This is a genomic window from Microbulbifer mixtoriginis (SeqCode) (assembly GCF_052467945.1).
Genome location: NZ_CP174328.1, coordinates 348530 through 406200, shown reverse-complemented (window position 1 = coordinate 406200; position 57671 = coordinate 348530). Strand labels below are relative to the sequence as shown.

47 protein-coding genes (2 of these 47 running past the window's edge) are annotated in these 57671 nt (G+C 49.6%); 18 read left to right on the top strand and 29 right to left on the bottom strand.

Annotated features, from left to right (window positions below):
• The 14 genes from pilW to trmJ all read right to left on the bottom strand — a co-directional run.
• A protein-coding gene (pilW, locus tag ACJJIJ_RS01675; RefSeq protein ID WP_252084815.1) for a type IV pilus biogenesis/stability protein PilW crosses the window boundary here: on the bottom strand, positions 1–388 show its 5' end (the start). Its footprint begins 392 nt before the window's first position; only the first 388 of its 780 coding nucleotides appear in the window; it begins with the start codon at positions 386–388; its stop codon lies off the left edge, out of view.
• 358 nt (positions 389–746) lie between these two features.
• A complete protein-coding gene (locus ACJJIJ_RS01670) occupies positions 747–2702 on the bottom strand; it encodes a cytochrome-c peroxidase (protein ID WP_444938477.1) in 1956 nt (651 codons plus the stop codon).
• Positions 2703–3197: 495 nt separating this feature from the next.
• A complete protein-coding gene (locus tag ACJJIJ_RS01665) occupies positions 3198–5117 on the bottom strand; it encodes a cytochrome-c peroxidase (protein WP_444938476.1) in 1920 nt (639 codons plus the stop codon).
• Positions 5118–5328: 211 nt separating this feature from the next.
• Entirely contained in the window at positions 5329–6447 is a 1119-nt protein-coding gene (gene rlmN, locus ACJJIJ_RS01660) for a dual-specificity RNA methyltransferase RlmN (RefSeq protein WP_252084812.1), read from the bottom strand.
• A 63-nt stretch (positions 6448–6510) separates the two neighbouring features.
• Positions 6511–6939, bottom strand: a complete 429-nt coding sequence (gene ndk / locus ACJJIJ_RS01655; protein WP_108731991.1) for a nucleoside-diphosphate kinase — start codon at positions 6937–6939, stop codon at positions 6511–6513.
• Positions 6940–7137: 198 nt separating this feature from the next.
• Entirely contained in the window at positions 7138–7332 is a 195-nt protein-coding gene (gene iscX, locus ACJJIJ_RS01650; protein WP_444885872.1) for a Fe-S cluster assembly protein IscX, read from the bottom strand.
• A 29-nt stretch (positions 7333–7361) separates the two neighbouring features.
• Positions 7362–7700 (bottom strand): ISC system 2Fe-2S type ferredoxin, encoded by a 339-nt coding sequence (gene fdx / locus ACJJIJ_RS01645; protein WP_152451921.1) that lies wholly within the window; start codon positions 7698–7700, stop codon positions 7362–7364.
• Between the two features lie 77 nt (positions 7701–7777).
• Positions 7778–9649 (bottom strand): Fe-S protein assembly chaperone HscA, encoded by a 1872-nt coding sequence (hscA, locus tag ACJJIJ_RS01640; RefSeq protein WP_444938475.1) that lies wholly within the window; start codon positions 9647–9649, stop codon positions 7778–7780.
• Positions 9650–9730: 81 nt separating this feature from the next.
• Positions 9731–10258 (bottom strand): Fe-S protein assembly co-chaperone HscB, encoded by a 528-nt coding sequence (gene hscB, locus ACJJIJ_RS01635; protein ID WP_444898918.1) that lies wholly within the window; start codon positions 10256–10258, stop codon positions 9731–9733.
• Positions 10259–10380: 122 nt separating this feature from the next.
• Positions 10381–10692 carry an iron-sulfur cluster assembly protein IscA gene (gene iscA, locus ACJJIJ_RS01630; RefSeq protein WP_435583629.1) on the bottom strand — a complete coding sequence of 104 codons (312 nt, stop codon included), beginning with the start codon at positions 10690–10692 and terminating at the stop codon, positions 10381–10383.
• Positions 10693–10743: 51 nt separating this feature from the next.
• Positions 10744–11166 (bottom strand): Fe-S cluster assembly scaffold IscU, encoded by a 423-nt coding sequence (gene iscU, locus ACJJIJ_RS01625; RefSeq protein ID WP_252084807.1) that lies wholly within the window; start codon positions 11164–11166, stop codon positions 10744–10746.
• Positions 11167–11193: 27 nt separating this feature from the next.
• Entirely contained in the window at positions 11194–12408 is a 1215-nt protein-coding gene (locus tag ACJJIJ_RS01620) for an IscS subfamily cysteine desulfurase (RefSeq protein WP_252085971.1), read from the bottom strand.
• A gap of 64 nt (positions 12409–12472) precedes the next feature.
• On the bottom strand, positions 12473–12949 hold the full coding sequence (gene iscR / locus ACJJIJ_RS01615) for a Fe-S cluster assembly transcriptional regulator IscR (protein ID WP_252084806.1): 477 nt from the start codon (positions 12947–12949) through the stop codon (positions 12473–12475).
• A gap of 106 nt (positions 12950–13055) precedes the next feature.
• On the bottom strand, positions 13056–13847 hold the full coding sequence (trmJ, locus tag ACJJIJ_RS01610) for a tRNA (cytosine(32)/uridine(32)-2'-O)-methyltransferase TrmJ (RefSeq protein WP_444885875.1): 792 nt from the start codon (positions 13845–13847) through the stop codon (positions 13056–13058).
• A gap of 135 nt (positions 13848–13982) precedes the next feature.
• On the opposite strand from trmJ, the gene ACJJIJ_RS01605 reads away from it, so the two are divergent.
• On the top strand, positions 13983–14786 hold the full coding sequence (locus ACJJIJ_RS01605; RefSeq protein ID WP_252084804.1) for an inositol monophosphatase family protein: 804 nt from the start codon (positions 13983–13985) through the stop codon (positions 14784–14786).
• Positions 14787–14838: 52 nt separating this feature from the next.
• Here ACJJIJ_RS01605 and ACJJIJ_RS01600 read toward each other — a convergent pair whose 3' ends face one another.
• On the bottom strand, positions 14839–16842 hold the full coding sequence (locus ACJJIJ_RS01600; protein WP_252084803.1) for a hybrid sensor histidine kinase/response regulator: 2004 nt from the start codon (positions 16840–16842) through the stop codon (positions 14839–14841).
• Positions 16843–17408: 566 nt separating this feature from the next.
• On the opposite strand from ACJJIJ_RS01600, the gene ACJJIJ_RS01595 reads away from it, so the two are divergent.
• On the top strand, positions 17409–17744 hold the full coding sequence (locus ACJJIJ_RS01595; protein WP_444911000.1) for a fatty acid desaturase: 336 nt from the start codon (positions 17409–17411) through the stop codon (positions 17742–17744).
• A 216-nt stretch (positions 17745–17960) separates the two neighbouring features.
• Positions 17961–19121 carry an acyl-CoA desaturase gene (locus ACJJIJ_RS01590; protein ID WP_444938474.1) on the top strand — a complete coding sequence of 387 codons (1161 nt, stop codon included), beginning with the start codon at positions 17961–17963 and terminating at the stop codon, positions 19119–19121.
• Positions 19122–19173: 52 nt separating this feature from the next.
• Here the strand turns inward: ACJJIJ_RS01590 and ACJJIJ_RS01585 are convergent, their stop codons facing one another.
• The 6 genes from ACJJIJ_RS01585 to ACJJIJ_RS01560 form a co-directional block, all read right to left on the bottom strand.
• On the bottom strand, positions 19174–20178 hold the full coding sequence (locus ACJJIJ_RS01585) for an alpha-L-glutamate ligase-like protein (protein ID WP_252084800.1): 1005 nt from the start codon (positions 20176–20178) through the stop codon (positions 19174–19176).
• A gap of 9 nt (positions 20179–20187) precedes the next feature.
• Positions 20188–21720, bottom strand: a complete 1533-nt coding sequence (locus tag ACJJIJ_RS01580; RefSeq protein WP_252084799.1) for an inactive transglutaminase family protein — start codon at positions 21718–21720, stop codon at positions 20188–20190.
• Positions 21721–21775: 55 nt separating this feature from the next.
• Positions 21776–22468: an ATP-dependent zinc protease family protein gene (locus tag ACJJIJ_RS01575; protein WP_252084798.1), complete on the bottom strand. Its 693-nt coding sequence runs from the start codon at positions 22466–22468 to the stop codon at positions 21776–21778.
• A 283-nt stretch (positions 22469–22751) separates the two neighbouring features.
• Positions 22752–23075: a YqcC family protein gene (locus ACJJIJ_RS01570; RefSeq protein ID WP_444885880.1), complete on the bottom strand. Its 324-nt coding sequence runs from the start codon at positions 23073–23075 to the stop codon at positions 22752–22754.
• Positions 23076–23180: 105 nt separating this feature from the next.
• On the bottom strand, positions 23181–25319 hold the full coding sequence (dinG, locus tag ACJJIJ_RS01565) for an ATP-dependent DNA helicase DinG (protein WP_444938473.1): 2139 nt from the start codon (positions 25317–25319) through the stop codon (positions 23181–23183).
• A 115-nt stretch (positions 25320–25434) separates the two neighbouring features.
• On the bottom strand, positions 25435–26604 hold the full coding sequence (locus ACJJIJ_RS01560) for a 1-acyl-sn-glycerol-3-phosphate acyltransferase (RefSeq protein ID WP_444938472.1): 1170 nt from the start codon (positions 26602–26604) through the stop codon (positions 25435–25437).
• Between the two features lie 327 nt (positions 26605–26931).
• Between ACJJIJ_RS01560 and nhaC the strand changes: the two genes are divergently transcribed.
• From nhaC to pgi, 4 genes are all read left to right on the top strand, one after another.
• A complete protein-coding gene (gene nhaC / locus ACJJIJ_RS01555; protein ID WP_444908871.1) occupies positions 26932–28437 on the top strand; it encodes a Na+/H+ antiporter NhaC in 1506 nt (501 codons plus the stop codon).
• On the top strand, positions 28430–29506 hold the full coding sequence (locus ACJJIJ_RS01550) for a DUF3549 family protein (RefSeq protein WP_444938471.1): 1077 nt from the start codon (positions 28430–28432) through the stop codon (positions 29504–29506). Before nhaC ends, ACJJIJ_RS01550 begins: the two co-directional genes overlap by 8 nt.
• Before the next feature lie 488 nt (positions 29507–29994).
• Positions 29995–30189, top strand: a complete 195-nt coding sequence (locus ACJJIJ_RS01545; RefSeq protein WP_252084792.1) for a hypothetical protein — start codon at positions 29995–29997, stop codon at positions 30187–30189.
• A 311-nt stretch (positions 30190–30500) separates the two neighbouring features.
• On the top strand, positions 30501–32123 hold the full coding sequence (pgi, locus tag ACJJIJ_RS01540; RefSeq protein WP_444938470.1) for a glucose-6-phosphate isomerase: 1623 nt from the start codon (positions 30501–30503) through the stop codon (positions 32121–32123).
• A gap of 82 nt (positions 32124–32205) precedes the next feature.
• Here pgi and ACJJIJ_RS01535 read toward each other — a convergent pair whose 3' ends face one another.
• From ACJJIJ_RS01535 to sbcB, 4 genes are all read right to left on the bottom strand, one after another.
• Positions 32206–32970 carry a slipin family protein gene (locus tag ACJJIJ_RS01535; protein ID WP_252084790.1) on the bottom strand — a complete coding sequence of 255 codons (765 nt, stop codon included), beginning with the start codon at positions 32968–32970 and terminating at the stop codon, positions 32206–32208.
• 85 nt (positions 32971–33055) lie between these two features.
• Positions 33056–34489, bottom strand: a complete 1434-nt coding sequence (locus ACJJIJ_RS01530; protein WP_444898924.1) for an NfeD family protein — start codon at positions 34487–34489, stop codon at positions 33056–33058.
• Between the two features lie 118 nt (positions 34490–34607).
• Complete coding sequence (locus ACJJIJ_RS01525) at positions 34608–35624, bottom strand: aspartate carbamoyltransferase (protein WP_252084788.1); 1017 nt, start codon at positions 35622–35624, stop codon at positions 34608–34610.
• 110 nt (positions 35625–35734) lie between these two features.
• A complete protein-coding gene (gene sbcB, locus ACJJIJ_RS01520) occupies positions 35735–37186 on the bottom strand; it encodes an exodeoxyribonuclease I (RefSeq protein ID WP_444905228.1) in 1452 nt (483 codons plus the stop codon).
• A gap of 135 nt (positions 37187–37321) precedes the next feature.
• Between sbcB and argS the strand changes: the two genes are divergently transcribed.
• The 3 genes from argS (at position 37322) to ACJJIJ_RS01505 (ending at position 41784) form a co-directional block, all read left to right on the top strand.
• The gene (gene argS, locus ACJJIJ_RS01515) at positions 37322–39058 is read left to right on the top strand and encodes an arginine--tRNA ligase (RefSeq protein WP_444938469.1); all 1737 of its coding nucleotides are present in this window, start codon (positions 37322–37324) and stop codon (positions 39056–39058) included.
• Between the two features lie 163 nt (positions 39059–39221).
• Positions 39222–40109 (top strand): dTDP-4-dehydrorhamnose reductase family protein, encoded by an 888-nt coding sequence (locus tag ACJJIJ_RS01510; protein ID WP_444938468.1) that lies wholly within the window; start codon positions 39222–39224, stop codon positions 40107–40109.
• Between the two features lie 205 nt (positions 40110–40314).
• On the top strand, positions 40315–41784 hold the full coding sequence (locus tag ACJJIJ_RS01505; RefSeq protein ID WP_444938467.1) for a nucleoside hydrolase: 1470 nt from the start codon (positions 40315–40317) through the stop codon (positions 41782–41784).
• A 117-nt stretch (positions 41785–41901) separates the two neighbouring features.
• Here the strand turns inward: ACJJIJ_RS01505 and ACJJIJ_RS01500 are convergent, their stop codons facing one another.
• The 4 genes from ACJJIJ_RS01500 to ACJJIJ_RS01485 are packed head-to-tail and all read right to left on the bottom strand — an operon-like array spanning position 41902 to position 47279.
• Positions 41902–43083, bottom strand: a complete 1182-nt coding sequence (locus ACJJIJ_RS01500) for a hypothetical protein (RefSeq protein ID WP_444938466.1) — start codon at positions 43081–43083, stop codon at positions 41902–41904.
• Positions 43084–43092: 9 nt separating this feature from the next.
• Positions 43093–43869: an outer membrane lipoprotein-sorting protein gene (locus tag ACJJIJ_RS01495; protein ID WP_444938465.1), complete on the bottom strand. Its 777-nt coding sequence runs from the start codon at positions 43867–43869 to the stop codon at positions 43093–43095.
• Positions 43870–43889: 20 nt separating this feature from the next.
• Positions 43890–46217, bottom strand: coding sequence for an efflux RND transporter permease subunit (locus ACJJIJ_RS01490; protein WP_444938464.1), 2328 nt, complete (start codon positions 46215–46217; stop codon positions 43890–43892).
• Between the two features lie 51 nt (positions 46218–46268).
• On the bottom strand, positions 46269–47279 hold the full coding sequence (locus ACJJIJ_RS01485) for a class I SAM-dependent methyltransferase (protein WP_444938463.1): 1011 nt from the start codon (positions 47277–47279) through the stop codon (positions 46269–46271).
• Between the two features lie 527 nt (positions 47280–47806).
• On the opposite strand from ACJJIJ_RS01485, the gene moeB reads away from it, so the two are divergent.
• The 8 genes from moeB to ACJJIJ_RS01445 form a co-directional block, all read left to right on the top strand.
• Positions 47807–48976 (top strand): molybdopterin-synthase adenylyltransferase MoeB, encoded by a 1170-nt coding sequence (moeB, locus tag ACJJIJ_RS01480; protein WP_444904003.1) that lies wholly within the window; start codon positions 47807–47809, stop codon positions 48974–48976.
• 27 nt (positions 48977–49003) lie between these two features.
• Positions 49004–49414 carry a M67 family metallopeptidase gene (locus ACJJIJ_RS01475; protein WP_252084779.1) on the top strand — a complete coding sequence of 137 codons (411 nt, stop codon included), beginning with the start codon at positions 49004–49006 and terminating at the stop codon, positions 49412–49414.
• A 21-nt stretch (positions 49415–49435) separates the two neighbouring features.
• Complete coding sequence (locus ACJJIJ_RS01470) at positions 49436–49708, top strand: MoaD/ThiS family protein (RefSeq protein WP_252084778.1); 273 nt, start codon at positions 49436–49438, stop codon at positions 49706–49708.
• A gap of 203 nt (positions 49709–49911) precedes the next feature.
• The gene (locus ACJJIJ_RS01465; RefSeq protein ID WP_444938462.1) at positions 49912–51825 is read left to right on the top strand and encodes a CoA transferase; all 1914 of its coding nucleotides are present in this window, start codon (positions 49912–49914) and stop codon (positions 51823–51825) included.
• Entirely contained in the window at positions 51822–53501 is a 1680-nt protein-coding gene (locus tag ACJJIJ_RS01460) for a class I adenylate-forming enzyme family protein (protein WP_444938461.1), read from the top strand. The genes ACJJIJ_RS01465 and ACJJIJ_RS01460 overlap by 4 nt, the downstream gene beginning before the upstream one ends.
• Before the next feature lie 51 nt (positions 53502–53552).
• Complete coding sequence (locus ACJJIJ_RS01455) at positions 53553–54746, top strand: MFS transporter (protein ID WP_444938460.1); 1194 nt, start codon at positions 53553–53555, stop codon at positions 54744–54746.
• Between the two features lies 1 nt (position 54747).
• A complete protein-coding gene (locus tag ACJJIJ_RS01450) occupies positions 54748–55863 on the top strand; it encodes a hypothetical protein (protein ID WP_444938459.1) in 1116 nt (371 codons plus the stop codon).
• A 29-nt stretch (positions 55864–55892) separates the two neighbouring features.
• Positions 55893–57671: the 5' portion of a hypothetical protein gene (locus tag ACJJIJ_RS01445; protein ID WP_444938458.1), read on the top strand. Its footprint extends 639 nt past the window's final position; 1779 of the gene's 2418 nt are visible here — the first part of the coding sequence; it begins with the start codon at positions 55893–55895; its stop codon lies beyond the right edge, outside the window.

Below are 57671 nucleotides of genomic sequence, written 5' to 3'. Positions count from 1 at the left end.
GCTCTAAAGCATCCTCATAGCGCTCCTGCTGGTAAAGGAACACGCCATAGTTTGTGCGCGCCATGGAGAAATTGTCGCTGTAGCGCAGGGCCTTTTTGAAATGGGACTCGGCCACCTTCAATTCGCCATCGGCCTGATACAGCAGAGCCAGGCCATGGTGGGCCATAGGATTCTTCTTGCCCAGCTCCAGCGCCTTGTTGAAGTGGCGGCGAGCCAGCTCGCGGTTCTCTCCACTCTGCAGATAGCGAATACCCAGTTGAACATGGGTTTCCAAAGCCTTCTCCAGATTGACCTCCTGGCGCTCTGGCAAACCAGTGGTTACACACCCTCCCAGTAACACAGTGAGAATCAGGCCTAAGAACCGCAGGCCAAAAGAATTTGCAGACACGACATCACCTGTACATTTATTTTTCATCTATCCATCAAGCGGGATCGCAGTGATTAATCACTATCGATCAAGCACCAGGGCGGGGGCAAAGTAAAAAAATAGTGGTGTGCCCACTGTGATGGCAGAGCAGTCCCCAAGATAACCTGTCTGCAATGCCTCTTCCGATACTGGACCCGGACGCTGATCCTGCCTCCCGACTCATATAGTGCCGCAAAGCACCGTGAGTTTCAGCTGTGTACCCCTAATTAATTCCAATTGACCCGGCGATATCTCTCGCTGATAACAAAATAAAATCGGGGCAGTGCGGAACCCACACAAAAGTCAGAAAATTTCGTTAATACTGGTAATAAAACCACCACTAGAGCTCCTTACCGGAGCTATCCCTCGCATCAAGCTGTTTGCCATCAGGCCCCCCGTCGCGGGTAGGGATCAGGGCGCGAACGGAATTTGAAGAGGTGTTGGCCGCATCCGGGTCGGTCAGGGTCTCAAGAAAACGCACGACCAGGTCGATCTCGGCATCGCTGAGATTATTACCGGCATCACCACCGGTGGTCGCAAGGATTGCCTGGGAGAGCGCAAGGCCATTGGGCGCCACCTTACTGGCACAATCTGTTAACCCAGAAAATTGTGACAAGTCGCACATTTCGCTATTGGTGTAATACTGGTTAACCGATGCCGCACGGTCGCGGTAGTGTTCGACATTTCTGCGTAGCGTCGCAAATTGACCACTGTGCCCCCAAGGGCCAGTGAGCGCGACATTCAGTAGTGTTGGGGGACGGAAGGCACCAGCACCGTTCGCCCCCAGATCCGCGCCACTGCCATTCTCATCGGTACCTATACCAATTTGTGGATAATTCGCAGGCCGTGGCCCTTCAGTAGTAAAAAATGCACCCGCATGGCAATTAGTACAGCCGGAATTCCCTGACATAAAAGTAATGGCACCGCGCTTCTCATCATTATCGAGCGCATCCAAGTCGCCATCTACATAGTCGAAGAAAGGGTTGTCGATAAAGAGCTGCACCGCTTCAAAAGCGGCTATAGCCTGCGCAATACGGCTGAAAGTAATCTGGTCGTCACCAAAAGCTGCGTTAAATAACCCACTCCAGGATTCCCGTCCCAGATTGGCCGCCACTAAATCTTCGCGGTAATCGGTGGTGCCGCTATCACTACTCGCGTCGTAACCAAATTGAGTAACGTCACCCATTTCCGCAGGATTGGTTACGGGAAAATGCGCCTGCGCCATCATCAGGGCCAGGGTGCCAGTACCCACCGCCGCTTCGGTATTGAGGCTGACGTCCCGTGAGTCGGTGCGGATACCGCGATCGGTAAGTGCCACCCGGTTATCCCAAAAGAGCCCACTACCCCACAATGCCACATTACATATCGGCTGGGCGTTTCTGGGTACTATTGGTACCTCATTGATACCGTCAGAGCGGCCTGGGCCAACCAATGCAGGATCTAATGGATTCACACCCACGGGCATAGAGAGATTGTCACCGCCACAACCGATAGCAGCGTGGTGACAGGAGGCACAGGCTACATCGCCATTGGCACTGAGGGATTGACTGTAAAATAGGCGCATACCCAGCTCGACCATGGCAGGGTCTTGTTCACTTCGCACCCTGGCAGCAAAAGCGCGCATATCTTCCAGATGCCCAGCCATGTTGTTCGATTCCAGCATGGCCGCCAGGCAGATATCCAGATCTTCATCTAATAAATTCAATGCACTGCGAACATTTTTACATTCACTAATGTTCACAAGGCGCTCGAGGACCGGTACCGCAACCGCACCATTGTTAAGGCCGCTATTCGTATTATTGATTAGTGTTTTCGCATTGACCCAGGCCGTTTCACTCTCGCTGTTCACATCGCCACTGGCCACTGAGTAGCTGTACTCGGTATTTATCGAAAGGCCATGGTCAACATAAAAATGATTATCTGTCTCGGCAATTTTTTCTCCGCCACGATAGATAGCATAGGTTGCCCCATCGCGCTGCCAGGAAAGGCCGATACTCGTTCCTGAAAAAGCATTAGCGATCAAGGCCTTCGGCGCATTGCCTTGCCCGGTCTCTGTGCCATTGCCTGCATCATCGTCATTATCTGTGTCGCCGCCATTGCCCGTATCATCACCACCGGAGTTTGTATCGGTATTTCCCCCAGCGTCGGTGTCAGCTTCCACCGTTTCCGAGCCAGAGCTGTCATCGCCACCGGATGAACCAGAGCTGCAGCCCACTGCCAACAAAACAAGCGGCAGTAGCACTAATCGCAACAGTGCTGCGCATGATATCGGCAAATTATTGCTCTGGGTTTTCATAAATACAGCTCGACTCCGCCACTGAAAAATCGTTTTGAACAGCACTGGACAGACAATGGAGCTACTAGTGCCCCGCACGGCACCAAAAGCTAATATTTTGGAACTATCCAACATTTTTAAAAGTAGTTTTTTGGGGAGCAGAAAGAGTTGCCTGCCCTCACAATACTTTTCATGAAACCGAACTTTTTTGCCAATTTCATGGGATACCGAGGTAGTGACCCTAAAGCTTTTACTTAGATAATTCTGTTGAGAGAGTCGCAAAGCACTGATGCTGGCACAGTGATATTGGATACTGTGAATTGTCTCTGGGTTTAAAGAAATAGAGAAAAAGGTATTGAGAAGGCTACAAGCTAAGTTTACCCATACTGCGACCCAGCCTAAAAAATTAATTGCACAAATCGCAAAGATAAGTATGAGGGTATAAAAACTATACCCTCTATACTTTTGACTTTTTTCTAGCTATTCACTTGGCTATAAAACAAGGTAAACAGGGAATTACAAACTCTCCCCATTCCGGTTTCTAGCATCCAGCTGTTTGCCATCCGGACCACCGTCTCTGGGAGGAATCAAAAATTGAATCTCATTAGAGCTACTATTGGCGGCGGCTGGGTCAGTGAGAGTGCCCAGAAAAATGACAACAAGGTCGATCTCATCATCAGTCAGGCGGTTGACACCACCACCATCATTCCCTGCAAGAATATCCTGAGACAGAACCAAACCATTAGGCGCTACTTTACTGGGGCAATCCTGTAAATCTTTAAACTGTTCAAGATCACACATTTCATTATTGGCAAAGTAACTGGCAATTGAGACACCCTGATCCCTGTAATGCTCGACATTTCTACGCAAGCTGCCAAACTGCCCGCTATGTCCCCAGGGGCCGGTAATCGCCACATTTAACAGAGTTGGGGCTCGGAATGCCCCAAAACCCAAAGACCCTTCTCCACCCAAATCGGCTCCACTGCCACTCTCGTCAGTACCAATTCCAATCTGCGGATAGTTAGCAGCCATCAGCGCCTCGGAAGTAAAGAAGGCCCCCTTATGGCAGAAGGTACAGCCAGAATCTCTCGACATGAACGTGATAGCACCACGCTTCTCTTCGGCGTTAAGCGCTTGTAAATTGCCCTCGACATAGGCAAAAAATGAATTATCTATAAATATCTGCACCGCCTCATAAGCTGCAATAGCCTGGGCAATACGGCTAAAGTTAATCTCAGGATCACCAAAAGCGGATGTAAATAGCGGCCCCCAAGCTTCGATATCCAGATTCGCCGCCAATATATCTTCGCGGTATGCAGTAAAGTTTTCGTCGACAGAATCATCGTAGCCAAAGTCGACGATATCCCCCATCTCAGGTGGTGCTGTAACAGGGAAGTGTGCCTGAGCCATCAGTAGAGCCAGGGAACCAGAACCTACCACGGAGGAAGTATTTCGGGTAACGTCCGTTGAATCTGTGCGCAACACACCATTAGGACTCAATGAAACCCGGTTGTCCCAAAACAGGCCACGAGACCAGAGCGAAGTGTTGCAGGTCGCTGGTGAATTCCTCGGCACTATCGGCACTTCATTAATACCGTCAGAGCGCCCCGGCCCTAGCAACGTACTATCTACCGCATTAATGCCAACCGGCATTGATAGACCATCCCCACCACAGCCAATCGCCGGGTGGTGACAAGAGGAGCAGGAAGCATCTTGATTGGCACTCAAGGATTTATTGTGGAACAGGCGCATACCCAGCTCAACCATGGCTGGTTCCTGCTCGCTGCGAACACGCGCGGCAAAAGCACGTATATCCTCAACAAGAGAGGCCATGCGATTGAGCTCAAGCATTGCTGCCAGGCAGTTATCAAGATCTTCCTCGAGTAAATCCAGGGCGCTGAAGACATTTTTACACTCGGCAAAAGTGGAAATACGCTCGTTTAAGACATCGTCTTCTGTGCCGTTATTTAGCCCAGTATTCGTGTCATTTACCAATGTCTTAACAACAATCTGATCGGCCTCAGAGGCGCTGGCAGTATCGACCATATTTAGCAAGTAGCTGTACTCAGTCGCTACCGTGAGGTTTTTATCGACAAAAAAGTTATTACTGGTTTGCGCGACTCTTTCACCATTGCGATAAACAAAATAGGTCTCACCATCCCGCTCCCAAGCAAGGCCGATGCTGGTCCCGGAAAAGGCATGTCCAATCAATTTACCGGGCCCACTACCCTGCTCAGATTGCGGGTCGGGGTCTGGGTCTGAGTCTGAGTCTGAGTCTGAGTCTGAATCACCCTCTACAGTATTCGGTGTCGAAGTATCATCATCACCTCCAGATGATCCTGAACTGCAAGCTGCCAAGGATATACAGAGTATTAAATATAAATATCGCAATAGGACATTGGCAGACACCTTAAAATCCACTTTTTCAGTACGCATAAAATTTAACAGTCCTTTCCATCCACTTTCGTAAAGTTTTGGACTGTTAACGCAGTATCCTGGGATTTGGTTGACACCAATAAAAGGGAGATCAGAAAAAAATGGAGAGGCTTTAAAGAAATTACGACCCTAAGGCCTACAGAAATGATAGGGCAAGCCCGGATCTCTGCTAGCAAGTGACTATGCAAATCATCCAGGCAGGATTGAGTGATCAGCCGACTATACGAACGGGGCGCTCTGCATTGCGGTAGCGCTCGGAGCGGCGGGTGCGGTCGTTAACACTGCCGGCCAGCTGGCCACAGGCTGCATCGATATCGTCGCCACGGGTAGTGCGAACGGTAACCGTATAACCCTTATCAAGCAATATCTGCTGGAAGCGACGCAGAGCATTGTTGCTCACACGCTGGTAGTCGGACAGCTCAAACGGGTTAAAGGGAATCAGGTTAATTTTCACCGGAATCTCTTTCAGCAGCTCTGCCAATTGCTCAGCGTGCTCCGGGCGATCATTAACTTCGCGCATCAGCGTGTATTCAATGGTCATTTTACGGTGCGTATCCGGCATACGCTCGATATAGCGCTTAGCGGAATCCAACAACACCGCAATGGGGTATTTCTTATTGATCGGCACCAACTCGTTACGTAATTCGTCGTTGGGCGCGTGCAGGGAAATCGCCAGGCTCACATCGGTCACATCGGCTAGGCGGTCCAATGCGGGCACCACACCGGAAGTTGACAGGGTGACGCGGCGCTTGGAAATACCGTAGGCATTGTCTTCCATCATCAGATTCATGGAATCGACCACATTGTCGAAATTGAGCAATGGCTCACCCATGCCCATCATCACCACGTTGGTGACTTTGCGCGGTCCTTTTGGGTCCAGCTGGCCGAAAGACTTACAGGCGATCCACACCTGCCCGATAATTTCTGCCGCGGTTAAATCGCGGTTAAAGCCCTGCTTGCCAGTTGCACAGAAACTGCAATCCAGGGAACAGCCCACCTGGGAGGAGACACACAGGGTGCCGCGATCGCCATCGGGGATATAAACCGTCTCGATAGCATTGCCACCGGAGACTTTAATTAGCCACTTGCGTGTGCCGTCGGCAGAATCCCACTGATTCAATACTTCCGGGGCACGGACTTCGGCCACTTCCGCCAGCTTTTGACGCAGGGCCTTGCTGACATTGGTCATCTCAGCAAAATCATCAACCCCATTCTGGTGAATCCACTTTAAAACCTGAACTGCGCGGAAGCGCTTCTCGCCCAATGATTCAAAAAAGGCGGCCAGCTTTTCTACTGAAAGGCCGAGCAGGTTGGTTTTCTCTGTGGTCATTCATTTCACCTCGGGGGAAGAATTGCACCGGTCCGGACAGACCGGTGCGATTTGTGGCGCTAATTAAGCGCGCGCGCAGATTTCGTCGTCGGCGAAGAAGTAGCTTACTTCGCGGGCGGCGGACTCTGCGGAGTCAGAACCGTGTACAGCGTTGGCGTCGATGCTGTCAGCGAAGTCAGCGCGGATGGTGCCAGCAGCCGCTTCTTTCGGGTTGGTAGCGCCCATCAGGTCGCGGTTTGCCAGGATAGCGTTCTCACCTTCCAGAACCTGTACAACAACCGGACCGGAAGTCATGAAGTCAACCAGGTCTTTGAAGAAAGGACGCTCTTTATGCTCAGCGTAGAAACCTTCAGCTTTTTCGCGGGACAGTTGAACCATCTTCATGGCAACGATGCTCAGGCCAGCTTTCTCAAAACGGCTCTCGATTTCACCGATTACATTCTTGGCTACTGCGTCCGGCTTGATGATGGAAAGGGTACGCTCCAGGGCCATGGTTATCTCCAAATTGATTTTTGTAACTTAACTTATATATAGAAAGAGCAACCTACACAGTTGCTCTTCCCTAGTATTCCTTTCATACCCACCGGGGGTACTCAATTTTTGATCACCGCATTTCGCGGCCGGCGGATTATACGGGGTATTGATCGACTTTTGTACTCCAATACCAATACCCCCTTAAACCCATTCTGACTACTCGCGTTCCTCAATCCATGCGGCCTGAATAGCCTCCAGAATCTTTTCACCACAACGGCCCGGCTCGTCATCAAACTCAGGTAACGCCATCACCCAGTTGCGCAAGTCGACAAAATTGACGGTGAGCGGGTCAACATCTTCATGGGCTTCGCAGAGCTCAATAGCGATATCGTGAATATCGGTCCACTTCATTGTTTTGGCTTCCTCACTACCCGCGGCACTCAGTGCTTTTCCGACACCTGGTTGATGGTGTATTTGGGAATTTCCACCACCAGGTCTTCATCTTCAACGATCGCCTGACAAGACAGGCGCGACTCCGGCTCCAGGCCCCAAGCCTTGTCCAGCAGGTCTTCTTCCAGCTCATCGGGCTCCTCCAGGGAATAGAAGCCTTCGCGCACAATCACATGGCAGGTAGTACAGGCACAAGCCTTCTCGCAGGCGTGCTCGATCTCGATATCGTTGGCCAGTGCCGCATCGATTACACTGACACCGCTCTCCGCTTCCACCACTTTACCTTCAGGGCACATTTCCGGGTGGGGTAAAAATACTATCTTCGGCATGGGTACTGACTCTCTATGGTCTCAATCCGACGGGGGCAAGCCCCGGCCGCAAGTTGTGCGGGCTAGGCGCCCACCGCTTATTTATCAAATTCATCCAGGCTGTGGCCGCGCATGGCGCGCTTGATAGAAGCATCCATACGTTTGGCCGCAAAGGGCTCTGACAGCTGGTTAAGGGTCTCCATACGCTGACGAATCTCATCGGCATCGCCCCCGTTATGGGCCAAGCGCAGAGCTTCCATTGCATGCTCCAGCTCACTCAGCTCATGCTCTTCCAGCAGCTCGGCGCCGTTTTCACGCAGGGCCATCAGCAAACTCTCTAAAGTCCGCTCCGCCTCAACCTGCGCCTCGCGCAAAGCACGCAGAGCAATATCCTCGGCGGCGTGGGTATAGGATTCCTGCAGCATGCGCGCTATGTCCTTATCCTCCAGGCCGTAGGAAGGCTTCACTACGATATCTGCACTAACGCCACTGCTCTTCTCCATGGCGGTCACCGACAGCAAGCCATCCGCATCCACCTGGAAGGTCACGCGAATATGAGCGGCACCCGCCACCATTGGAGGAATTCCGCGCAATTCGAAACGTGCCAGCGAGCGGCAGTCGCTAACCAGCTCTCGCTCACCCTGCACCACATGAACCGCCATGGCGGTCTGGCCATCTTTGAAAGTGGTGAATTCCTGAGCTTTAGACACCGGAATGGTGGTATTGCGCGCAATCAACTTCTCGGTGAGCCCACCCATAGTCTCAATACCCAGAGACAACGGGATTACATCCAGCAGCAGCAGGTCGTCGTCGGATTTATTGCCCACCAGCACATCGGCCTGCAGGGCCGCACCAATGGCTACCACTTGATCCGGATCGATCTCCGCGTGGGGCGCCCGGCCAAAATAGTCTTCAACCCGTTCCCGCACCCGCAGCGTACGAGTGGAACCGCCCACCAGAACGACTTCTTGTACTTCATCCACGCCGATACCGGCATCGCGCAGGGCACGTTTACAGGCGCGCAGGGTCTTGTCGATCATGGGATCCAGCAACGAGGCCATAGTCACCCGGTCAAGTACGCCCCGCCAGTCCCCATGGTGTATTTCTACCTGCTCGGCACCACTCAGGGACTCCTTAGCAGCGCAGGCACTATCCAGTAACAACCGCTGAGTCGACGCATCCAGATCGGTGCCCAAACCCGCCCGCTCGGCAATCCAGGCCGCAATAATGCGGTCGAAGTCATCGCCACCCAAGGCCGTATCGCCACCGGTGGCCATTACCTCAAAAACACCGCGGGACAGCCGCAGGATTGAAATATCAAAGGTGCCGCCGCCCAGATCATAGACAGCGATCACGCCCTCTTCCCCCCGATCGAGGCCATAGGCTACCGCCGCGGCAGTCGGCTCATTGAGCAGGCGCAGCACCTTCAGGCCGGCCAGCTTGGCCGCGTCCTTGGTCGCCTGGCGCTGGGCATCATCAAAATAGGCCGGCACGGTAATCACTGCGCCGTCGAGCTCGCCATCCACTTTGCCGTAGAGTGCATCGCGGCCACGCTGGGCCAGCTTCTTAAGGATTTCCGCAGATACCTGCACCGGGTTGACCGGGCCGGCGGCAGTTTCAATAGTGGGCATGCCGCCATCGGTATCGGAAAAATGATAGGGCAGCTGCTCGCCCAGGCTTTTTACATCGGCGACCCCACGGCCCATCAAGCGCTTGATCGACAACATGGTGTTGTAGGGATCAGCAGCAGCACGCAGACGCGCCTCGCTACCAACGGTAATACCGTCGCGGCTGTAGTGCACCGCCGAGGGCAGGATGACACTGCCATCCTCTGCCGCAATGGCCTCTGCCGAGCCGCTGCGCACCGTGGCCACCAGTGAGTTGGTGGTGCCCAAGTCGATGCCCACCGCGTATTTGCGCTGATGGGGGTCGGGACTCTGTCCCGGCTCGGAAATCTGCAGTAATGCCATTACTTATCTCTTCTATCAGCGGGATTGTTCGCGTTGGCACCGCCTGTGCCTGATCCCGGTTTATTTTCTGGTAGCGCTTGTTTAATCGCCGAACAGATCAGCTTCCAGCTCTTCCACTTGCGACTGCAGCTTGACCAGGAATTGCTGCTTGCGCAGGGCGTCTTCTGCTTCGCTAAACTTGCCCACGGCATAGGTCTCAGCAAATTGCCGCTGCGCACCGCGGTAGAGGCCATCCACCTCTTCGGCGAGTTCCTCCAGGGCAACAGTGGGATTTGCTTGCTCGCGCACTTCCTCCAGGCGCTCGCGCAGCACCATCTGCTGCATCAGGAACTCTGTATCGGCAGTAGTCTGCTCAGGTGGCACTTCCACCCCAGCCAACTTGAGCAGGTAAGCAGCGCGTTGCACCGGATCGCGAAGTACCGTGTGGGCTTCATTGATCTGCGCAGCCATTTGAATAGCGAGCAACTGTTCGCGCTCGGATTTGGAAGCGTATTTATCCGGGTGGAATTCCCGCTGTAATTCCCGATAGCGTGCGGACAGAGCACTGCGATCGAGTTCAAAGGCGGGGTCAAGCCCGAATATTTCAAAATGGGTCAGGTTGGTTGCCATCTCAGTTCACCTGCCGGCACTGGGCCTTAAAAACTGGGCGGCGGCGCCGCACCCGGCAACTGCCGGGCCAATAAAAAGGCCGGCATGCGCAGTGCATCCGGCCTCGCTGAAGCGGGCCACGCTCAGACGTGGAAACTCTCGCCGCAGCCACACTCGTTTTTGACGTTGGGGTTGGTGAAGGTGAAGCCTTCGTTGAGCCCTTCTTTAACGAAATCGAGCTGGGTACCGTCTAGGTAAACCAGACTCTTGGGGTCTACGATCAGCTTTACTCCATCCTGCTCGAATACCACGTCTTCGGCCTCTGCCGAATCGACAAATTCCAGTACATAGGCAAGGCCTGAACACCCGGCGGTCTTAACACCCACACGAATGCCGATTCCCTTACCGCGCTTGGCCAGCTGACTCTTGATATGAGCCTCAGCGGCCTCGGTCATAGTAATAGCCAAAACAATACCTTCACTGCTATTGGGCCCTGGGCCCGGTGGTTAACCTGCGGCGGATTCCGGCGCGTCAGCGGCTTCGGCAGACTCACCGCGCTTTTCACGGATGTTGCGTACAGCGGCCTTGATTGCATCTTCGGCCAGCACGGAACAGTGAATTTTCACCGGTGGCAGCGCCAGTTCCTCGGCGATAGCGGTATTTTTGATCTGCTCCGCCTCATCGATCGTCTTACCCTTCACCCACTCGGTGAGCAGGGAGCTGGAGGCGATAGCGGAACCGCAACCGTAGGTTTTGAACTTGGCGTCTTCAATCACACCCGCGTCGTTCACCTGGATCTGCAAGCGCATCACATCACCACAAGCGGGCGCACCCACCATACCGGTGCCTACATTGTCCGCCTTGTCGTCCATGCGCCCGACATTGCGGGGGTGTTCGTAGTGGTCAATTACTTTATCGCTATAGGCCATGACTTTTCTCCTAACTCTTGTGCGCGCTTAGTGAGCGGCCCATTCAATCTTGTTCAGGTCCACACCGTCTTTGTACATATCCCAAAGCGGCGACAATTCACGCAGTTTCTCCACTGCCTTGCGCACGGCGGCCGCGGCGGTGTCCACGTCCTGCTCGCTGGTGAAACGGCCGAAGCTGAAACGCAGGGAGCTGTGCGCCAGCTCATCGTTTACACCCAGGGCGCGCAGCACGTAGCTGGGCTCGAGACTGGCGGAGGTACAGGCGGAACCGGAGGAAATTGCCAGGTCGCGCAGGGACATAATCAGGCTCTCGCCCTCTACAAAGGCAAAGCTCACGTTCAAGTTGCCCGGTACACGCTGTTCGGCGGAACCATTGATATGGACTTCTTCCATATCTTTGATCTGATCCCAGAAGCGGTTGCGCAGGGAAACCAGACGCTCGCCCTCTTGCACCATTTCCTCTTTGGCGATGCGGAAAGCTTCACCCATACCGACAATCTGGTGAGTCGGCAGAGTGCCGGAACGCATACCGCGCTCGTGGCCGCCACCGTGTATCTGCGCTTCCAGACGGACGCGGGGTTTGCGGCGTACATACAGTGCGCCGATACCTTTGGGGCCGTAAATTTTGTGGGCGGAGAAGGACATCAGATCGACCTTCATCTCCTGCAGGTCGATAGGCAGTTTGCCTGCGCTTTGCGCCGCGTCCACATGGAAAATAATTTTGCGCGAGCGACACAGCTCACCGATCGCGGCGATATCGTTAATTACACCGATTTCGTTGTTCACGTGCATCAGGCTCACCAGAATGGTGTCCTCACGCAGCGCTTCCTCAACCTGTTGCGGGGTAACAATGCCGTCTTCACGGGGATTCAGATAGGTTACTTCGAAGCCTTCACGCTCCAGCTGGCGACAAGTGTCTAGTACTGCCTTGTGCTCAATTTTGGAGGTGATGATGTGCTTGCCGCGGCCCTGATAGAAGTGCGCCGCACCTTTGATCGCCAGGTTATCGGACTCGGTGGCACCACTGGTCCAGACGATCTCGCGGGGGTCAGCATTAATCAGCTCAGCCACCTGACGACGGGCATTTTCCACCGCCTCTTCGGCTTTCCAGCCATACAGGTGAGACCGTGAAGCCGGGTTACCGAAGTTGCCTTCCATCGTCAGCTGCTCTGCCATCTTTGCAGCGACACGCGGGTCAACCGGACAGGTAGCTGAATAATCCAGGTAGATGGGAAGCTTCATAGTCATACCGTTTCCGCTCAATAATTCTCAAATATTCCGCTTTGGCCACAGTTGTGACCGATATTTACAAGCCGCCGAGTACGGCGACCCGCTCTTCCGGCGCTTCGCGCATATCCTGGCGGCGTGCCACTTCCTGTACCTCGGCGCGAGACACCAAGTTGGCCAGGCTGATTCCGCTCAGGAAACCGTGAATCTGATCACTCAGGTCTGACCAGAGGTAATGGGTCAGACACTGTTCGCCATTGGCGCAATCGGCGTTGCCGCCACAGCTGGTGGCATCCACCGATTCATTGACTGCATCAATGATCTGAGCCACAAAAATCTCTTCGCCATCGCGGGCTAGACGATAACCACCGCCGGGGCCGCGCACACTGGACACCAGTCCGGATTGCCGCAGGCGGGAAAATAACTGTTCCAGATAGGACAGGGAGATGCCCTGCCGTTTGGAAATATCTGCCAAGCTGATCGGCCCACGCTCTGCATGCAACGCCAGATCCAGCATGGCGGTTACCGCATAGCGGCCTTTGGTTGTTAAACGCATACCAGCTCCCAACTGATGAACAGCCCTTTTCCGATCGGGGCGCGAGTATGAAATAACCCAGCACCTTAGTCAAGTATATAACCAAGCAAAGTACTCGGGTACTCAACTAGTCTGGGCGCCCCTTGCCACCAGAGCGGTGAATATAGTTCTGGATGGAGGTGAGCATGCCGCGCAGGATACCCAGCTCCATATCATCCGGGCGCACACGGCTGTAAAGCCTGCGCAGTCGGGTCATAGTCTGGCGAGGGTTATCCGGATCGATAAAGCCCAGTTCACCTAAAGCTTGCTGGAGGTGCTCAAAATAGAGCTCCATATCGCTGGCTTTGGACGGTGGGCGATCCCAGTCTGCATAACTCACAGGCTCGCCTTTCTCTGCTTCCAGCGCCGCCATACGCACCTCATAAGAAAGCACCTGTACGGCGGTCGCCAGGTTTAGAGAGCTGTACTCGGGGTTGGCCGGAATATGCACATGGTAATTGCACGCCTGAAGCTCTTCATTGGTCAGGCCGCGGTCTTCGCGACCAAACACCAGCGCCACCGGGTGGCTGGAGGCCTCGGCCACTGCGCGCTCACCGCACTGGCGCGGTGTCAGCAGAGGCCAGGGAATACGTCGCTCGCGGGCACTGGTAGCCACCACCAGGCCGCAATCTGCCACCGCCTCTTCCAGAGTGTCCACTACTACTGCACTGTCGAGCAGCTCCGCCGCACCGGCGGCGCGCCACACGGCATTGGCCGCAGGGAATTCCCGCGGTGCAACCAGATAGAGCTGGCTCAGGCCCATATTCTTCAGGGCGCGCGCCGCACCGCCAATATTTCCTGGGTGGGCACTGTTAACCAGAACCACACGCACATTGTCGAGCGCACTGAGCGGAGTCGTGTCTAATGGGGACTTGGCCATACTGAAAGTAATAATTCGGTGTCATGGGGGCGCGCGAGTGTAGCAAAAAGGAGCGGGAATCCATACAATCGCGTCCGCTGCGGTTAACCCGCGGTCTGCTTTTTAACCACTTTAACCACTTAGTGCGGAATAGTTATGGAACCCATGCTAAATATTGCCCTGCGCGCAGCGCGCAAGGCCGGAGAATTGATCGAACGAGCCTGGGAGCGCGGCGACCTGATGAAATTCGAGGAAAAGGCGCGCAACGATTTCGTCACCGAAGTGGACAAGGCCAGCGAACAGGAGATTATTTATCACCTGCGCAAAGCCTACCCCAAGCACAGCATCCGCGCTGAAGAGAGCGGCCTGATCGAAGGCGCCGAGCCCGACTACGAGTGGATTATCGACCCTCTCGATGGCACCACCAACTTTATCCACGGCGTACCCCAGTTTGCGGTATCTATCGCCTGCCGCTACCGCGGCCGCATTGAGCACGCGGTGGTACTCGACCCGATTAAGCGCGAAGAATTCACCGCGAGCCGCGGTCGCGGCGCGGCCCTAAACGGCCGTCGCATCCGTGTTTCCCCCCGCCAGGGCCTGCGCGGCGCTCTAATTGGCACCGGCCTACCCTTCAATGGCCCCGCTCTGGAAAACATCGACCCCTACCTGGGCGCTTTGAAAGAGATCGCCGGGCAGACCGCCGGCATCCGCCGCCCCGGCGCCGCCGCACTGGACCTGGCCTATGTAGCGGCCGGGCGCTTCGACGGTTTCTGGGAGATGTATCTGAATACCTGGGATATCGCTGCAGGCTCGCTACTGGTCAAAGAGGCCGGCGGTTTGATCAGCGACTTCCGCGGTGGAGAGGACTACCTGGAATCCGGCAATCTGGTCTGTGCCACCCCCAAAGTCTTCAAGCCGCTGGTGCAGATCGTCGGTAAGCACCTGGGCTCCGTGCGCTAAGCTTCATTCGCTCACTGGCCCGGCGACTGCCGGGCCAGCTGTTACGGTGCCGCTAAACTGACCGACCGGCCCGCCCAAGGGTTTCCGCCAGCACACGCGACAACTGCATAAAGTCAAACTCTGCCGGCAGTGCCGGATAGTTCTCCCCACTGGATTTTTCACCAACCAGTACAAAGCGCATGGCTCTGGTGGCGATATCCTCCTGCAAAATAGAGATTAGGTCCGCAGCGGACATGCCCGGCACTTCACTGTGAAACAACAGTACATCGGGACGCTGCGTTCGCGCGATAAAAATTGCCTCCACCACATCGGTGGCAATCAGGCACTGAACCTGGGGACTCTCCTTCAGCATTTCCTTTAGCTGGTCGGCCGCAGCAGGGCGGTTATCCACAAGTAACACGCGCCCCTCCGGCAACTGCGGAGGCTCCTGTGGATGAGCAGAAAAGCTCATAAGGGCATCGGGCGCATCGATCATAGGGAATTCGATCCAGAAAACTGAGCCCTGCCCCTCCTGACTATCAAAGTCGATTCGCCCACCCATAGCCTCGGTGAGCCGCTTGGCAATTGCCAGACCCACGCCGGTCCCCTCTATATGGCCCTTTTCCTCCCCCAAACGATTAAAGGGTTCGAACACCTCGCTGCGCCGATCCGGAGAAATGCCCTTACCGGTATCGAGAATACTCAAGCGCAGCCAGCCCTCTGCCTGGGGAGTGAAATTAATAATGACCCTGCCATTATCCCGGTTGTATTTCACTGCATTGCCGGCGAGGTTTAGAACCACCTGTTTGTAACGAACTGGGTCTGCGCAGATATAGGCGGATTCCCAGCCGAGAGGCTCGTAGACCAGACTGACCCGGCGGGTCTCCGCCAGTGGTTCCAGCAGGCGCTTACATTCGGCCACTAGTTCCACCGGGCGCACCGACTCCATTGAGGGGCCGAGCCGCCGACTGTCGATACGGGCGAGCTCCAGCACATCCCCCACCAGGTGCAATAGGTGTTGACCCGCTCGGCGAATCTCCCCAAGCCGCTGGCGTTGGTCGGAGTTCAAGCTCTGATCCAGTTCCACCATTTGGCTGTATCCCAAAATGGCGTTGAGAGGGGTCCGCAGCTCGTGGCTCAGGCTGAATAAAAGATCGGCTCGATGGGCATTTTCCTCACGTTGCTGGTGCAACTCCCGTTCCAGCCGCGCCTGGCTCTCACGTCCAGCGCTAACATCCTGTAAAACCCCGAACACCCGCACCGGTTGACCACGGCTGTCCAGTTGGGCCTTGCCGCGACAGCGAACCCATACCAAGCTGCCATCGGAGCGCCACAGGCGGAATTCCACATCCAGGGGCAGCCGGTCGCGCACATGGTCCAACATGGATTGTTCCACCCTGGCTATATCCTCGGTGAGAATACGCGCTTTCCATTGCTCCGCAGCAGAGCGCCCAATACTACGAATCGGGCTCACCTCGTAGCCGAGAATCCCCCAACAGGCGTCATCGAGTACCATTTCATCGGCGCGTAAATCCCATTCCCACAAACCATCTCCCACCCCGGACAACGCCTGCAGCGGTCGCTCACTGGGTAGATTGGTCAGATAGCGCTGCGAAAGTGCCTCGCTATAATCGGCACAAGTGCCAATCGCGATCACCTCGCTGCCATCAGCACTGGTGGTAGCCCGGCCACAAAAGCGCAACCAGCGCATTTGTCCGGAGATATCGTAGGCGCGAAAAGCGATATCGAAGTAGCCACCCTCGCTGGCGATCCTTTTGCGTAACGCCAAAATACGGTGACGCTCATCAGAATGCACCGGGTGCAACTCGGCGCCAGACCACAGACCCTGAAGGGCGCGATCAGCACTATCGGCAAACAAATGCCAGATATCCCCCTGAGCGCGCTGGGCGCCACTATTTAGGTGCCACTCCCACAGGCCGCAATCCACATCCATCATCAGCCCCTGCAGGCGACCGGTTTGGTGTGTGAGCTCCAGAACATCCAGAGAGTGCAACTCCTCTGGAGTTGCCAGCAGGAAAGGGAGATGGGGCGGAACGGGGTTCTGAAATTCGGACACGCTTAACTCGATTCGTTGGCATTGCTGGCAAAAAAAAGGGGCATTTATACCTAGGCGCGAAAAGGGCGTCTATTTACCAAGCATTAGTGCCAATCAGAATTCCACACAGAGTCACAAAAATAAAATTTTTTTCGAGTGGGAGCGCTTGGAAAGAGGGATAGAAGAATAAAAAAGGCCCCGCAGAGCGGGGCCATAATCAGCGATGATGAGAGAAAACGGGAAGTTCCTCATTGGAAACGGTTTGCCATAACCCCATGCAAACTCCCCGAAGTACGGGTCATGCGTCCCGTACGTTTCTAATGCTGCAATCGGTATGCCAACTTTCTCGTAGGATTTTGCGGTGGCCGATCTCTTTTTTTCCTGGCGACCAAGCAATATGAACCAACAAGTGCCAAAAAACCTAAATATCGCACCAAAAAGAGGCGCAACCTGCCAAGGACAGCAACCACTAGAGGCCTGATGTAAAAAAATCCCTCTGAGAAATTCTGTGCGCCACTAGATTGGATGATCCACAAATATCCTTTAGGTAGAACAATGCCAAAGGCCTTTAGTGGGACAACATTGTGATGGGGCAACACCGCCACTCTCTGCTGATCGCCGCCAGTATGAACTTTGCTTTCGGCCTAATCCTCGGTCTGATTACCGGAGGTATTGTCGCCATGTTTTTGCTGGCAGGTGTTTTGCGCATGGTAATCAATCACCATGCCGCCTTCGCTTTCAACTCTTTGGGGCCACCACTGGAGCAAAAGAAAGTTCAGGGCGATATTTCGGCCCGGGACAACCCTGTTATCCATACTTTTGCATTTGGCGAGGGCTATCAAAACTCCCATCACGCCTTTCCCAAAGACTATCGAAATGGCGTAGGCTGGTTTGCGTACGACCCGACTAGACTAAAGGGCTGATAAAGGGCCTCAGTTGGCTGGGTATCACTTGGCAGTATGGATGGCTGCAAAAAGCGCACTGCGCCTCCTCACAATAATTATCTATATTCTCTGTGTAGCATCGTATTGGTAACTGGAAATTATCCCCAGAAATACACCGCCAAATAACTTCATAGAAAAATTGCGCCACTAACTATACGGGGCTTCCCGAGGCCGTTTCACAAACAGGCTCGAATTATGAATACTGCTTCACCAACATCCACAACCAAGCGCAAATGCTTTTGGGTTCCCACAGTGCTGTTTGCCAGTACAGGTTTCCTGGCCCTGACCGCCGTGCCCATCTACGGGCTGATGGTTGGATATCACTGGTACCAGTGGCTCGCCTTCGCACTATTAGCCGCCTTGTGCAGTCTCTCGGTAACAGCAGGCAATCACCGGCTCTGGTCTCACAGAAGCTATAAAGCCCACTGGTCTCTACGCCTGTTCTTTGCCTTGTTCAGCGCGGCTGCCCTACAAAACTCCACCCTGACCTGGAGCGCTGCGCACCGCTTGCATCACCGCCATATTGATGACAATGATCGCGACCCCTACTCAGCAATGCGCGGCTTCTGGTTTTCTCATATCGACTGGATGATGCACGAATATCCAAGCAGCCACTTGGATTATAAAAATGTCGGGGATCTGAAGCGCGACAAGATCGTGATGTGGCAACACAATCACTATATCCCCATCACCCTCAGTATGAATCTGGGTATTCCTCTAGTGCTTGGGCTTCTCACCGGCGATGTGATCGGTATGCTATTGCTCGCTGGAGTACTCCGTATCGTAGTCAATCACCACACAACTTTTTTGGTCAACTCTCTGGCGCACATGTGGGGCAAACGCCCCTACAAAAACGATATCAGTGCACGAGATAATATCTTTCTGAACTTGTTGGTTTTCGGTGAGGGATACCACAACTACCACCACGCCTTTCCTGCCGATTATCGCAATGGCGTAGGCTGGTTTGCGTACGACCCAACTAAATGGATGATCAAGCTGTTCAGTTGGGTCGGTATCACCAACGACCTAAAAACCCCCTCAGCGGTACAAATACAGAAAGCCAAACTGTCAGTGCAGTTCAGCCAGGCGGAGGAGAAGCTCGGAGGCAGCGCACACCGGGAGGACTGGTTAAAACTATTGGAGAACGAGGCCATACAATTCGCCAGGGCTCTGGAAAACTGGAAAAACCTGCAGTTACAGCGCGCCCAGTGCCGCGGGGATAAGATCGCGGAGAAGTGGCGTTCGCTGGCAATTCAAAACAAGGTTAAGGAGTTAGAGTTCGGCTTGAAAATGCAGAGCCGGCGTCTGAGTAGACTGATAAAGCAGTGCCAGACGGATTCAGCCACATCCTCCTAACAGTGCTGCGAAAATGCTGGAAAGTGGCAATAGGCAACTGCCTTCGAGTGGGTTAAAGGGTTTTTTCCGCAGCGAATTCACGCATGGAATACGCCACCCGCTCGTCCACCCCTTTCTCGAGCATCTCTTCATCCAGCCCCTCGATAAAACGCAGGCGCTGGCGCAGACCCACACCGTTAGCTACCTGAATTGCGAGACCGGGACGAGCATTGGCTTCGAGTAATAGCGGACCGCGCTCGCGATCCAAAACGATATCGCACCCCAGATAGCCGAGTCCGGTCATTTCATAACAGCTCGCCGCCAGACGCACCAGATCATACCAACCCGGAACCTTCAGCTCACCGAAAGACATCTTGGTATCCGGGTGGTGCTGGATGCGTAAGCCGCGCTGTACAGCGTGGCAGCTCTTGCCAGTGGCCAGGTCGATACCCACTCCTACAGCGCCTTGGTGCAGATTGGCTTTACCATCGGAGCTATGGGTAGAACAGCGCAGCATTGCCATCACCGGAAAACCGCGAAACACAATCACGCGAATATCCGGTACTCCCTCGAAAGAGTAATCCTGAAACACCGGGTCGAAATCCACCAGAGCCTCCACCATTACCCGGTCAGGCTTGCCGCCGAGGCTGTAGAGGCCACTGTGAATATTGTTAACGTGACGCAGAATATCCAGGGCTTCAACTTCAGAGCCGGAAATCTTCTTATACTTATCCCCATCGCGCCCGGCAATGACCAGGATACCTTTGCCCCCCGAACCGCGCGCGGGCTTGATTACAAACTTCCACAAGGGATCGATCACTTCCATCACGCGCTTGCGGCTGGCCGGAGTTTCAAAGGCTGCGATCAATTCCGGTACTGGTATGCCTGCGCGCTTGGCCGCTCGCTTAGTGTTCAGCTTGTCGTCAACAATTGGGAATTTTTCCCGATCGTTGTAGCGCGCAATGTAATTGATATTGCGTGCATTCATCCCGAGTATGCCCATCTCATTCAGGGCCATCGGCGAAACCATACCACCGCGAACCTTGTTGATGATGTGCTTGAATGAAAATTGAAGCATCGCAACCCCCTACTTGATCAGAGGCCGAAAACGCATCAGCTCGCTGAGGCGATAACCGGTGTAGTTACCCACAACCAAGATAAAGGCCAGCAGCACCAGCAGCAGCTCGGGGAAATTAAAGGTCCAGTGTTCCACATAGCGGTTAGTCATCACCCACCAGGCCAAAACAGCCACCAGCAGGCTGCCGCCGGCTTGTACAATTACCTCGTAGGGGCCATCCTCCTCCCAAACGATGGACATGCGCTCAATGGTCCAGGCCAAAATAATCATCGGGAAAAAGGTCACCGTCAGTGCCTGCTCAATTCCGAGCTTATAACTGACCACACTGATCACCCCCATAATGAGCACCACCGTGACTACCACGGCGGCGATCCTCGACACAAGGAGCAAATTGAGCCGACTCAAGTAGAAACGCACCCACAACCCGAGCACCAGGATCAATACAAAAATTGATAGCCCTGTGAGCAGCTGGGTTTCAATAAAGGCTATTGCCAGTAGTACCGGCATAAAGGTACCGGAGGTGCGCAAGCCGACAAAGATGCGCAGCAGCACCACCACCAGGGCACCTACCGGCACCAGTAAAATCAGTTTAAAGATGCTCTGTTGCTCGATGGGCAGGCTGTAGATGGAGAAATCCACCAGCGCCTCTTTTTCGCCCTTTGTGCTGCGCATGGAGACATCCCGTGCAGGCACGTCATTGGAAATGACCGAGAAAGTCACCTGCGAATTGCGGCCACCCTCCAGGTCCAGAAGACTCTTGCCACCGCGCTGCCAGATAAAGAAGTTTTCTGGAATTCCGGGCAAGCCGCTGCTTGGCTCGAAAACAATCCAGCGCTGACCATCGTAAACTTCGAGCAGATCCTCTGGAGCAAGGCGGCGACGGTCATCCTCAAGGTAGAGGCCGCGGATGCGATGCGCGGGAATATCGGCGGTGGCCAGCATCAGCAGAGCGACATCCACCAGGGATTTATCGGTGTAGTGGCGGAAGACCAGGTTGCGATCCTGGTTACCATCGTCGTTCAGCTCAAACAGCAATTGAGTGGTGAAAGATTCCACGTCGGAGGAGCGCTCGCGGGCCTGCTTAACCAACGAATCAATCGCCAGGCGCACGGCTTCTTGCTCCCGTGCACCGAGGAAAGGTTTCTGTACTTGGGTGCTGAGATTCAAAGGCTGTTCGAGCGCCGCACCGGGAGTCTGGTACACATCCAAGCGATAGAACAGGGACTGGGGCCCCTCGGCGGAGCGGCGCGTCCAAACTGCCCGATACTCATCATTTTCCCGGGCGATAAAAAAGCCAAAACCGGAGGAACTGAAAGTCTCGCCGAGGATTTCCATATTGCGTTGCTCACGGGGCAAAGTCAGCGCAGCTTTTACCGGGCCGCCCTCCGCATCGAAACCCACTTTGGCCTCAATGGTCCAGACAGTACGGTATTCACCCGGCAGCAGTGGAAAACCTAATTCGAAATGTTTGTAAGCGGTGAGACCCGCCCCGATCAATGCGAGCAATGCCGCAATAACATAAACTTGAACGCGCGGCGACATTCGCCCTTCCCCGTAACTCTAGGGTTCCAAAAGGAACCTAATCTTAATAAGCGGCCTATTTATTCCCGAACACCCGAGGCTGCCCTTGGATATTGCGCCGGCTCACATCGACAACCGCGGCATCTTTGAGGAAATTGCGTCCCAGCACCATCACAATATCGTTGCGGCCCTCATCCGTCAGACTGACCTCAACCATATGAGTAACCTCACCCACAGTGAGATTCATCTCCACTACCGGGCGACGCTGGCTCGGGAAACCAATACGGTTCGCACGGATATGGCGTTTGATGGGCAGTTCGATGGTAGAAGTTTCGGCCTTACCATCCACTTCCGGCAGTGCCAGCTGAATTCTGATCCAGTCCTCACCATCGCGCTCAAAGCGTGTCAGTGTCTGGGCGCGCAAGGTGGTTGTCGGCGCACCGGTATCCACCACAGACTCAACAACCAGACCGGAGGGCTCGATAGAGATTTTCTCCACGGCTCCTAGTACCAGTTTGTCCTTGGCGACGGGCACTTCGACTACTTTTTCTAGGGTTCGTTCGATGACTTTTTCAACGACCCTGACCTCTGGTTCTGCGCAGATCACCTCCACAGGCTCTGGGCACTGGAGTATTTCGCCCTGAGATTGGCCCGACTGTGCAGTAGCGGGTTCTGCCCCTTGCTGGCTCTGTGCGGGGTACATCAGCGACTGACAGCCCAGCAATAACTGGACCGCGACCAATAACCACAGAAGGGAAAATTTCTGCATCCTAACGATTACCTCTAGCCCCATTAGCATTCCAATCCGACCGCACTGTCTTCGCAGCGTTCACGGTAGCAAGCGCAGAAATTCCTCCCAACGCAAGCAAAAGGCCGATATTAGCCTATGAAAGAGCTTGGTGAACAGGGATGTTCCTAGAGTCGAGCGATGCAAGCGCCACAATGTGACACGCGCCAGATCTTGAGAATTTGACGGCCAACCGTGAATCGTTATAGCTAACAAAGTAGATGAAAGCGAGGTGGGGCGCCCAGTGGACGCCAGGGAGGAGGACTCAGCCGCGCTGCAGGCGCTCGTCGATGCCCTTGAGAATCTTGATCAGAGGCTCAGCGCCTCCCCTCTCTTTGAAGAACTCTTCCGCGATTGGCGCTATGCCACACTGTTGCGGTAGCGGCATCTGCCCCTCAATTAGCTGGCGCATACGCGGCAAAAAGATGAATTGCAGCCACTGCGGCAGAGTCAGGGTATCTACACAGAAAGGTTCCCTGCTGGCTAAGGCTTCCGCTGTTGGGGCCTCCTCCTGCCACAGGGCCATGCGGCGCAACTCGGCTTCGAGCTGTAACAATTGATCGGCGACTTCAGAGTAAATAGCTTGCATAGATCCAATCCCTAAACCGCCCTGCCGGGCAGCTTGTAATCCCAGTGCCCCTGGCAGGAATTCCAAACCTGTAGACGAAAATGGGGCACACCAAAGAGTAAGAGGTTATTCGATATGGCGGTTAAAAGGCGGCAGTGAATTGAGAATCGCCTGGCCGTAGCGACGGCTCACTACACGGCGATCCAGCAGGGTGACTGTTCCACTATCCCCTTCCGCACGCAACAAACGACCGCAGGCCTGTACCAGTTTCAGGGCTGCATCCGGCACGGTGATCTGCATAAATGGATTGCCACCCTTGGCCTCAATCCATTCTGCCAAGGCCGCCTCAATTGGGTCATCGGGCACCGCGAAAGGCAACTTGGCAATCACCACATGCCTGCAGTAATCCCCAGGCAAATCCAGGCCCTCGGCAAAACTGGCAAGACCAAACAACACACTACTGCCACCACCATCGACGATTTCACGGTGTGAGTCGAGTAAATGCTGACGGGACTGCTGCCCCTGCATCAGGATGCGGTTGCGCCAAGTACCGGGCAATGCCTCGTAGACCGTCTCCATCTGGCGGCGAGAGGAGAAGAGTACCAGGGAACCACCTGAGTCCTTGAGCAACTCCGGCAGAGCATCAATCACCGCATCGGTGTGCTGATCCGCATTACCTGCATCCACGGCACAAGCGGGAACCTGCAGAGTGGCTCTGGAAAAATCAAAGGGACTGGGAACCACTTGGTAGCTGGCATTTTCCGGGGTACCGGCACGCATACGCAGGCGGTCAAACTTGCCCAGTGCGGTGAGCGTCGCGGAGGTAAGCACCGCACCGTAGCAGCGCCGCCAAAGGCTGTAATCCAAAGTCTTGCCGGCCAGGATGGGCGAGCTGCACACCTCGAAATCGGTCGAACCACCCCAATCCACCAGAGTAACCCAGCGCGCCTGAGGTAGGGCCCCATCGGCATCTGCGCGTGCATAGTTGGCCCAGAGCAACAAATTGGCCTCGGCACGCCCATACCAGCTGCCTAGCTGAGGGTACCAACGCTCCAGATCTACAATAGGCACCGGAGAGTGAGCGTCCTCGAGCATACGCTGGGCCGTTTGCAACATTTTGCCGAACAGCCCCTCCAGCTCGTCAAAATCCTCGCGCAACTTTTCCGCCAGCTGCATCATGGAATCCGGCACCACTCCACCCTCGAAGCGGTGTCGAGTGGTATTACCCCGCTCATCCTCAAATTCGCACAACTCCTCAATCAGCGGCCACATCTGCTCCAGACCCTGTTTGGCAGAGGTGAGCACCGCCGGTAGTTGCTCACCACAGCGATCCAGTTCGGCGCCATCGCCGATCTCTCCCAGCATCTGGCCAAGGGCCTTGTTGGCTTGGTCGAGCCAACCGGTGGAGGCGCCGACACGGCTGTGATGGGAGAAATGATTGAGGGCCTTGTCCGGCAGGTGATGGGCCTCGTCGAGCACGTAAATCGTCTCTTCTGGGGGAGGCAATATGGCACCGCCGCCCAGGGCCAGGTCCGCCAGTAACAAATCGTGATTGGCAACAATCACTTGGGTCTTGCCCAAGCTCTCTCGCGCGCGAAAGAAACTGCAATTGGTGACATGGGGGCAGCGACGGCCGCTGCACTGACGGTGATCTGTAGTGATCCGACCCCAGTCATCGGCCTCGATAGTTTCCGGCCAGTTGTCGCGGTCACCATCCCAACGGCCAGAGGTCAGACTGTCAGTCATCTTCTGGTAGAGGGCAACACTGTCCTCTCCCACCTGGGGCAGCTCGTCTTCATAGAGTCCCAGAGAGAGGCCGGTACCGCTGGCGGAAAAACTGGAGAGTAGTTGATCTAATTTTGACAGGCACAGGTAGCGACCGCGCCCCTTAGCCAGGGTGTACTCAAAGTTGAGGCCACTGTGACGTGCCACTTCGGGCAGGTCCTTGTGGATAATCTGCTCCTGCAAAGCAACTGTGGCGGTGGAAATCACCAGGGTTTTGTCCTGGGCCTGGGCCAGGGGAATGGCGGCAAGTAAATAGGAGACCGTTTTACCGGTACCGGTACCGGCTTCCACTACACAGATATGCTCGCCGTCTGTCTTACTGTTGTCGCGCTCGCCACTGGCACTTTGCACAATCGAGCCCAGCGTGCGGGCAATGGCTGCCACCATCAGTTTTTGCCCATAACGGGCCTTGAGGCCACGGCTGGACAGGAATTGGCTGTAGGCAGCCTGGATGGCGGTTTTGTGTTTATCGTTGAGCACGGGGGAGAGTCTATTCGCTAGTGGGTGGCGCAGGGGGCGTTATTATCCACTAAGCGCCCCCTCCTCACCAGCACCGCAGAGGCTGAGTGCCCCTCTTACACTGATTCCAAAACAGTTATTCAAATGCGAGGCGTGAAACTACCGGGTTGGCATAGGCCTGGATCGCCTTTTCCCGCCAACGCTCATCGACCTTGGCCATGCGCGCTTCAAACTTCTCACGGGTCTCCAGGTGTTCACTGGCATCCCAGGGCTTGTGCGGGTAACCCACCGGCAATCCGGACACCTCGCCATAGATCATTTCGTAGGCGATCAGATTCGTGGGATGCAGGGTGTAATTGCCGACAATCTGGCGATCAATCTCTTCAGCGACGCTGTTAACGTCATTGAAATCCGCCTCGATCGGTGTACCAAACGCGGTGTGCACCCGCCCCTTGAAGCCGATCACACCCTTGCCGATGGAGGCCAGATCCTCGTTCTTGGCCTTTTTGTACTCGTCCTTGTGTTCGGTGATGTAGAGTTCCTTGGCTTTCTGGGCATCGCAGGGGTCCCACTCGTAGGAGATGGACAGGGGCACTATGTGCAACTTGCGCCAGAAATCCGCAAAGGGCATATCCCGATCTTTCGTCATGGCGAACATGGCCGCCAAGGCCGGATTAGTACGATCCATACCATCCTTCGCACGCCCGGAGCGCTGCGCGATCCATACATGCTCATTGTCATTCACAATGGAGTGGTAGATATAGTTGGACAGCTTTGTGGCCGCCTGCAGCTTTTCCCGACGGGTGCCAGAACTTCGCTTGACCGTGAAACACTTGTTGAGCTTCATAATATCGCCGGCAAACTGCTTGCCCAGCAGGTTATCGCCGATGGCGATACGGGAGGTCTCATGCCCCTCCTTGTACATGGACACGATGGCAAAAGCCGGGTCCATGGCAATATCCCGGTGGTTGCTTACAAAGAGACAGGCGCGGTCCCGCGGCAGGGTATCCAGCCCAGAAATCGTCAGCCCAGAGGTGGTGCGGCTCACCACCTTGTCGATGTATTTTTCTACAATCGCCTGCACACCACGTACATCGTGCACTTTGCGAAATTCAAAACGCAGGAACTGGCGTACCAGCCAGGCCAGGGGGCCTTCCAAACGTGCCAGTTTGGGGATCAGGAAATGCGCTACGGCATGGGACATTTCCGGGTCGGCGATCAGCCTGTCCAGAACAGCACGCACCTCATCGTCGCGATAAGGGCGCATATCCTCAAATTGAGCGGGGTCTAACTCACTTGCTCTCATGACATCACTACCTGCCGGACCGACTATCTACCCGTGGCCCGGGCTCATTTTATTGTACGGCCACAGGGTAGCCGGGATAAGAAATCGGCGCAGAACATACCGGAAGCCTCGCCGAACTGCTAGCACCTCACCCGACCAGATCGATGACCAAGGCGATGAAAGAACCGTTAGACGGGTCAGTCAGTAAAAAGGTCCTCCTGTCCCAATTGCTATTCAAAGTAGACTTCGCCGTCCCAAGCCGGGAGAATAGGAGGGACAACCGCCGCCGACGGCAAAAACAACGATAACGAATACGGCACAAGCCACGCAGTCAAGCAGGAGTCCACCTTGTCTCAAGCCACCCCCACTAATGAACCGCGCACGCCCAGCCTGCTGGATGCGTTGATCCCCCTGGGGATCCTGATCGCACTCTTGTCACTGTCAGTGTATTTCTATGGCGCCGATTCCTCTTACGGCCCCAACCAAATTGCACTGTTGTTGTGTGCCTGCGTAGTTGCGCTGATGGGCATGAAAAACGGCCACAGCTGGAGTGATATGGAAGGCGGCATGCTGCACGGCATAGGCCTGGTATTTGGCGCGATTCTGATACTACTGGCGGTGGGCGCTTTGATCGGCAGCTGGATATTAGCTGGCACTGTGCCATCGATGATTTATTACGGGGTACAGATTCTCTCGCCCCAATGGTTCTACGCCGCTAGCTGTATTATCTGTGCCGTAGTGGGTCTTAGCATCGGCTCCAGCTGGACCACCGCCGGCACACTGGGTGTGGCTCTTATGGGGATTGCCGGTGCTCTTGGCTTGTCCCCGGAAATCACTGCGGGTGCGGTAATTTCCGGCGCCTACTTTGGCGATAAGATGTCGCCGCTATCTGACACGACCAACGTGGCTGCGGCGGTAACATCGAACGATCTGTTCCAACACATCCGCCATATGATGTCGACCGCAATTCCAGCCTTCGTTATCGCCTTGGTGGTGTTCGCGTATCTCGGCCTCACTTCTGAGGCCAGCACTGCTTCCGCCTCAGATATCGAGTCTTTACTTACTGCCCTGAAGAGCGAATTCAAAATCTCCCTGATCAGCCTGCTGCCTCTGATCTTGCTACTCGCTATGGCCTGGCGCAAAGTCCCCGCCTTCCCCACGTTGATCGTCGGCTCCCTGGTGGGCTGTGCCATCGCATTGATTTTCGAACCGGAGACTGCCCGCCGTCTGGGGGGAGATGAAGGTGCCCTGGCCGCACTCAAAGGCGCCTGGTACAGCCTGTTCGATGGCTATAAATCCACCTCTACGAATGAGAATGTCGCCGCACTCCTCTCTAAAGGCGGTATGAGCAGCATGCTCAATACTGTGTGGCTGATCACCTCCGCCATGGCCTTCGGTGGCGCCATGGAGCGCGCCGGCTTCCTACAAGTGATTGTCAATTGGACTCTGTCGCGTATTAAAACCGTGGGCGGCTTGGTGACCTCCACCGTATTCACCTGTTTCGGCATGAACGCCGCCGCTGGTGACCAGTACATGGCAATTATTATTCCGGGCCGTATGTTCAGAGAAGCCTTTGAAGAGAAGGGCCTGCATGGGCTAAACCTGTCCCGTACACTGGAGGACTCCGGCACCATCACCTCCGTACTGATCCCCTGGAATACCTGCGGGGCCTATATGACGGCTACCCTTGGCATTTATACCTTCTCTTACCTACCCTATGCCCTGTTTAACATCATCTGCCCGCTGCTAGCGATCGCCTACGGCTGGTTGCACTTTAAGCAGATGCCGATCTCAGTTGCGGCCACAGCACCCTCCGATAAAAAAGAAGGAAATCTACAAAGCTGTCATGAGTGAAAGCGGTACCCTGAGCGCCCTGATAGAAGAGGCGGACTTTAAATTACGCTGGTTCGATCTGGGCCGGCGTCTTCAATCTGTACCAAAGTCTACAGCCGAGGCTTTCGAGGCGGGCCAAAAGGCCTGGCCTCACCCCTATTTGCGCCAGGCCTGGAGTGGTCTCTTGCTGCAACCCGTTGAGGGTGGTGAACCGGCGGTTTGGTTCCTGCGCTTTCCCCTCGATGAGCAGGGCAAGCTACAGCTACAGGCCCGCGATGGCTTGCTGCGCGCCCTGGCCCAAGAGCTGAAGCAGGCGCCCGCTTCCGAATCCGCAGCGCAGCTGGACCAATTACTGCAACAAAGCGGTCTACTTTATACCCCTTCCAACGAGCGCCAAGCTGCATTTCACGCGCACACCCAACGGCTTCTGAAGCGCACACCTAGCGCGCACTATGCAGCAATACTCGACTATTTCCACAACCCTCAGAAGTCCCGCTGGGATAACCTGGCCCTACAGGGAATTGCCGATCTATCAGCCCGCTGGGACTCCCAGAAAGAGCTTCTGTTAAATCAGTTGTCCCATATTGCTGCGCCAGTTTTTGTCAATCTGTGCCACTGTCTGGAAAATGAAGCGGTCGATCACCAGTTGGTAGAAGCCATCGCCACTCGGGCACATGACTCTTTACACAATGACACTCCGGATTTCACCCTGATTGCCGCTGCAGTGCGTGGTATCTCTCATTCGCCGGCGCAGGGGTTACGCGGCACTTTACTGCAAGAAGTTTTAAAGCATCTGACACAAAAATCATCGAGTGGCACTCAGAGCATCAAGGCTAAGTCTATAGAGCTTCTTGCTGCCATCGGCAGCCGCTGCCCCCAAGACCTAGAAAATCCACAATTAGCCAAACTTTGGCTCAATGCACTGGCAGATAGTAATAACCAGGATACCTTTAACTTATTGCTCTCTGACTTGATGTTTCTGCCCAAGGTGCGCACCTCTCTACTAAGTACATTACGCGACCCAGAACGGGAAGAAACCCTGGCTCAGGCCTTCGGTCATTTCCTTCATGGACCCAAATCCATTCACTAGGGTCTTCAATCTGGCAATGATGTAGCAAAATTTTGGCCTACCTCATTGCCATGTTTACGCCTTATCTTTACACATTCCACCTGTAAATGATTTTCGTCATCTTCATAAGAAGAGTACTCATCTGCGCAACGAATAAAAGACTGCCATTTTTACATTCGCTAACTTCTATTCCAGCAATAGTTCACCTAAAATCCCGCAAAAGAAAACTGCAACAAAAAACATTAAAAAATAAATTTCAACTCACTCCACCGCCACAAAAAACAACACACTTAGCAGCACCTCAGAAAGAAAACGCTATTTTTACAGCCTAAAACCCTACAAACTGGCGCAAGCTTCTCCCTGACTTTGCACCTGACAGCTTTTTTTTTCCTGCGCCTATTACACTCAATTAGGCGGCTTCTTTGTAAAACACATTTTACAAAGCTGACCAACAGGTGACGTTTTATTGGCTATGCTAATGGCTAACATCAACGGAAAGGAGTTAGGGGATGAATTTCACTCCAGCCAAGTACTTAATCGGTATTATCAGTGCACTGGTTCTAGCAGGTTGCTGTAGCCCTCCGGCACCGCCAGCTTACTGCCCACCGGGTGCTGAACAAATTCCAGTTTCCATGGCCTGCCCTGCAGATGCTGACTGCTGGATGGCTTCTGACAGAGTACGCTGCATGAAAGTGGTGAAGTAAAATCGTTTCAAGCAGAACAGCGTGGTGATTCATACTAAATGAGGTTTTGACTAAATTTACACTGACAGACACACAAGTAACAAAGCATTATTTAGTATGGATCACCACCAAATGCCGCTTTAACGAGCGGCATTTGTTTTTTCTCTCCCCCCTTCTTAGCGAAGACTCTTTTCTTGTAATAGACTGTACCGTCTCAGATACTGGTCCCGCGAAAGTAATAAGTTAGGATTGCCAGCCCGTTGACACCAAGCGCCGTTCAGCTTGGGAAGACCGAAAAAAATTACTCAAAAGAGAGTTTATTAACGACCACCATGACAAGTGAAACTCTGGCCCTGAGCCGTGCCTCTGTAATCAGACAACTCCAATTTCATTTCAAACAACAAAAGTGGTCTTTACGCGAACTTTTCGCCACCGATCCCCAGCGCACAACCAGTTTTAGCTGTGAAGCCTCTGGTATCTATCTGGACTTCAGTAAAAATCACCTGCGGCAGGACACTCTGCAACTGTTACTCGACTATGCCGAAGATCAGGATTTGAGCAGCCAGATTGCTGCCCTGCTTGACGGTGCCAATGTCAATAATACCGAACATCGACCAGCCCTACACACCGCCCTTCGCTTTCAAGGAGCGGCAAAAACTGAACACGAACGCGCCGTGGCTGACTGCCGCGTTCAGATGCAGCGATTTGCCGATAGCATCCATCAACAAAAGTGGCTCGGATTCAGCGGCAAAGCTATTCGCCATATCGTCAATATCGGCATCGGTGGCTCCGATCTCGGTCCGCGCATGGTGGTTGAGGCTCTAGGCTCATGGCATAAGGAAAGTATTCGAGTACATTTCGTAGCAAATATTGATGGTGCCGACCTCAGTGATACCCTCAAAGGTCTCAACCCGGAAGAGACTCTCTTTATCATTGCCTCTAAATCTTTTTCCACTCTGGAAACCCGAGAGAATGCTCTGAGTGCACGTCAATGGGTACTAGCGGCGGGTGCCACTGAAAAACAATTATCCCAACACTTTGTTGCCGTAAGCAGCAATATTGTGGCCGCACAAGACTTTGGTATTGCCCCAGAAAATATTTTCCCTATGTGGGACTGGGTAGGTGGCCGCTACTCACTGTGGTCGGCCATTGGTCTGCCGATCATCCTGGCCTACGGCTACAACGTTTATGAGCAACTATTGGCCGGTGCCCATAGCATGGACACCCATTTTGCCAGTGCCCCTTTGAAGGAAAACCTGCCGGTATTGCTGGCTCTTATTCAGTTCTGGTATCGCCAGTGCTGGGGTGCCAGCAGCCAAGTGATTCTGCCCTATGCTCAGCGTCTATCCAAATTTCCCGCCTGGATGCAGCAATTGGATATGGAGAGCCTGGGTAAAAGCGTGGATAAAGAGGGCAAGCCTCTGGAGTATCCCAGCGGCAGTGTGATCTGGGGCTCCGAGGGGACCAATGGACAGCACTCCTTCCATCAACTATTGCACCAGGGCACTGACCTGATTCCAGCGGATTTTATCGCCATCAAGCAACCGACCTCTGAGCTAAGCGAGCAACACCGCTGGTTACTGGCTTGCTGTATCAGCCAGAGCCAGGCTCTACTACGCGGCAAATCCCTGCACGAAGCCCGCCAGGAACTGGAGGATGCCGGCTATACCCACCGCGAAGCCCATGCGCTGGCACCGCATAAAGCCATTCCCGGTAATCGCCCAAGTAATACTTTGATACTGGAAAAGTTAGACCCGCATCACCTGGGAGCTCTGTTAGCGCTTTACGAGCACAAGGTATTCACCAGCGGTTGCCTTATGGGAATTAACCCATTTGACCAATGGGGGGTAGAGCTAGGCAAACAGTTAAGTGCGCAGATTTATAATGCCGCAGATGGAAATGTTCCCGAGGATTGGGATAGTTCAACTCGCTCTCTGATGGAAAAGCTCTTGTAAGACCATTTACAGAGAGCTCCACTAAAAAGGCCACATCAAAATGTGGCCTTTTTAGATATGTTTCACAGAGAAAGAGAATTCTTTATTTCTGCGCCTCAGCACCACGTTTCAATAGAGGCTCAATCAAATCCAGTGGAAGTGGAAACACAATGGTTGAGCTATTATTTGCTCCGGCAATATCAATCATGGTCTGCATGTAGCGCAAAGTAATGGCGTTAGCATTTTGAGATAGCTGATTGGCAGCTTCTGTTAACTTTAAGGCTGCCTGGGCTTCGCCTTCTGCATGAATTACCTTGGCTCGTCGTGCCCGCTCTGCTTCAGCCTGCTGGGCAATAGCACGCACCATGCTCTCATCCAGGTCAATATGTTTAATTTCGACATTAGTGACCTTAACGCCCCAGGCATCAGTTTGCTCATCAAGAATTTTTTGAATATCCACATTGAGTTTGTCCCGCTCGGAAAGCATCTCATCTAACTCATGCTTACCCAGTACAGAGCGAAGCGTCGTCTGGGCCAGTTGGCTGACAGCTTCGTGATAAAATTCAACATTGATAATCGCTGACTGTGAATTAACAACCCGGTAGTAAACTACCGCATTCACTTTTACTGAAACATTATCGCGACTTATCACATCCTGTGTAGGGACATCCATCACTACGGTGCGCAAGTCCACGCGCTCCATGGTCTGGATAATTGGGATGATGATAATCAGGCCAGGTCCTTTCACTGTCTGAAAGCGCCCCAGAAAAAAGACCACCGCACGCTCATATTCCCGCAAGATTCGGATGGCATACATCAATAGCAGTAATACCGCGAGCACCAACAGCCCAACAAAATAACTGACCATGCTTATCTCTCCCTATAACTGCTTATAAATTTTGCTGGGGTAAATTCGCACCAGCAAAAGCCAATTTAAATGCCAACCGCAATGACTAGCCCGGCTCAACATAGAGCAGCAAACCACGCTGGGCGATAACACGCACTCGCTGCCCAGGCTCCAGTGGCGTCTCACAGTGCGCCCGCCATATTTCACCACCGAGGTGCACCAGCACCTCTTCTTCGCTCACATTGCTCACCACCGCCACACGTCCCACCAGGGCCTGATCGGAAGCAAGTCGCGGTTTGCGCAAACTCCTGCCCACCGCCATTAAAAGACCCAAAAGAAAAACACCACTCACTCCAGCAATTGCCGCGATGAGTTTTCGCGACACCTGCATGCCCGGCACATCGGTATCGATCAGCATTACTGAACCAATCACCAAGGCAATAATCCCACCAATTCCCAAGGCGCCAAAACTGGGCATAAAGACTTCCGCCACAATCAAAAGCGCCCCAACAATAATCAACGCCAGCCCGGCATAATTAATCGGCAAAACCTGCAAAGCATAAAATGCCAAAAGCAGGCAGATAATCCCCACAATGCCGGGCACAAAAGCGCCGGGGCTATACCCCTCGAAAATCAGCCCATAAATACCGATCAATAAAAGAATATAAGCCACCTGGGGATTGGTAATCAGAGCCAGTAACTCATTACGCCAATCTGGCTCGTAATTTTCTATGGGGAGTTGGGCAATCTCTGCCGAAATGGTAATTTCACCGGAATCAAGAGATACTTTACGTCCGGCCACTTGCTTCAGTAAATCCTCGTCATTCTTGGCAACAATATCGACAACATTCATCTCTAGCGCTTCCGAAGCGGTCAGAGTTGCCGCTTCACGAACGGCCTTCTCCGCCCACTCGGCATTGCGTCCATTGCGTTGTGCCAAGCCTCGAATAAAAGCAACGGAGTCATTAACCATCTTGCGCTCCATGGCGGTGCCGGATAATGGCTTTTCCTTTTTGTCCTCGTCTTTACCTTCTTCGTCGTCTTTATTCGCTTTTTCTTTTTCCTCTTTTTGGTCGCTCTCTTTTGGGTTGCCACCTGGAGATGGCGTTCCCGGTGGTCCGCCTATTTGTACCGGCGTGGCGGCCCCCAGAGTTGTAGCCGGGGCCATGGCTGCTATCTGGCTGGCATAGAGGATATAGGTGCCGGCACTGGCTGCACGGGCGCCCGAGGGGTACACATACATGGCAATAGGGATAGGAGAGGAAAGGATATGCTGAATAATATCTCGGGAAGCCGCATCCAGACCGCCTGGAGTATCGATATGTACAATGATTAACTCAGCGCCGCGCTCACCAGCACTCTCAGTGGCACGCTTAAAGTAATCCGTCGTAGAGGGGCCTATGGCGCCATCAATAGTCAACAGCGCCACATGGGGGGAAGTACTTTCCTGTGCGGCACTTTTTGAAATCAAAACGACGAGAAGCAGCGTCAGGATGAGCGCGCCGCGCAAGAATACCGCTGACGATATCTGATTCGACATGCATCTTTCCCTGATGCGATTGCGGAGAAACCCGGGCCAGCCATCGTATTTCTGGCCGGGGTAACTCAATCAGATTAACAGAAAAAAACGGCGTTATCCGAAAACAAGGAAAGTGACGTTAAACTGGGTTGCGACGGCTATGCCAGTTAACTTCGCGGGCGTATTTATCCACTTGACGTTCCACCCCTAATAGCAGGGCAAACAAAGCCATACGCACCAGCAGGCCGTTATCGGTCTGGCGGAAAATCGCCAGGCTCGGATGTTCGTTCAGGTCGGTATCCAGTTCGTTGGCCTCTGCACGTGAATCCCTCGGCAGGGGGTGCATAATCACCGTATTGGGCTCTGCGTAGCGAGTAAAAATCGCCCGGTTAAGGCGGAAACGCCCGCGATAGCGGTTGGCCTCATCCTGAGAGGCAAAGCGCTCTTCCTGGATACGGGTGGAATAGACAATATCCACATGGGCGATCGAGGATTCCAGCTGGTCGGTCACCGTCACCTCGTGCCCCACCTCGCGCAGCTTCTCCACAATCGCATCGGGCATTGCCAGCTCCGGTGGGGAGACCAGAGTGATATGCACACTGCCAAATAAGCACAGTAGCTTGCACAGGGAATGCACGGTGCGACCGTGTTTGAGATCGCCAATCATGGCAATGCGGAAATCATCCAGGGTGCGGCCATGGGCGGCCAGCTCTTTGCGAATAGTGTAGAGATCCAACAGCGCCTGGGTGGGATGCTCATTAGCGCCATCACCACCGTTGACCACCGGCACGCGACTCGCTGCGGCAAATTCTGCCACAGAGCCCTCCTGCGGGTGACGCATACAAATCACATCGCTGTAGCCCGACAGTACCCGTGCCGTATCGTAGAGGGATTCTCCCTTAGCCATAGCACTGGCAGTAATCCCCACAGTTTCCCGAACCGTGCCACCCAATAAGTTAAAAGCAGCCCCAAAACTCAGGCGGGTACGGGTGCTCGGCTCCATAAACATATTGCCGAGAATCGCCCCCTCCAATACGCGCGTTACTTTTTCGCGCTTTGCATAAGGGGTCATGGCGTCAGCCACATCGAATACGCGCTCTATATCGGCACGTTCGAACTGGCTGACGGACAGAATATTGGCTCCGATAAAGTCCATGGTTACTCCAGTGATTGCGCCTTGTGGGCGCGGGTGTTCGCGAGCGGCATTCTACTCGGGCACCGCAATAGAGCCCAGTGAAAGAATGGCCGCTGGCGCGATTCAACACATTAGGCGAGTAGGCTATCGCCCCAGTTTTCCAGCTCGGTAATCAGCGATATCCGCTCTGGATGCTGTACTCGCAGTTCGGACAGCTGGCGGAAGTAATCTTCGAGGGTGATAGAGGCCCCTGCGGTGGGGTCGGTTAACCGCTGGAAACACCAGATCTGCCAGCGCTGATGTTCCTCGTCGGATAGGGTCTCTGGGAAGTTGCGCGCACGCATGCGGAACAATAACTCGGGTAAGCGCTTGTCACTGAATGGCACTTCGCCAGCCAGGGCTTCGGGCCCGCGGGCTGCCAAGCCGCGGTGCAGCTCACGGCAGATATCGCGGTCGGCATCGCTAAGGAAACCGCCGTAGAGATCCGCCTCTACATCTTTCTGGGGAAACTCCCGATCCAGAAATACGTTGTGCAGTTTCTCGGTCAGATCAACGCTTTTCAACTTCTGCCAGTTGGCTTCGCAAGCCGCTCGGTCGATGCCCAGTTCACTGGCACGTTTATCGTCGAGCATATTGGCTGGGGCCAATATCGGGCACTTGTTCAAGTGCACCAGTTTCAGCCCAACCGGCAGTTCGCTTTCACCCAGCTGATCGCGAGCGGTGTAGAGGCGCTCACGCAGCGTATCCGCATCCAGGTTGAGTAAAGGCTCGGGGTCCATCGCCAAATTGGCAACAATTACGGCGTTGCGATTCACCGGATGGCTGGCCAACGGCATCACGTAGGTCAAATGCCCATGATTGGCAGAAATCTTGCCGGAGATATGCAACAGCGGGCGGCGCTCACGCATATCAATCATCTTGGCGGCTTCCTGCTTTCGGCGCAGGCGGAAAACATAATCGTAAAGCTTCGGTTGCTGCTTGCGGATCAGCCGCGCCATATCAATCGTAGCGTGGACATCAGAGAGTGCGTCGTGAGCGCCCTCGTGGGAGATCCCATTGGCTGCGGTCAGTTCCTCCAGGCGGAAAGACGGCGCACCGTCTTCCCGTGTCGGCCACTGGATACCCTCTGGGCGCAGGGCATAGGTGAGGCGCACCATATCGATAATATCCCAGCGGCTGTTGCCGGAGCGCCACTCGCGCTCGTAGGGGTCGAGCAGGTTGCGATACAGGGTGTAGCGAGTTACCTCGTCATCAAAACGTAAACTGTTGTAACCCACCCCACAGGTGCCCGGCGCACCCAGTTCAGCGAGGATGCGCTGGATAAATTCAATTTCCGGCACGCCGTTAGCCAGAGCCTTTTGCGGGCTGATGCCGGTCACCAGACTCGCCATGGGCTGCGGCAGGCAGTCCGCTGAAGGGCGGCAGTAAATCATCAATGGCTCGCCGACGATATTCAGCGCTTCGTCGGTCCTGATACCGGCAAACTGCGCCGGTTTGTCGGCACCCGGGTCTGTGCCCCAGGTTTCATAATCGTGCCAATAAAGTGTGGTAGAACTCACGGTACCTCCATAATTTGGCGGCATCATACCACTGAGCACCTCACCATCTGGACACCTGTACCCAGATTTGAGTCGCTCTCCAGCCCTCGCTGGTTGCAAAGCCGCCACCGCCCATTAAAATTCGGCGTTTCCACGAATTTAAGACAGCTATAACCCTCTATGAATATTCGCCAACTCCTCTCCGACAAATTCCAGGCCGCCATGCTTGCCGCCGGTATCCCCGAAGAATGCGGCCCGATTGTGGCACCTGCGAAGAAAGCCGGATTTGGCGACTACCAGGCCAATGGCGCTATGGGCGCCGCCAAGCGACTGGGCACCAACCCGCGTGAGCTGTCCAGCAAGATCCTTGAGCAGCTGGACAAGGGCGATATGATCGAAAAGGTCGAGATCGCGGGTCCTGGCTTCTTAAACATCCATCTGAGTGAACAGTGGCTGAGCCAACAGCTGTTGGCTGCCCAAGGCGACAAGCGTCTCAATATTGCCTCTGTTGAAGAACCCAAAACCGTAGTCATCGACTATTCCCACCCCAATTTGGCCAAGGAAATGCACGTAGGCCATTTGCGCACCACCATTATCGGTGATGCCTTGGCGCGCTTATTGGAGTTCCAGGGCCACAAGGTGGTCCGTCAAAACCATATGGGCGACTGGGGCACCCAGTTCGGTATGTTACTGGCACATCTGTCCGACAAGCTGGCAGACAATGCTGCGGAAGTAGCCCTGGCCGACCTGGAAGTCTTCTACCGCGAAGCCAAAGTACGCTTCGACGAGGAAGAGGGTTTTGCAGACCGCGCCCGTGAATACGTTGTAAAATTGCAGGGCGGCGACGAACAGTGCCTGAAACTGTGGAAACAGTTTATCGATATTTCTATCAGCCACTGTGAAGAGATCTACTCCAAGCTCAATGTCACCCTTAAGCAGGAAGACGTTTACGCGGAGAGCCAGTACAACGACGATCTGCCGGTGCTGGTTAAAGAACTGCTGGATAACGACATCGCCGTAGAGGACCAGGGTGCTATCGTAGTCTTCCTGGAAGAGATGGCCGATAAAGAAGGCAATCCAAGCCCGATGATTATCCAGAAAAAGGGCGGTGGTTACCTATACGCTACCACCGATCTGGCTGCCATTCGCTACCGCGCAAACCAGCTCAATGCAGACCGTATTCTCTACGTAGTGGATGCCCGTCAATCCCTGCACTTACAGCAGGCCTTTGTCGCTTCACGCAAAGCGGGCTTTTTACCAGAATCCGTTTCTCTTGAGCACTGCGCTTTTGGCACCATGATGGGCGACGATGGCAAGCCGTTTAAAACCCGCACCGGCGGTACGGTAAAACTGGCCGCCCTGCTAGAGGAAGCGGTGGAGCGAGCAGAAAAACTGGTAGCCGAGAAGAACCCTGAGCTGGATGCACAAACCTGTGCGGAAATCGCGCGCAAGGTGGGCATCGGCGCGGTGAAATATGCGGACCTGAGCAAGACCCGCACTAACGATTACATCTTCAGCTGGGAATCCATGCTCAGCTTTGAAGGCAATACGGCGCCTTACCTACAGTATGCCTATACCCGCGTGCGCAGTATTTTCCGCAAGGCCGGTATTGAGGCGAGTGAACTCAAGGGCGATATTCATCTGGAAAGCCCCCAAGAGCGCGCACTGGCAGTAAAACTGAACCAATTTGGTGAAGTACTGGATCAGGTAGCCAAAGACACCTTCCCACACGTGCTCTGTACTTATTTGTACGAGCTGGCCAGTGCCTATATGAGCTTCTACGAAGCCTGCCCGGTATTGAAAGAAGGGGTAAGTGAAGAACAGAAGCACAGCCGTCTGCAGCTGTGTAACCTGGTGGCCAGCACTATCGCGACTGGCCTCGGCTTGCTCGGTATTGAAGTTATGGAGCAAATGTAAATTGTTCTTGCCCGGCCATACCTCCAGCAAATATGCAGGCTGGCTGGCCGGGCGGCTCTCTGGCGGGCAGGCTTCCCTAGCCTCCAGCCAAACTATCCTGCACCATTCATTACCCCACATAGGCCACCGTTTCCCCACTGGTCTAATTAAAGGAAAGTAACCCGTGAAAATCCTGATTACCGGCGCCTCCGGCCTGCTGGGCCGTAGTGTATTTAAACAACTTTCCAACAAACCTACTTTTTCCGTAATCGGCACCGCTTTTTCTCGCGCAGGCGAAAACTTAATTCGCCTGGACTTATCGGATAGCAGCGCAGTGAAAGCTTCCCTGAACGATATCAGGCCGGAAGTGGTGATCCATTGTGCCGCTGAGCGCTGGCCAGACCGCTGTGCTGACAATCCAGATACCGCCTGGCAACTCAATGTCAGCAGCACAGAGTTGTTGTCAAAGCACTGTAGCGAAATCAATGCACAGTTGGTGTATATCAGCACAGACTATGTCTTTGATGGTTCTGCCCCACCCTATGCCCCTGATGACATACCCAATCCCGTGAATTTCTACGGCCGCAGCAAGCTGGCGGGAGAGGAAGCAGTATTGAAAAACGGTAACCATTGGGTTTTAAGATTGCCCTGGCTGTTTGGACCCGTCTCCTACCTGGAGGAATCGGGTATTACCGCCCTATTAGAGACACTGCGAGAACAAAAACCGGTCACACTGGATCACTGGGCAATTCGTTTTCCCACCAGTGTGGAGGAAGTGGCAGAAGTATTGGAGCAATGCCTGTTGAAAACCCAGCGTGGCATCCAATTTGAAGGTATCTATCAGTGGAGCGGCGACACCGCCTGCACTCGCTTTGAACTTGCGCATATTATTGCCAAAGTGTGCGAATTGAGTGCTGACCATATCAGCGCAGATAGCAAACCCGATTTTTCAGTACCGCGCCCCTACAATTGTCAGCTGGATAAATCGCGCTTAACAAACCTGGGCATCAAAGGGACTGAACCATTGCCTCAGCAACTGGCACGCAACCTGAAATCTTTTATCCAGAATTAAAAACTAATGGAAAACGAATAAAAGAAATTAAATGGTATAGGGATATACCTGTGCCGGCCTATAAGCCGGCATTAACTTTTGTAATTGAGCACTATTTATAGCTAACAAGCGTTAATGGTAGTTATTACAGGAGTGGCCATGTATCGACTCAGGGAGGGGTCGTGAAATCGCCAATTAAAGACTCTCGAACCATAGGGAAATATAGATGAAATTAAAACGTTGGCTATCTGCCGGAGCCCTGATTCTTGGTAGCTTTGCAACCCTGGCCTCCTGCCATGCGGATAATGGTCGTCATGGAAAGCGCCTGCACCAAGCAACCAAAAATGAAGATGCCCAACCGATTATCTGGATCGGCGACTTCAATAACTTTGACGATGCCGTAGCATTGATGCTGATTGCCAAAGACCCGCGCTACACCCTGGAGCTGGCAGTGGTTGAAGACTCCTTCAATACTGTAGCGCACGGAGCCAATACGGTTTACAACATCCTCGAGTGGTTGGGTAACAACGATACCAAAGTGATACGCGGTGCCTACTTTGCCACTGAGGAGGTCGCTTACGGGGCTAACGGTAAGGCTTCCAGCGCTCCTGTCAATGACGACAACGCTGTAACTGGCCGCGATGATTACCAGCTGCCCAACTCCTCCGATTTCAGCACCGGCACATGGAATCTAGAGCGCCGCAATGCCATGGGTATTAACCTTTATGGCCAGTATGTGCCCGGTCCCTGGCGTGACAACGGCTCCACCTTATACGGAACTGACCACCTAATCCCCCGCGCAAAACAGGAACACTACCGCTACCAAGGTAACAATGGTGTCTCCTTCAATTTTGAACTGGCCGAAGACATTATCCTGGAAACTCTGGATAAACTGGAGCAACGCCCAGTGGTTTTCAATACCGGCAAACTCACCACACTGGCCCGGGTACTCGGCAAGGCCAACGAAGAGCAGCTGGCAAAAATTGATCGTGTAATTATGATGGGTGGAGGCTTTGAGAATTATGAGCCGTTTACCGAGAATCACCAAGCAGCCTGCTTTGGCGATAAATCTAGAAATCTGGGCGGCAATATTTTCTCCCACCCGAGTTTTGGCTGTGACAGCGACTTCAGCACCCACCAGGAATTCAATATTCTACTCGACCCGCTGAGTGCGCAGTGGGCCTTTAACGCCCTGAGTGAAAATGATATTGAAACCTATTTGGTACCCACCAACTCTACCGACATGGCCAAGGTACAGGGCAGCACCATTGAAGCCCTGGCTAAACGTCGCGCAACCCCTGAGGCCTGCTATACCTCCAAACTCCTCAGCTCTATCCGTGAATTTGAAGGTGGTGATTTCCAGGGTAATGGTGACTTCGCTATGGATGCAGTAATTCGCCTGTGGGATATTATCGCCGCACTGGTACTGTTGGAGCCTGAAACTCTAGAAATGGATCTGGTAGCCGGATTTATTGAAGTCGACCAGTTAAATACCGGTCTGGCTGACAGTATGACTCCTTACGACCCCATTTCCTTCGACCCCACCGTGGGTAAAACCACTTTTGCCGAAAACGGCGAGGGCCTAGAAGTGAATGTCGTAATGGGTATCAACCACGATGCCGCACGCACTACAATGATTGAGCGCCTGCGCGATCGTTTTAATTCTGCTCGTAAGGGATCTAGATGTAGACTGTAATTTACTAAATTGAAATTAGCCCCCCGTACTCTATTGACAGAGTGTTATGAGGGATATTGGGGGGCATTCGAAGATCCTTAATAAGGTAATTTTGAGAAATTAGTCAACCCTAAAATACTAGTAATAATATTCTAAACCTACCTCTAAATAATCATCTTTTTGGAAACTACTCAATGGATCCTCTTTACCATAACTATTAAAAATCCATCCATTCACCCTCCACAGCCAAGAATTTGTAATCCTGCTCGATGCTTCAAGCTTTATAGCTCTGGAATTAAAATAATCAAGATCCTGGGTTACCCCCAGCAATATCTCAGTCCCTGCGATATCATTAACTGCAAGTCTAGTTCCTATAAAAATATCTCGCTGCCATGCTGTCGTAGCACTCTGTCCACGGGAATCATACAAAACTTCCGTTAAAATACCTAAATCCATATTTGTATCAGTGATCCCTACAAGGCTGTATTCAAAACCTGCGGTTATTGCAAAGTACTCTTTTTCACCAGTATCACGCCACAGAGCTTCGGAAACCCAAGAAAAATCTCCTTTTAGCCACTGGGCATCAATTCCAACTTGTCTAATCTGCCGGTAAAAAGGTAACAATTGCTGCTGGTTATAGATAAAATCAGGATCTCTACCAGTGCCCTGGAAATAGCTTACCCCCAGATCAACCGAATTCATACTAGTAGAGTATCTAACTGCAAAATCCAAATGCCTATTCCCTTTCGAGGACTTATACTGAGCAGACGAATTTTCAACGCCTAAACTAAGTCTCCCATCCTCACCTGGAAATGTACGTTCTCGAAAATAAGGGAGTAGAAAACCCTCAACACTTCCCCATTCTTTAATCCATGAAACATGAAGCATTGGCTGACCGAGTTTATCCTCATTATCTAATGATTCGATACTGTCAGTTTGATTAATTATATCCACTAGATGCTGAGACTCAGTTACACCCCAAAATACCTTACCTATTCCAAGATCAACCTCAAGATCTAGCTCTTTAAAGTGATATCGCACCATAAATTCACGGATATCCCAGTGAGACCGTTCATCATCTAAAGCATCTAACCGTAAAAAAGGTACTACAGTGATGCTAGCACTGTCTTTCAAAAAAGATTGATAGAGTTCTGGTTCAACAAAAACAGAAGGCTGAAAGGTCTTCTGACCAACCTCGCCTCTAGCAAGGAATTGGCGATACTCAACTGCAGCAATCCCTCGTAATTCTACACAACTAGCACTAGAGGCGGCAGCAAGTAGAAATATAAAAAAAAGACAATTAAAGATGTGTAGCTTCATTGTAAAAAATCAACGTATTCTTTTAAGCGTCGCTACATTAAAATCATCTTCACCCAACCCTACTTTAAATTTAAGATCATGAACGGTGAGCACAGTACTTTTACCCGTCTGATGGTTTATCATTGTCAAAACATGTGCCCGCCAATATTGCTCCAAATATTGTCGATAGTCCTCCAAATGTAATGTTTTTAATAACTCCCCCTTTCGATCATAAAATTCTGTTCTAATTGGTTGATAGTGGTCTTTATCAATCCAGACTACCTGCCTTGTATAGCCAGAATACTCATCAGTAGGTATTTGTTCCACAACAAGGGTTTCCCTCCCCTTTATTAGCTCCTCTCTTAGATAGCTGAACTTATATTTCTGCAATTCAAAGGAAGTCATGTCTTCATAGGCAAATTCACTACTCATAAAAGGCCCTGATTTATTTCGTGAGGCTATTCGCTTAACTCTCTTTAACCGAGGTAGATAAAGCCACTGATCATCTGGACTATTAATGTGAGAATAGGATAAAAAAGCAGTTCCTTTTACATCACGAGGCTCATCAAATACAGTTAATCCTCTATCTCCATCACCTTCAATTTCCAGAGTTCTAACCCTAAGTTCTCTTGAGCTAGTTTCACCCAATGCATTTTTCAACAACATACTGACAGTTGCAATTGAGTCTCTCCAGCCTTCATCTCTAACCTTTCTCTCTTTGGCAATTTCCTGCCCCATTTCGGTATTCGCCATCGCGAGGGAAGCCAAAAGAAGTAACAAGCAAGTTAAAATTCCATTCTTTATCATGATTTTTCCTATTGATATTTTTAATTGGCAGCAGACAAAAGCTCATTGTTGGCCTTGGCTTGCACAATATCCGTTCTTCTATCAAAAATTAAAAGCACAGCTGGCAGAAGTAAGAAATCGACAACTAGGGCAATTGTAATCACTAAAGCACTTAAAAGACCTAAATCTGAATTCAACCGAAAACTAGATAATGCAAGAACAAGAAATCCAGCAACCAGTACGAGAGAAGTTACCCAGAGAGCACGCCCCACGGTATTAAAAGAGTAGGATATTGCTTCTTCCACAGAGTTTCCCTGCCGACGAGAATATTGATATTTACTCAAAAAATGAACAGCATCATCCACCACAATACCCAATGTAAGTGACACGACAACAGACAAACCTAGATTCACCTCTCCTGAAATAAACGCCCACAAACCAAACCCCAATAAAACTGGAACCAATGTAGGTAACAAGCTGATTATTCCAATCCTCAAAGACTTTAATGCAACAACTAAGAGTGTAGAAATTAACACTAAAATAATTGGTAATGATTTAAGCATGCTATGCATGTTTGTCTCTCCAATATGTGCGAACATAAGAGAGGGACTAGATGCAACTATTTCATATTGTGGAGCATTACTACTGAACCAGTCATATATTTTGTTTTCAAAATCAACAAGCTCACCGCTACCTAAATTTTTAGTTGTCAACTGCAGTTTAACCGCTGATTTATCAATATCGACTTCATTATTAATATCTAATCCATAGGGCAAGGAAAGTTCATACAATAGAAGATATTGTGCAGCCAACTCTCTATCATTGGGTAACTTGTAGTATTCTTCCTTGTCACCATGTAGGTTTTTATTTAACCTTTTATAGGTATCCACTAGACTAGCAACATGATCTATTTGTGGCTGCATACGAAGCCAATTTGTAAAATCATCTAGCATAGAAATAAAATCAGGATCAACTACACCCTGCGATTTACCAGACTTGACAGCAATACTAATATTAGTCATGCCGCTAATATGGTTCTCCATGTAATCGGCAGCAATTCTAAATTTATGACTGGAATCAAAGTACTCTATCGGCTCATCATTTATTCGATTCTGCATCACCATATAGCCAGCAATCAAAACCACAATAGTGGAGACACAAAAGATACTTCGATGGTAACTAATTATCAGATTTGGTAGTAATTGAAATAATTTAGAATAAACACCTCCTCTTTCCTTATATACTTTTACTGGCATCAATAATAACAATACTGGCAAAAGGAAAATCGAAAAAACAAAAGCCAACATAACTCCCAAAGCAGATAAACTACCCATATGCCGTAAGACAGGCGAATCAGAAACATTCATTATTAGGAATCCGATAGCCGTCGTCACAGAAGTAATTAAAATAGCCATAAAGTTCAGTTTAAAACTATGAACAACAGCTTCTCGATTTCCCAACCCCTGTCTTTTGCCTTCATTGACAGAGGTAATCAAGTGTACACAATCTGCCACTGCCAAAGTCATTATCATTGTGGGAACATTAACTGTGGCAATGCTCAAATACATTCCAGCCCAACCATAAATCCCCATAGTTGCCACTACACTTGCAACAACAATAACCAAGGTTAAAATTACATAGGTGATCGACCTTAGCGTCATAATTAATAATAAACTAATTACCGCAAACATTACTGGCACTAAAGTGAGAATGTCTTTTTGAGCAGCCTTGGTAAAGGAAGAGTTCATAGCAACGATGCCAGCCTGATGAAATGAAACATCAGGGTATGACTCTTGATAGGAAGCAAGCATCCTATCTGAATGGTCCGTAATTTCAGCTACTCGAGCGGTCTTATCGCCTGACGGCAATTGAAAAGTGATATTAATAACTGCGGAATCACCTGTTTTTGAAACCAAGGCCCCCTTAAGCCTTGGGGCATTCTCAGCAACAAACTTAACTTTATTAATATATTCTGTATTTAACGGATAATTCTTGAATACGAGATTTTCAACTAAAAGATCATCTTCTTGAGCCTCAGTATGCTGATAGTTGGCAATGGAATCCACTCTACTGGAATAAGGAATATTCCAAGCATCTTCTGTGAGGAGCATTATCAATTCGAGATATCTTTCAGTATAAATATCGCCAGTTTCTGGCGCTATAATTATCGCCAAACTATCAGTCTTGTTAAAGGTACCTTCAATCTCATTGAACGCCTGAAGCTCTTTATTAGAATCGTCAAAAAAAATTGCATAATCACCACGAAAAAAAAGGTTTTTAGCACCAACTGTACAGGCAACAAAAAAAAGCAAAAAAACAGACAATACCAATTTTGGACGCGATAGAATCCCTCTAAATAGTTGCTCCATTACATAGGTCTCCCAAGAGAATATTTTTCTAACAAAAATTAGTAACCATTACTAAGCAATTCCACTCACCAGCTCGATATCACCAAACGGAGTCTTCAAGACTTGAGTAAAGATATCTTTAAAGCAAGCTTCAGCAAGAGCTTTTTCTACAGAACCAGCAGATAAAGAGAGTGGACCCAACTTTAGTTCTGCGTGAATACGACCAACAATGTGAAACTCAGGAGATGTTCTTTCGCTATTCAGCTTTTCATGAAAGCTAAGGAACATTCCACCAGGATTAAGAGATTGACGTATTTTCTCTAAGGTATGAGTAAGATCATCGGCGTAATATAAGACCATCGAAGCAAAAACTAAATCATATCCGCTCCCTAGAGAAGCTGTGTTCATATCACCTTCTAAAACATTTATCTGTGCTTTTTGAAAAACTTGTTTTTTAATTAGAGAGGCAATACCAGGCAAATCAAAAATTGTTACTTTAAGATCTGGCTTAACCGAAAGTAGATCTATAGCCAACTGCTCTGAACCTGCTCCGAGATCCAATATATGATTAACATCAGACCAGTTAGGCTGTGACATTAGAACATCTAAAACTATTGGATTTCTAACTGATAAATGAAATAATCTAAGGCCTTCTATCATATCGTTCCAAAATTCTGGATCTTTCATAGTAGGGCCATTTTTCTTCTGATGCTTACTGCTCAGGAGGTCAATAATCTCAGATTCACTTACATGCTTTATCTGACTGAGATGCTGCAATAACCCACACAAAGAAGAATCGGAACCAGAAGTCAATAAAGAACGATAGGAGCTACTTATTTGATACTTTCCTTTAAACTTATCAATCAATCCTATTGAAACCATTGAGTTAAGGAAAAGTTCAGCCCGACTCTCCAGAAAATCTAAGTGAAGAGCAACGTCCTTAGCTGTACGTGCATCCTGCAGATAATCAAATATTTTAAGCTTTATCCCTGCTGATAGAATCTCCCACCGTAAAGGAGCCACTAGAGTATCAAATAAAAAAAATTGAGCATCATCCCCAAAGGAGGATTTATTAAACAACATTGATAATTCCAATATTTTCTGACAATAGATATCTAATCACAAACTTTATAATCAAAAATTACCCAATAAGACAGATGGCCTGAAAAACCAGCGGTTAACAATTGAGATTTCTAAACATAGTCAGATTAAATTATTTATAAAATTTGAAAGCTAATAACTAAAGCTTTAAGCCATTTATTGACAAATTGGTAACAAGGTTAAGTAGAAAACGCAATAAATAGCTATAGATACCAAACAGATCTAAATCTCATTCCAGAGTTCCTATTTGCTTCAAAGTAACCTGTAAACAAAATTAGCTTCAGGATTCACATCGTTCCTTGAAACTTGCTTTATGAGAACACAATAGGCTGCTCTGCAATCGTTTCCTATCATTACAGGAGCGAAGGAATATCAATTGCTGAACGCCGTTAACCCTTTCGACTGTTCGTGATATGACAAAATCTTGAGCCTAATTTTATATCGAACCTCAATAAAAAACGGTTTGATAATCAAATTCGATAGATAAAAGATATAACAAGGACTACGTAATGACACTGCCCCCGCTTGTCAGCCCCGTTCACGAACTCAGTAAACAAGAAATGGAGAGGTATAGCCGTCACCTACTGTTGCCAGATATTGGAATCGATGGGCAGAAACGGTTAAAAAACAGTAAAGTTTTGATTATTGGTGCAGGCGGACTCGGATCACCGGCATTACTGTATCTGGCTGCAGCGGGAGTAGGAACACTCGGTATCGTAGATTTTGATACAGTAGATGCCTCTAATCTTCAGCGTCAAGTTATCCACGGCCAATCCAATATAGGTGAAAATAAACTCGATAGCGCAAAAGCAACAGTTCAAGAGGTCAACCCTTTCGTTCATGTTGAACTGCATGAAACACGTCTAGATAGGACAAATGCTCTAGAAATAATTTCAGATTATGATCTTATTCTAGATGGAACAGATAATTTTGCTACTCGTTACCTAGTCAATGATGCTTGCGTAATGGCCAAAAAACCTTATGTATGGGGTTCAATATTCAGATTTGAAGGCCAAGCCTCTGTTTTTTGGGAAAATGCTCCTGGCGATATAGGAATCAACTACCGTGATCTATATCCAGAGCCGCCCCCCCCTGAGCATGCACCTTCCTGTTCGGAGGGAGGGGTGTTAGGAGTCCTATGCGCAGCAATAGGCTCAATTATGGCGACTGAAGCCATAAAATTACTCACCGGTATTGGGAGTCCTCTTATTGGGAAATTGATGGTCTATGATGCACTGGATATGACCTTCCGTAAATTACCCATTTATCGTAATCCCGATAGACAACCAATTACAGAACTCTGTGACTATGAATTTTTTTGCGGACTAACTAAGCCTTCGCAAGCACAAGAAGAAATTCCCACTTTAACACCCACTGAATTGCATAAAATTCGGCAGACAGGAAAATCGCATCTGCTGATTGATGTAAGGGAGTCCGGAGAGCGTGACATCTGCTGTATTGAAGGTGCTATTCATATTCCTAAAGCTGACATTCTAGCCGGGCGTGGATTAGAGTCGGTAGATAAAAACACCTTCATAGTTTTACACTGCAAAGTTGGTGGAAGATCCAGACAAGCTCTAGCCGCTTTAGAAAATCAGGGGTTCACTAATCTTTACAATCTCCATGGAGGCATTCTTGCCTGGATTAAAGATATTGAACCTGAACTTCCAGCTTATTAACACTAAAGCACAGACTGGAAATTTACTATGCTGAAGATTTTAGATGTACATATAGAATCTATTATGAATCAAGCACTTGCTGAGCACCCTATAGAGGCTTGCGGCATTATTCTTGGTAAAAAAGATAATCAAGTACCTCATAGAATAGTGCCGATGCAAAATGCAGCACGCTCTGAAAATTTTTTTGCTTTTGACCCTAAAGAACAGTTTAAGGTCTGGCAAGAAATGGAAGAAAAAAATGAAGTGCCAATGGTGTTCTATCACTCACATACAAACTCCCGAGCCTTTCCAAGTAAAGAAGATATTCAACATGCTTGGTATCCTGATGCCAGTTATGTTTTGGTTTCAACAACTGGGGGTAAACCAGGTGAAGTGCGTAGCTATCGCATAGTAGACAAAAAGGCCATCGAAGAAACAATTAACGTAGTATCGCAATAAAACAAATAGGCAGATAAAAGCATGTCAGTGAAAGTAAAGATTCCCACTATTTTACGAACTCTAACTAACAATCAAAAAGAAGTAACGTCTGAAGGACAAACAGTCAAAGAGTTAATAGAATCTCTAGAATCGCAATATCCAGGGATCAGAGACCGCTTATTAAAAGAAGGGGAAGTTCACAAATTTATGAACATTTATGTAAATGAAGATGATATCCGCTTCAAAAACCAATTAGCTACAGACATAAAATCAAGTGATGTCATTACTATACTTCCAGCTGTCGCAGGTGGCTAATTAAAAACAAATAAAAAACTGTAAAAAACCTTAACATCTGAAAAAGGTGGTCGGCATTATCGACTCACCTTTTTACATTATATAGTGATACCTAATCTAACCGGTAGAGAAATAACCAGAGTTACCTTGTTGCTCTTAAATGACGACCTCAATTAATTTAATCGATTGTGTTACTGGCAACAGATTTTGGTGGTATATAAATTATGGAAATGGATAAATTTCTTAGCGATTGTACAATTATTGGTAACTTTAAAGAAGTTCCGGTTCACCTACAGTCAACAATAAATACTTTTCAGTATCAGTGCCATGCGTTAGGAATTCAAGTAGAAAATGATTTAAGTTTAAATAGTGATGTAAATTTTCCATTCAAATTTATATCTTCAGATAGACGAACTCAGGAAAACCTTTTCTCTTTTTGGTCAGATGATCCCCTACGGCAAGGCTCAGAGTCTGTGATTCAAGCCGCAACTGGCTTGATGTCGGTTCATGGACGTTCCATTGGTGGAATAGATGCCTTGAATGCTCCCTATCTATCTAGCGCATCAGCTGTTTTAACTCTTTTAGGCTGTATAGCCACCGCTATAGGCCATAGACGCGGATTAAATTCGAGAGGATTTCAAACCTCCATGGTATCTGCAGGGTTATTGTGTGTTGGGCAATACCTTGCTGGTGCAACTGTAAATGAATATGCGGAGAATATTCCTCCCGGAGTACACGATCATTCTCAACGACCACCTTTCTGTTCAGCAGATGGTGTGCTTTTTGAATTAGAAACTCTTTCTCCAGAACCTTGGCGTCGATTCTGGAGTGCTCTTGGGATCAGCCAGGAGGATATGAGCAAAGCTTGGCAGTCATTTCTGCAGCGGTATGCTAAAGCAACATCATATCTGCCAAGAACCCTCATATCAAAAATTTCTTCTTGTAAATTTAAAGATATTGAATTGTTAGCAAGTGAATCGGGGGTCGCAGTATGTCGTCAGAGAACACTTTTAGAAAGGTCCACTGATAGAGATATATCTATTTTATTGGAACGAGGCCCATGGCAACTTAGACCTGAAGTTATTAATAATGATATATACAAAGATTCTTCAAAAAATATTTTAAATCAAGATACTTCAAATAACTTTATTACTGACCAAAGTAAACCTTTGAGTGGACTTACTGTTATCGAATCCTGCCGACGGATTCAAGGGCCTATAGCTGGCCATTTACTAGCCTTATTGGGAGCTAGGGTAGTACGAATTGAGCCACCTGGTGGTGACCCATTACGAGGAATGCCTCCTCTTGCTGGAGATTGTTCAGCGCGATTTGACGCACTAAACCATCTTAAAGAGGTTCGGGAAATCGATATTAAAACACCTGCGGGTCGCGCTGAAGTTCTTTCATTAGTATCTACTGCGGATGTCTTTATTCATAACTGGGCTCCAGGAAAAGCCAAGCAACTACAACTCGACCACGAACATTTGAAAAAGGTAAACCCTGATATTGTTTATAACTATGCTGGTGGATGGGGAATTCTAGATAACGATGTGCACTATCCTGGTACTGATTTCACCGTACAGGCTTATTCTGGACTAGCTAGTGAGCTTTCACATAATAATAAGAATAATGGAGGCACCCTATATACAGCCCTCGATGTTCTTGGTGGGATAATTTCAGCTCAAGGAACCACCTTAGGTCTATTCCGTAAATTTTTTAATAACCAGGGATGTCGTGTAGATACCTCATTACTAGGAAGCGCGACACTTTTAACCCAACCAATTATTAAATCTATTAGGGAAAAACATCAAAAACCTGAATTTCAGAAAGGAAGACTATTCAAGACCTTAGATGGATATATCATCCTAGAGTTCTCCTCACCTAATGAACTAATTCCTTTGCTAGATGAAATAAATTTGACGGTCAGAGATTTAGAACATTCGAACATAGATGAAAAATTAGAGAAAATTCTTGAAGACAAAAATGCTCAAGAGTGGTTATTTATTTTTGAGAAACATAACATCCCATGTAGTCAAGTAATAGAGTCACTCGAAGAGCTACCCAAGCAGCCTCGCTTTAAAGAAAACTTTCAAACCTCAAATTATTCTCGTGTAACCACGCCATGGAGATTCAAATGAACAATACAGGTGTGATTGATATAGTGCCCATTTCGGTGCGACAGGATTGGACTTCTAAAGGATATTATCCCGAGCAAACTGTTTATGAAAAATTTTGCGAAAACGCTATAAAACAACCAAATAAACCAGCAGTACTTGAGAAAGATACAATAACAACTTACAGCCAATTATCTGAGTCCGCAGCCCGGCTTGCTAATAGTTTTTTAAAATTGGGGATTGTCAGTGGGGACGTTGTTGTTTATCAGCTGGTCAACTCCTGGCGATCATGTGCTATTGATCTTGCATGTGCTGCAATCGGTGCTGTTGTCTGCCCGATTCCACTTGGGCGAGGCAGCCTTGATATTAAATCTGTTATCAAGCGTACTAATGCCAGAGCATTGATTACTGAAAGATCTTATGCAGATATTGATTACTGTGAAATAATTCAATCGATTCGTCCAAATGCATTATCATTGAGAACATTTATCGTCCAAGGTGATAAACCAGCATCCAGTGAAACTAACTGGAATGATCTTGATGAATTATTTAAAAATGATCCGCTTAAAACTCCGATCAAAGTATGCCCTAATAGCCCTGTAAGGTTTCTTATTTCTTCAGGTACTGAATCAGAACCCAAATTAGTTGCTTATTCACACAATGCTATATTAGGTGGAAGAGGACGGTTTTTAGAAAGAATTACTAAGCCCAATAGAGACTTTCGTGCATTATACCTTATGCCTTTGGGTACTGCATTTGGCTCTAGTGCGACATTTGGCGTGCTTTCCTGGATGGGAGGTTCATTAGTACTTCTTCCAAAGTTTGATATAACTACTGCTATAGAGGCTATACAGCAACATAAACCAAGTCATATTTTTGGTGTTCCCACCATGTTTCAGCGTATGGCGGCGGCTGCAGAACTACAAAAAACTGACTTATCGTGTCTTACGGCCATTGTCAGTGGTGGCGCCATTATTGATCAAGCGACAATTTATCGCTGTGTTAGTGCTTTTGACTGTAGAATTATTAGCCTTTATGGATCAGCCGATGGTATTAATTGCCATAATACATTGGAAGATTCTTTAGATTCTATTTGTAGATCCGTTGGACGTCCAAATCCTAGTATTTGTGAAATTCGAATTGTAGATGATCAAAAGCAACCTTTGGCTCAAGGGGAGATCGGAGAAATAGCTGGGCGAGGGCCGATGACGCCGATGCAATATGTAAATGCCCCAGATCTAGACCAACGTTACAGGGATCATGAAGGCTGGGTTTATACTGGTGATCTGGGTTGTATTGATGATAATGGATATCTTATTCTTCTCGGGAGAAAAAAAGATATCATTATTCGGGGCGGAATGAATATTAGCCCTGTTCAAATTGAAAAAATTGCAACCTCTCATCCTGAGATTATAAGTGCAGCTTGTATTCCTGTATCAGACGAAGATCTTGGCCAAAGAGTTTGTATCTGTATCACTCTGCGCGAAGGTTCAGATCTTCTCTCACTTAATGAAATTAATGATTACCTTAGGGATCAAGGCCTGGAAGTAAATAAACTACCAGAGTATCTGCAATTTTACCGGCAACTACCGATGACCCCTGCCGGAAAAATTAATAAAAAAATGCTTGTGGAAAATATCTCTTCATTGGGAAAGAGCAGAGAACAATCAAGGAATAGTGAATACGATACTGTAACATAATTTTGCTACCATTTTGGATACCCCACCTCCCTAAAAAGGATTAAATCGATCATGAGTGCCCCTCCAACTCATATAGATCCGTTCGATAAAATAAAAATTGGACTGGTTCTTTTACTTGCAATGGCATTACCAATGTTCATTCTTTATGCAACTGGTGTGCTGAGCCCATATTTAATTAAAGCACTACAAGTACAAGAGAGTGACCTGAGCTATATTGTGATGGTTTCTTTTGGGTTAGCATCAATTTTATCCCTATTTGCGGGAAATGCTGTCGACTATTTTGGTCTTAGGGCATCATATGTTCTTCACTTCATAACAATTGCAATATCTTTTTTTATAATTAGTATCTCGGATAGCTTATGGACAATCATTGGCGCAATTTCTATAGTTGGTCTTTCTCAAGCCTTAGCCAATCCCTTAACTAATAAGTTAATTGCACTAAGAATCCCAGACTCTAGTAAGGCCATGATGGTCGGTATGAAGCAATCTGGAGTGCAGTTATCAGCATTACTTGCCGGTTTCACTCTGCCTTTTATAGCAAATAATTGGGGTTGGAGAGTATCTTTCTTGGCTGTAGTACCTATAGCATTAGTAATGGCAATACTAAGTTGGAAAGTATCTCCAAATAAGCCTCTAGTAAGGAAATCCTCTCAACATTACATTCCAAATAGAAAGCTTGCGCTATTAATGTTAACCCAAGGAGGAATTGGAGCAGTTCTTTCTGCATACATCACTTATATACCAAGCTTTGCAATCAGTTTATCCCTAAGCCCAGAGCAAGCAGGGCTTCTCATTACATTGTTTGGTATTACAGGAATGTCCTCTCGAATTATAATGACACCTATAGCCTCATCATTTGATAATCAAGCAATGTTTATCGTAGGGATGATTGGATTCGCTATTCTAGCCATATTTATCACAATGAAATCAAATATTGAGGCCTCTTGGCCAATTTATATTGGAGTCATTGGAATTGGATTAAGTATTGTGGCAACTAATGCAATAGCTATGGGAATGGTTGTAAAGGATTCAAGATTTGGCCCTATTGCCTATGCATCTGGAATGATATCTGCTGCTTTTTTTGCTGGTATAGCCGTCGGATCATCTATTTTTGGAATGATCATTTCATTCTTTGAATCTTTTTCAAGTGGATGGATATTTACTATTTCAATCCTGTTGATAAGTGGTGGTTCTTGCCTGATTCTTGCAAACCAACATTCTCTCACTCAACAAGAAGCTGTTTAAAATGAATAATTCTTTGTTGGCAGAGAATAAAGAGTCATCTTTTTCAGACTCTTCTACAAGTGTAAATTACACTGCCATATATGCCATAACCAATACTTTAGAGAGAATTTCTTATTCTTGTAATGATAATTTCCCAATATTTACATCCCCCCAGGATAATCAGTGGAAATTTTCTTCAGGAGGTTCTTGGATGGGCGGATTTTGGTGTGGCAGCTGGTGGTTAAAGGCAAAAGTCAGTGGACAGGATATTGATAGAAATTACGCGTCCTCTATTTTAGAACGTCTCACAACAAAACTATATTCAGACACAATATTCCGCAGCATGATTTATTGGTATGCATTAGCGCCTGGCATTCGTTTATTTAATGATACTAAGTCTATTTCATTAGCGGAAAAAGCAGCAAAAACCATCTTTCAAAGTTTCAATTCGAAGTGGGATTGCTATCCTATGGGAACCGCTTTGGGGGCAGGGGAAAAAGGAAAAAACACACTAAATATTGATGGCCTTGCTGCTCTTATCCAACTGTTACAGTATGGTGACTCTGAAACCCGTTCTACTGCAAGATCACACACAGATTCAATTATTAAGTTTATGCTCGACCCAAGTGGTAATTTTTCTGCAAATGCTACACTTGGAAGCAATAAAACAAAAATAAGCAATTCTTCCAAGGGGTGGGCTCGAGGCCATAGTTGGGGACTTTTGGGCTTGGCTACTGCTTCCCGTCTTTGGGGCGGAGATTATCATACATTGGCTGAATCATTGTGCGTTGAATGGCTTAATGAATATTCTGATAAATTCCCTAAGAACCTTAAAAATGGAAATCGAAATCATCTGGATCCCTCTGCATCACTGATCGCGGCATTATCAATGTATAAACTTTCCGCATGTCCAAACAATATGATTGATTGGCGAGCAGAAGCCAACTCTATTATTAAAAATATAATTGAGTCTGACTACTTCAATATAAACGACCAGTCCCATGAGGCATATTTTAATGGTTGCTTTTTTCGTATTAACTCTAGCGAAGAAAGTTTAGGTGAAACAATATGGGGATATTTTTTTCTTCTGCAGGCTCTGCTTATATCAGAAAAAATTATTGACCCAAACGATATTTAACAAAATGAATTAGAGGCTCAACTTTAGAGATGAATTACAACATAGGGATATGCATTATTTCTGAGAATCCTGCTCTTATTGAAGAGCTGGATTATATTTTTTCTCTTATCCATGTCATTCAAAATCCTGAGGATGATTGCTCATTTACGATAGAGCCATTTTCTCTACCGCCGAAAAATAATAGGGACATATTGAATGCCACTATAAAACAAGCTCAACACTATCTAACGAATGCTGGCAAACGTCATGAATTCTCATTTACTCCATATATATTTAGAGATTTAAATGAAGCAATTAAGGTGTTGCCTGGGGAAAATACTGTTTTTGACATATTTATTGTTGACACTGAATATTTACCTGAATACTCCAAAGAGGCCAACATTAGCTTACCCGAAAGCCCTTTTGATTTATTAATATCATCTTGTAAAGTACGTACACTTACTCCATTTTCTAAAGTTATGTACGTGCCAGAAGAGAGTCTAAATAGTATTTTATCATATGTTGATGGCAGTACTCAGATTCAAGTTCTACAAGACGATCCGGATTTAGTTAGGGCGAAATTGCTAAAACTATTGATTGATCACATGGAGCACGGTTATCTCAATAAGTTATTATCAAGAACTGCAGCAACCACTAAATCACCAATTGGACTCGCCCAGGCAATCTTTAGTCACATGCAAGAATTCTGGCCGAAGCAATGGGATTTCCACTATTATACGGGCTCTATGGTAGCCAACTTAATTCGCTCAATACAGGCATTATGTACGGATGTCCAGGATGATTCATCGCCCAGATGTTTAACTGGTAATAATGAGCATTGTTTAGCTGCTGGCGCATTAGCAGGATGGCAACTATTCGAGCGTTCATACGTTATTACAGTCACTTCTGGTATGATTGATGAATTTCGTGGTACTTTATCCAACCTTCAAAGAGCAAAAGCCCCAGGTTTAATTATATGTGCTGATAGTCCAGCTGATTCTTGGTTTGCTTTTCAGGGAACAATTGACGTTGATACTGATGGGCGTGAAGTCATAGCTGCCAGAAGGATACCCCACGTATACCTACATGATCGGGAAACCTTATCAGAACAGCTGAATAAGGCTTTTCAAGTCATGCATGAAAATCCTGGTCCCGTTTTTATTTTTGCCACTCCAAATATACTCGAGTCTAGGGAGAATACATTTAGCCCATCTGAATTCATATCAAAAGTATCCGAACCTGATGATATACATCAGAATGATCTCGATACTGTTATGAACTTAATTAACAATTCTGATATCAGATTACTCTGGAACTGTGGTCCGCTTTCTAAGTATGAGCTTGAGTTGGTAACCCAGATTGCGCAAGATGCAGGTATAGCTCTTACCGATTCATTAACTCATCCAGGTACGGTTCAAGCTTATAGAAATGGAAAACTAAATAAAAACTATCTTGGAACCTTCGGCGTCTATGCTTTCAGTCGACGGGTTTATCACTACCTACATGACAATGGAAAACTACGAGGGCCGGATACTCTTAGTCAATTTTTTTTAAAACATAAAATTGATCAGGCTGCGACCCCATTTTCAGAAGGTAAACTGAAGCGTAATATCCATATCGTCCAAGTTAATAAAAATAAACGTCATCTCTCTCCTTACAGCAATATTGCCCTTAATATGCCTCTTGTAAAACTCTTGGAGTATATAAAGGCGCACTTAGACGTACAGGATCACATCAAAGAAAATCGCTTAGCATACTTGACAGAGGCTACAAATCTTGACGAATGTGTACCCGGGGATTATATGGCCAGCCTTCCAATGTCAGCCAAT

Coding starts and splice junctions, on each gene's coding strand:
- iscX (WP_444885872.1), bottom strand. CDS start 7,332: ATGAAGTGGACCGATATTCACGATATCGCTATTGAGCTCTGCGAAGCC.
- sbcB (WP_444905228.1), bottom strand. CDS start 37,186: ATGCCGCCAAATTATGGAGGTACCGTGAGTTCTACCACACTTTATTGG.
- iscU (WP_252084807.1), bottom strand. CDS start 11,166: ATGGCCTATAGCGATAAAGTAATTGACCACTACGAACACCCCCGCAAT.
- ACJJIJ_RS01590 (WP_444938474.1), top strand. CDS start 17,961: ATGAATACTGCTTCACCAACATCCACAACCAAGCGCAAATGCTTTTGG.
- ACJJIJ_RS01530 (WP_444898924.1), bottom strand. CDS start 34,489: ATGTCGAATCAGATATCGTCAGCGGTATTCTTGCGCGGCGCGCTCATC.
- ACJJIJ_RS01575 (WP_252084798.1), bottom strand. CDS start 22,468: ATGCAGAAATTTTCCCTTCTGTGGTTATTGGTCGCGGTCCAGTTATTG.
- ACJJIJ_RS01545 (WP_252084792.1), top strand. CDS start 29,995: ATGAATTTCACTCCAGCCAAGTACTTAATCGGTATTATCAGTGCACTG.
- ACJJIJ_RS01525 (WP_252084788.1), bottom strand. CDS start 35,624: ATGGACTTTATCGGAGCCAATATTCTGTCCGTCAGCCAGTTCGAACGT.
- hscA (WP_444938475.1), bottom strand. CDS start 9,649: ATGGCATTACTGCAGATTTCCGAGCCGGGACAGAGTCCCGACCCCCAT.
- ACJJIJ_RS01605 (WP_252084804.1), top strand. CDS start 13,983: ATGGAACCCATGCTAAATATTGCCCTGCGCGCAGCGCGCAAGGCCGGA.
- trmJ (WP_444885875.1), bottom strand. CDS start 13,847: ATGGCCAAGTCCCCATTAGACACGACTCCGCTCAGTGCGCTCGACAAT.
- ACJJIJ_RS01670 (WP_444938477.1), bottom strand. CDS start 2,702: ATGAAAACCCAGAGCAATAATTTGCCGATATCATGCGCAGCACTGTTG.
- ACJJIJ_RS01465 (WP_444938462.1), top strand. CDS start 49,912: ATGGAAATGGATAAATTTCTTAGCGATTGTACAATTATTGGTAACTTT.
- ACJJIJ_RS01490 (WP_444938464.1), bottom strand. CDS start 46,217: ATGGAGCAACTATTTAGAGGGATTCTATCGCGTCCAAAATTGGTATTG.
- ACJJIJ_RS01450 (WP_444938459.1), top strand. CDS start 54,748: ATGAATAATTCTTTGTTGGCAGAGAATAAAGAGTCATCTTTTTCAGAC.
- ACJJIJ_RS01535 (WP_252084790.1), bottom strand. CDS start 32,970: ATGGTCAGTTATTTTGTTGGGCTGTTGGTGCTCGCGGTATTACTGCTA.
- ACJJIJ_RS01505 (WP_444938467.1), top strand. CDS start 40,315: ATGAAATTAAAACGTTGGCTATCTGCCGGAGCCCTGATTCTTGGTAGC.
- moeB (WP_444904003.1), top strand. CDS start 47,807: ATGACACTGCCCCCGCTTGTCAGCCCCGTTCACGAACTCAGTAAACAA.
- ACJJIJ_RS01470 (WP_252084778.1), top strand. CDS start 49,436: ATGTCAGTGAAAGTAAAGATTCCCACTATTTTACGAACTCTAACTAAC.
- ndk (WP_108731991.1), bottom strand. CDS start 6,939: ATGGCCCTGGAGCGTACCCTTTCCATCATCAAGCCGGACGCAGTAGCC.
- ACJJIJ_RS01620 (WP_252085971.1), bottom strand. CDS start 12,408: ATGAAGCTTCCCATCTACCTGGATTATTCAGCTACCTGTCCGGTTGAC.
- argS (WP_444938469.1), top strand. CDS start 37,322: ATGAATATTCGCCAACTCCTCTCCGACAAATTCCAGGCCGCCATGCTT.
- ACJJIJ_RS01570 (WP_444885880.1), bottom strand. CDS start 23,075: ATGCAAGCTATTTACTCTGAAGTCGCCGATCAATTGTTACAGCTCGAA.
- ACJJIJ_RS01475 (WP_252084779.1), top strand. CDS start 49,004: ATGCTGAAGATTTTAGATGTACATATAGAATCTATTATGAATCAAGCA.
- ACJJIJ_RS01500 (WP_444938466.1), bottom strand. CDS start 43,083: ATGAAGCTACACATCTTTAATTGTCTTTTTTTTATATTTCTACTTGCT.
- ACJJIJ_RS01665 (WP_444938476.1), bottom strand. CDS start 5,117: ATGCGTACTGAAAAAGTGGATTTTAAGGTGTCTGCCAATGTCCTATTG.
- ACJJIJ_RS01550 (WP_444938471.1), top strand. CDS start 28,430: ATGAGTGAAAGCGGTACCCTGAGCGCCCTGATAGAAGAGGCGGACTTT.
- ACJJIJ_RS01580 (WP_252084799.1), bottom strand. CDS start 21,720: ATGTCGCCGCGCGTTCAAGTTTATGTTATTGCGGCATTGCTCGCATTG.
- ACJJIJ_RS01560 (WP_444938472.1), bottom strand. CDS start 26,604: ATGAGAGCAAGTGAGTTAGACCCCGCTCAATTTGAGGATATGCGCCCT.
- iscR (WP_252084806.1), bottom strand. CDS start 12,949: ATGCGTTTAACAACCAAAGGCCGCTATGCGGTAACCGCCATGCTGGAT.
- iscA (WP_435583629.1), bottom strand. CDS start 10,692: ATGACCGAGGCCGCTGAGGCTCATATCAAGAGTCAGCTGGCCAAGCGC.
- ACJJIJ_RS01455 (WP_444938460.1), top strand. CDS start 53,553: ATGAGTGCCCCTCCAACTCATATAGATCCGTTCGATAAAATAAAAATT.
- ACJJIJ_RS01585 (WP_252084800.1), bottom strand. CDS start 20,178: ATGCTTCAATTTTCATTCAAGCACATCATCAACAAGGTTCGCGGTGGT.
- pgi (WP_444938470.1), top strand. CDS start 30,501: ATGACAAGTGAAACTCTGGCCCTGAGCCGTGCCTCTGTAATCAGACAA.
- ACJJIJ_RS01460 (WP_444938461.1), top strand. CDS start 51,822: ATGAACAATACAGGTGTGATTGATATAGTGCCCATTTCGGTGCGACAG.
- ACJJIJ_RS01595 (WP_444911000.1), top strand. CDS start 17,409: ATGGGGCAACACCGCCACTCTCTGCTGATCGCCGCCAGTATGAACTTT.
- rlmN (WP_252084812.1), bottom strand. CDS start 6,447: ATGACCACAGAGAAAACCAACCTGCTCGGCCTTTCAGTAGAAAAGCTG.
- ACJJIJ_RS01495 (WP_444938465.1), bottom strand. CDS start 43,869: ATGATAAAGAATGGAATTTTAACTTGCTTGTTACTTCTTTTGGCTTCC.
- hscB (WP_444898918.1), bottom strand. CDS start 10,258: ATGGCAACCAACCTGACCCATTTTGAAATATTCGGGCTTGACCCCGCC.
- ACJJIJ_RS01485 (WP_444938463.1), bottom strand. CDS start 47,279: ATGTTGTTTAATAAATCCTCCTTTGGGGATGATGCTCAATTTTTTTTA.
- fdx (WP_152451921.1), bottom strand. CDS start 7,700: ATGCCGAAGATAGTATTTTTACCCCACCCGGAAATGTGCCCTGAAGGT.